Source organism: Nocardia sp. JCM 34519.1, assembly GCF_020361265.1.
Lineage (GTDB): Bacteria > Actinomycetota > Actinomycetes > Mycobacteriales > Mycobacteriaceae > Nocardia > Nocardia arthritidis_A.
This window is the reverse complement of the sequence record NZ_JAIRBR010000005.1, coordinates 286,129-341,643: the sequence shown is the minus strand read 5'-3', so window position 1 is coordinate 341,643 and position 55,515 is coordinate 286,129. Positions and strand designations below refer to the sequence as shown.

The window sequence follows — 55,515 nt, the reverse complement described above, 5'->3', positions numbered from 1 at the left end:
ACCTAAAGGTTTCCTGGTCATCGAAAAACTTTCGGCGCTAGGGCATCCCGCGCCCAAATCCGGTTTGCCGAACCCGGTGAAATCTCGTGATCCGAACCGAACGGGCCGACCTGCGCGCTATGATCCACATCACGCTCGGGGGTCCTGGCAAATCGCGAGCAGATCGGAGTCAGATATGACCGACGCCATCCACTTCTCCGGTGCGGCGCTGCCCGAGGGACGGCAGTCGGGGTGGGCGAATACCGACCGCGTACCTCCGCTCCAGGGTCTACTGGTCGCGGAGTCCGACCGCGAGATCACGGTCCGGGTCGCCGAGGGCACCTGGACCTTCCGTCGATCCGATGTGCTCCGGATGCGTGACGGCGCAGCCGAATCCGGCGCGGCGAGCGAGGGCCGCCCGGTCATGATCGATATCAGAGCGGGCGCCACCGCCGATTTCACCAGGCGGCTGCGCATCGACCTGATCGACCGGCCGCTCACCATCGCCGACGAACCGTCCGAGGCGCTGGGAGACGAAGCGCTGCAACAACTCACGCGGTCGTGGGCCGATCGGCTGCGCCTGCCCGACAAGCCCGGCACCGGCGGCGCGACCTTCACCTATTGCCAGACGAGGTCGGCGGCGGGCAGCGACGACGGCATCAACTGCGACAGCCTGGACTGAGTGGGTTCTCCCATGTCGGCACGCCGGACGGGTTCGGTCCTGATCGTGTCCGAGTCGGATGATCTGCACGCCTCCGCGATGGCGGCGACGTTACGAGAACATCACGGGCTCAGCCCGATTCACCTCGACCTGCGCGACTTCCCAAGGGAGTCCGGCAGTTTCCGGCTCGACCGGCTCGGCACCGCCCGATCCCTTTCGCACGTAATCGGACTCGACGATGTCGGCGCCGTGTGGTGGCGCCGCCCGCACCCCTGTGTGGTGCCCGCCGGCGTCCGCGCCGCCGACGACGCCTACCGCCAGGCCGAATGCGACGCGTTCATCCAGGGCCTGGTCTGGTCCATTCCGGCGCTGTGGGTCAACGATCCCGGCGCCGATCGCACCGCGGGCCGCAAGATCGTGCAGTTGGAGACCGCGCGCCGAGCCGGCTTCGCCATCCCGGAGACGCTGATCACCAACGATCCCGACGAGGCCCGCAGTTTCGTCGAATCCCGGCCCGGCCCAGTGGTTTACAAGCGCACCGGAACCAGCCGCGCCGAATTCGCCGAGACCAGGATCATCACCGCGGCCGACTACCCGAGGTTGGCGGGCATCCGATCCGCGCCGACGACCTTCCAGGACTACGTCGAGGCCGACTGCGATCTGCGCGTGGTCTGGGTGGACGGCGTCGAATGGACCGTACGCATCGACTCACAGGCCGGTGTCGGCCGGGTGGACTCCCGGCTGGACACCTCCGTCGAATTCGCACCCGACCAGTTGCCCGCCTCGGTGAGCAAATCGCTTGCCACGTTGATGGGCGCGCTCGGATTGTCCTTCGGCGTCTTGGACATTCGGCTCGGCGCCGACGGCGAGTACTACTTCCTGGAGGTCAACCCGCAGGGGCAGTTCGCCTATCTGGAGATCAAGACCGGGCTGCCGATCTTCCGCAGCCTGGCAGGCCTCCTGGTGCACGGTGACGGGATGGTCACCGGACAGCCGTGAACCCGCGGTAGCGCGACGGGCGCCGGCGCACGATCCGAATGACCGAACCTATTGGCTCTTACGGCGATTCGCCCCACCACGGCTGCGGAGCTGCACATGCGACTCCACCAGCACGTTGTGGATGAAACCGTACGAGCGACCGGTCGCCCGTGCCAGCGAGCGGATGCTCGCCCCCGCCTCGTACTGCTTCTTCAGCTGGGATTGCAAGCGGTCCCGTGACTTACCGGTGACACGCGTCCCCTTACCCAATGTGGCCTTGCCTGATGTGGGCCTGTCGCTCATGGCTATCCTCCGAGTCGCCGAGCAGCGTCTTTCCAGGCTAAGTTCTCCGCACTCCGTGATCAACGGGTCCGTGTGATGAAACTCACGCACGCCGAAGAAGTTCCGGAATTTCGAGGCCCGTGAACCCTAAGTTGCCAGTTGTTGAACGACGCGCGCCGGAACTCAGGCCAACTGGATCAGCTCGAGGTACTCGGCCGACCAATGATCTTCGGTGCCGTCGGGCAGCAGGATGACCCGCTCCGGATTCAGCGCCTCCGCCGCACCCGGGTCGTGGGTCACCAGCACGACGGCACCGGTATAACTGCGCAGCGCGTCGAGTACCTGTTCGCGGGAGATCGGATCGAGGTTGTTGGTCGGCTCGTCGAGCAGCAGCACGTTGGCCGCCGACGACACCAGGCCCGCCAACGCCAGCCTGGTCTTCTCACCGCCGGACAGTGTGCCCGCAGGCTGATCCAGCTGCGGGCCGGAGAACATGAACGCGCCGAGCAGACCGCGCAGATCCTGTTCTCCCGCATCGGGTGCGGCGTGCCGGATGTTCTCCCACACCGACGCCGCATCGTCGAGGGTGTCGTGCTCCTGCGCGAAGTAGCCGATCTTCAGGCCGTGCCCGGGCACCAGACCGCCCGCCGTCGGCTGCTCGACACCCGCGAGCAGGCGCAGCAGCGTGGTCTTGCCCGCGCCGTTGAGGCCGAGCACCACGACACGGCTGCCGCGGTCGATGGCCAGGTCCACACCGGTGAAGATCTCCAGCGAGCCGTAGACCTTGGTCAGGTTCTCGGCCATCAGCGGCGTCTTGCCGCAGGCCGCGGGCTCCGGGAACTTGATCCTGGCCACCTTGTCGGCGACGCGCACATCGTCGAGCTCGTTGAGCAGTCGTTCGGCCCGCTTGACCATATTCTGTGCCGCAACGGCTTTCGTCGCCTTGGCGCCGAGCTTCGCGGCCTGGGCCTTCAGCGCCGACGCCTTCTTCTCGGCATTGGCGCGTTCACGGCGGCGGCGCTGTTCGTCGGTGGCGCGGGCGTCGAGGTATTTCTTCCAGCCCATGTTGTAGACGTCGGCCTCGCCGCGCACCGCGTCCAGGAACCACACCTTGTTCACCACCGCGTCGAGCAGTTCGACGTCGTGGCTGATGACGATCAGACCGCCGTCGTGGCTCTGCAGGAAGCCGCGCAGCCAGGTGATGGAGTCGGCGTCCAGGTGGTTGGTCGGCTCGTCGAGCAGCAGGATGCGGTCGGAGCGGCCGCCGCTGCCGTCGGAGGCGGAGAACAGGATGCGCGCCAACTCGATTCGGCGCCGCTGACCACCGGAGAGTGTGCGCAGCGCCTGCCCGAGCACCCGATCCGGTAGGCCGAGGCTGTGGCAGATCCGGGCGGCCTCGCTCTCGGCGACGTAGCCGCCGAGGGCCGAGAAGCGTTCCTCGAGGCGGCCGTACTTGCGGACCGCCTTCTCCCGCTCGTTCTCGTCGGCCACCTCGGCCATCAGCGCCTGCTGCTTTTCCATATCCCGGATCAGCGTGTCGAGGCCGCGCGCCGAGAGCACCCGGTCGCGGGCGAGCACGTCGAGGTTGCCCTCGCGCGGATCCTGTGGGAGATAACCGATTTCGCTCGACCGCAGGATGGTGCCCGCATACGGTTCGCCCTCACCCGCGAGTATCCGCAGCGTGGTGGTCTTACCGGCGCCGTTGCGCCCGACCAGCCCGATCCGGTCGCCTGCCTGCACCCGCAGCGCAGGCCCCGGGGCCGACAGCAGAGTGCGGACTCCGGCCCGGACCTCCAGGTCGGTCGCGGTGATCACAGATGACTCCTCACTCCGGATGCGGTGCTGATCGGTTGCTGATCGATTGTGCGTCTCGCTACGCACAAGAACTACCGATTTTACCCGTCCGCCGGTATCCCCCCGAACGCCGCGAGGTGTGACCGCGGTAACCCGAATCCGAACGGGCGACGCCGAAATCGATCGCGCGGTCCGCGAACGCGGGTTGACCGAGACGCGTCCCCGAGACTGAAGTAGCGTGCCTGCACATGAGTACCGATCTGTTGGGCAAGGGTGCGCTGGTCTCCGGGGCCAGCCGGGGCATCGGCATGGCGATCGCGGCCGAACTGCTGCGCCGCGGGGCGAATGTGCTGATCACCGCGCGCAAGCCGGAACCGCTCGAACAGGCCGCCGCGGAACTGCGGGCGCTCGGCCATCAGGGTGCGGTCGTCGCGCTGGCGGGCAATTCCGGTGACGCGGACAGCAGGGCCGCGGCAGTCGGAAGGGCGGTATCCGAATTCGGTTCCCTCGACATCCTGATCAACAACACCGGCATCAACCCGGTGTACGGGCCGCTCATGGAGGCCGACCTGAGCGCGGTCCGCAAGATCTTCGACGTGAATGTCGTTGCGGCGCTTGGTTATATCCAAGAGGCGTACAAGGCGTGGATGCGGGACAACGGCGGCGCGATCGTGAACGTCGCCAGCGTCACCGGCCTGCGCTCCACCGGGGTGATCGGGGCATACGGCTCATCCAAGGCGGCGCTCATCCGGCTCACCGAGGAGCTGGCCTGGGAACTCGGGCCGGGCATCCGGGTGAACGCGGTGGCGCCGGGCCTGGTCAAGACCAAATTCGCGGGCGCGCTGTACTCGGCCGACGAGGAGCGAGTGGTGAGCAATTACCCGATGGGACGGCTCGGCACCCCCGAGGACGTCGCCGGACTGGTCGGCTTCCTGGTCTCCGATGCGGCGGCGTGGCTCACCGGCGAGACGATCCGGGTGGACGGCGGACTGCTCGCGACCGGCGGAATCTAACGCCAGATCAGCGCGGCCAGCGTGTCGGCGTTGCGGTAGTGCAGGTACTTCTGCACCAGCGACGGGTCGACGGCGCCGGTCGCGGTGGCGAAGGTGACGACGACGAACTCCTTGCGGCTGCCGTCCTTCCACTTGCCCGTGGTGAAGTGCTCGATATAGGTGCCCTTGCGCAGGCTGAGATCCTTGTCGGAGTACTTGCCGACCGCGGCGGCGGCCTTGGCCTCATCACCCATGCCGAGAATGAACTGGGTGAGCATCAACCCGCCGTTCTCCGCCTTGTACACCAGCTCGGCGGCGTACTGGCAGCCCAGCGCGGTGAGTTTGCCCTGTTTCTCGATCGGGTGGCAGTCGGCGTAGTCGCGGCCGTCCACCCAATCGGCGTGCAGGGTGACGTCGTCGTATTTGAAATCCCAGTCCTTGTTGCCGTATTCGGTGTAGCTGAGATGTCCGGCGGACGGTTTGCCCGGTGCGGCGGTGATGGCGGGCGGCTTGGCGATGGTCGGCGCGACGGCCGTGGTGGTGTCGGCCGCCGAGGTGTCGCTGTTCCGGTCGGACAGGGCGAAGAAGCCGATCGCGACACCGAGCGCCGCCACTACCAGCACTGCGACAGCGACGAGTACACCGGTGTAGGACTTGCGCGGCGGGACGGGGTATATGGGCGCGGGCTGGTACGCCGAATTTCCCTCGGACTGTGGTTGATTCGATGGTTGCTGCCAGGCCAACTGCGTCGGCTGCGCCCAGGACTGTGGATTCGGCTGCTCCGGAGCCGGAGGCTGTTGCGAGGTCGACGGAGTCGGCTGGCCTTGCGACGGGGACTGCTGCCAGGTCGACGGAGTCAGCTGCCCCTGCGCCGGAGACTGCCAGCCCTGCGGAGTGGGCTGCCCTTGTGCCGGAGACTGCTGCCAGGTCGACGGGGTCGGCTGGCCTTGCGACGAAGGCTGCTGCCAGCTCTGCGGAGTCGACTGCCCGTGCGCCGAAGGCTGCCAGCCCTGCGGAGTCGACCGCCCTTGTGTCGAAGACTGCTGCCAGGTCGACGGAGTCGGCTGGCCTTGTGCCGGAGACTGCTGCCAGCCCTGCGCAGTCGGCTGCCCCTGCGCCGGAGACTGCCCGCCCTGCGGATTCGACGCATCGGACGGCTGCGCCGCGTGCGCAGGCTGATCCCACCAGTTCAGGACCTCGTCCTGCGGCGGCTGCGGTTCGTTGCCGTGCGTCACTCGTCTACCACCTTTCGCGCCCGACGGCGGGGCGCACTCCCCACTGGCGCGCCGTCGGGCTACCACGGTACCGGGCGGCCGGTACCTGCGCGGACCGCGCTCAGTAGGCTCCCGGATTCGAACGAAGGGAACGATGCGATGCGCGCCGACATCGTGGTCTGCGGCCTCGGCCCGGCCGGCCGGGCGCTGGCACACCGCTGCCTGACCCGAGGTCTGTCGGTGCTCGCGATCGACCCGCATCCGGATCGCGCCTGGACCGCCACCTACGCCGGATGGCAGGACGAACTGCCGGACTGGCTGGCACCCGAGGCGATCGCGGCGACGGTCCAGCAGCCGATCGCCTGGGCGCTGCGCGAACACCGCTTGCACCGGCCCTATGTCGTCCTGGACACCGTCCGGCTGCGCGAATCGCTGCCGCTCGATGGGGCCCGCGTGCTCGCCGACCGCGCGGTCGAATTGGGTCCGCGCACCGCGACGCTCGCCTCCGGTCGCACCGTCACCGCGGCCCGGGTCATCGACACCCGCGGCATCGCCCGCTCCCCCGCGCTGGCCGAGCAGACCGCGTACGGCGTGATCGTCGACGCCGAACGCGCCGCCGGTATCGCACCGCTGTTCATGGATTGGCGCCCGGACAACGGCGCGGAATCCGGTGCGCCGCCGTCCTTTCTGTACGCCGTGCCGCTCGGCGGCGGATCGATGCTGCTGGAGGAGACGTGTCTGGCCGGGCGGCCCGCCATCGACACCGGCGTGCTGCGCGAACGGCTGCACCATCGATTGCGTTGCCGCGCAATCGCGCTCACCGATACCGAACCCGTCGAACGGGTGCGCTTTCCGCTGGAGGGCGGCGGGCCGGGACGGCGGAGATTCGGCGCCGCGGGCGGATTCACCCATCCCGCAACGGGTTACAGCGTCGCCGCCGCGCTGGCCGCCGCCGATGCGGTCGCGGCGGGCGGCACGCCGGCACCGGTTTCCGCGCGCGCGGTGCACGCCTTGCGCAATGCCGGGCTGCGCGCGCTGCTCGCGCTGCCGCCCGCCGAAATCCCGGATTTCTTCGAGGCCTTTTTCACGCTGCCGGATTCACTGCAACGCGCCTATCTTTCCGGCCGCACCGATCCGCGCGGCACGGTCGCGGCAATGAATGCGCTCTTCGCCGCCGTACCCGCGCGCCTGCGGCGCCGGATCGCCGTGGCGACAATTTTCCGATGAACCGCGACACTCGGACGTCCGTTCGCTCGCGCATTCGAATGGGTTCGGCCATGATTGAGGAATGGCACGAGCTATTTGGAAGGGCTCGATTGCATTCGGGCTGGTAAACGTCCCGGTCAAGGTGTACACGGCGACCGAGGACCACGACATCCGGTTCCACCAGGTGCATGCCAAGGACGGCGGGCGGATCAAATACGACCGGGTGTGCACGGTCTGCGGAAAGTCGGTGCAGTTCGCCGATATCGATAAGGCGTACGAGTCACCGGAGGGCGACAAGGTCATCCTCTCCGACGAGGATTTCGCCAAACTGCCCGCCGCCGAGAAACATGAGATTCCGGTGCTGCAGTTCGTGCCGTCGGACCAGATCGATCCGATCCTGTACGACAAGAGCTACTATCTGGAACCCGATTCGTCGACGCCGAAAGCCTATGTGCTGCTGGCGAAAACGCTGGAGCGCATCGATCGCACCGCGCTCGTGCATTTCACGCTGCGGCAGAAGACCCGGCTGGCCGCGCTGCGGGTGCGCGACGGCATGCTGGTGTTGCAGACGCTGCTGTGGCCCGACGAGGTGCGCGCTGTCGAATTCGAATCCCTGGACGATGTGGCCGAGCCGCGCCCCCAGGAGATCAAGATGGCGGAGACCCTGGTGGACACCATGTCGGATGATTTCGATCCGGGCATATTCACCGACGAATACCAGATCGAGCTCAAACGTCTGCTCGACGAGGCGATCGCGAGCGGTACCGGCAAGGTGACCAGGCAGGAGGAGGCGGCGCCCGCGGAGATGGACGCCGAGGTGGTCGATCTGGTCGCGGCGCTGCAGCGCAGCCTGGAGGCCAGCGGGCGCCGGGCGGCCGCCGACGGCGGCGCGGCGGAACCGAAGAAGAAGCCTGCCAAAAAGGCCGCGGCGAAAAAGGCCACGGCTGGCAAGTCCGCCGCGAAACCCGCGAAAAAGGCCGCCAAGAAGTCCGCGGCCCGCAAGGGGGCGTGACCGGAAGCACCCGGTTTACCCTGGCAAACTGGTCTGCCATGGACTCCGACATAGTTATCGTGCCGATGGGCCTGGGCCACCTGCGACAGGTCCTGGATCTGGGGCACGAGGTCTTCGATATCAATGCCAAGCCGTACACCTCGTGGTCGCTGACCTCGGTGGCCGAGCACCTGGACAGCCCCGACAACGCGTGCTGGGTCGCGCTGGATTCGGATCGGGTGGTCGGTTTCGTCTTGGGATCGATGGAGTTCGAACTACGCGACGACTGGGCCTACCTGGAGTGGATCGCCGTCGCACCCGATATGCAGGGGCACGGCATCGCCCGCAGGCTGGTCGACGTCTGCTCCGAGGCGCTGTTCGCGCGCGGCGCGCGGCGCATCGTCACCGATGTGGAGTCGCACAATCGCGCGTCGGCGGCGCTGATGGAACGCAGCGGGTTCACCGCCGCGGCGACGGTGACGCTGTATGTCCGGCCGAATCCCGATGATCCGGAACCGGAGTCGGCGGAGAGCCTGCCCGCGGTGCCGATCGGCACCAAGCGCGACCTGATCCGGCGCGGCCGGTTGGCGGGCGAGAAGCGCGGGGCGCGTTCGTAGTTCGCGAACCGTGGTGGGAGTTGGGTCCGCTCAGTCCGCTGCTTGCGCGCGGACCCGCCCCTCTTCGAAGAATGCGAGCAGGTCGGCCACCGTACCGAGTTCGTCGCGCGGCCGCAGCGCACCGAATGACGCGTTCCAGAACGCGCCGGTGCGCGGAGTCCACGGCCCGACGTACGCATACGGTCTGGGATGCGCCGAATCTCCCGGTGACACACCGTAATTCACTTCGTCGGCGGTGACGGCCAGGTCGAAGTGCTCCGGCCACAGTATCGGCGTGGCCTCGGGCAGCAACTGCCGCAGGGCCGCATCGCCGATCCGGAACCAATCCTCCAGCACCGCAACCGATTCCGCATCCACTCGGATCTCGGCATCCGGATCCGCTTTGGTGGCGTCCTGATACACCCCCTCCGGCGGACCGGCCTGCACCCCAGCCAGCGCCGCCAGCTCCCGATAGCTACCACTCAGCGGCGCCCGCCCACCGTCCCAAACCAGCTCGGCTCCCCGCACCGAAACCGGCAACATGACGCCCCCGAATCCACCCTCGACCACCCCGAGCCGAATGGTCCCGAACTCCCGATGCTGTGGCCCCGCGATCACCAACTCCGCCACAGCATGCAGCGTTTCCCTGGTCTCCCCATACAGTGCGTCGTCCACACCGAGATCATCCCCGGTGTGGACGACGCTTGCACCTAATTCACCGACGGATCGGGTTCACCGTCTTCGGGAATCGTGATGTCGAAGCGCTTCAGGATGGCTTGGACACCGCGGTTCACGCCGGTCATCTCGCCTCGCAGGGACTCGATTCGTCCGTCGACCTGGTTGAATCGTCGATCGACCTCGTCGAACCGTTCGTCGACCTCACCGAACCTCCGATCGACGTCAACTCGCAGCTTGGTCATGCCGGCCTGGAGCCGTTTCAGTTTCTTTCTGAATTTGAGGATATCGGCCTCGTAAACGCGGCGGTCCTCCTTCCAAGTTTTGTGCTTATCCTCCAAAGTCTTCACACGCTCATCCAGCTGCGTCAAAGTCACCGTCATAAGGCCGCCTTTCGCATGCTTGTACGTCAACAGTTTCTTGGCCAGCCCGGACCATGGGAGAAGCCCCCGTACATACATTTAAGAAAATCAGACGCGAGCCTCAAAGAGACACTGCGCCGACAAGGTTATCGAATCGCGAAAAACCGGGCGTGATCGGAGCATAACAGCTCCTGCGGGGTCGCGCACTCGAAATTACCAGACACCTCGATCAGGCTGGCACACAAGGGATCTCGGGCACCGAACATCACTCATCGTCGGCGGCGATCACGATGCCGAAGTGCTCGACCATCGCCTGCAACCCCCGCTCGAGGCGGGTCATGCCCTGCTTGATGTCCCAGGCGTCACGGTTCGCATCGTCTTGAGCTATCTGCAGTCCTGTGATCGTGGATCGGTACTCACCAACTCTGCGCTGCAGATCCCTGACCCGCTTACGGATGTCACTGATATCGTTGCGCTGCTCCTGCGAGAGCTCAGAGTCGCCGCTCGCCGCATCGGTTGCCTTAGCGATACGAACTGCGGTTTCGACTGCGAGTAAACGCGATTCGAGTTGTTCGAGCGTTACTGCCACGACTACCCCCTTGCTAGTTGCGATTACGAACAACACTTTAAGCACAACAACGGCCCGCACATTTACCGAAACGTGATCTATGCGGCGACCCGGATCGCAAGTTCCAAAAGCTGAGCCACGCGGGTTCCATTCGGACACAGACGATGTCGGACCCATCCGTTAGCATCGGCGCGTGCTGGTGCTGAGTGGACGTGATGTCGAAGAGCTGCTCGATTTGGATCGACTGATCGATGCGGTCGCGGCGGCGATGGTGGATTTGAGTGCGGGGCGGGTGTCGATGCCGGACCGGATCGGGGCGTTCGTGGACGCGCCGCGGACCGGGATTTTGGATATGCCGGTGTATGTGCCGTCGACGGGATCGCTTGCGAGCAAACTCGTTTCGATATTTCCCGGGAATTCCGGGACGGAACTGCCGGTGCGGCAGGCGGTGATCGTGGCCTTCGATCCGGCCAACGGCGCGCCCGCGGCGCTGATGGATGCCACGTACCTCACCGCGGCGCGGACGGCGGCCGGTTCGGCGCTCTCGGCGAAACTGCTCGCCCGCGCGGACGCCGCGACGCTCGCGGTGCTCGGCACCGGGGCGCAGGCGCGGGAGCACATCAGGGCCGTCGCGCGGGTGCGGCCGATCGAGACGATCCGCATCGCCGGGCGCAATCTGGCCGCGGCGCAGGCGCTGGCCCGCGAACTGGCCGATGAGGTCGGTGCGCGGATCACCGCGACCGACTCCTGGCAGGATGCGCTGCGCGACGCCGATATCGCCTGCGGCACAACCTATGCCGACGAGCCGGTGCTGCGCCGGGCCTGGATCACGCCCGGCGCACACCTCACCTCGATCGGCTACAACCCACGCGGGCGCGAAATCGATGACGAAACCATCGCCGAGGCCGCCCTCTTCGTCGAGGACCGGCATGCCGCGCTCACCGCGACCCCACCCAATCTCGATATCGCCGAACCGATTTCGCGCGGCGTCATCACCGCCGACGATATCGCGGGCACGCTGGGCGAACTCGTCACGGGCAGCGTCGATGGCCGCACCGGCGACGAGCAGATCACGCTCTACAAATCGGTGGGTGTCGCCGTGCAGGACGCGGCGGCGGCAACACTGGTATTGGCCGCGGCCCGTGAACAGGGCCGCGGCCAACAGGTGGATCTCTGAAGTTATTGCGCCGCAGCACAGTTCGAATTACTTGCGGAACTTCCCCTCCAGCTCCTTCAACGTCGCCTGCAGATCATCGGGCGAATTCGTCTTGAAGTTGCCGTCGAAACCCTTCTCCGCCCGGATCGCCGCCTCGACCTCCGGATCGTGGTACAGCTGAACGAGTTTCAGATATTTCGGGTTGTCCTTGTCGGCGGCGCGGGCGGCGAACACATTGATGTACTGCTTCAGGTCCGGCCGCTCCGGATCGTCGGTGTAGATGGTCTGGTCCTTACCCAAACCCGCTGGGCGCGCGAAGGTGTCGTCGACGAACGCGGCATCCGCGCTGTCCAGCGACGGCGCCGTCAGGGTCGGATCGATCGGAGTCAGCTTCACCTTCGACGCGGCGGTATCGACGTCCTCGATTTTGGAATCCCAAGTGGCGCCGCCCTTCAGCACGATCAGCCCGGCGGCGGCCAGGCTCAGCAGCGGCCGCACCTGGTTGGCCGGATTGTTGCTCAGGGTGATCTGGCCGCCCTTCGGGATATCGGCGACCGATTTGTGCTTCTTCGAGTACAGCGTCAGCGGGAAGATCTCGGTGGCCCCGATCGGCACCAACGTGTCGTTATTGCGCACGTTGTAATTGGCCAGGTAGCGCACGTGCTGGAATTTGTTGAGATCGATCTGCCCTTGGGACAGCGCGGGATTCGGCTGGTTGTAGTCGCTGAAGTTGGTGAAGGCGACGGTGATGCCCTGTTCGGCGGCCTTCTTCTTGAATACCTCCCAGTGCGGCAGTGCGAGATCGTTCACACCGATGCGCACCGTGTCGCCGGAGTGTTCCTTACCACAGGCCACACCACCGGCGGTGAGGGCGAGCAGAAGGGGAATCGCCAGCATACGGCGCAGAATTCGCATTGGAGGCAAACTAGACGATCGTACAACTTTTGACCAGGGTTTCGCTCAGCACAATCGGAAGTGTTGCCACCCGGATGCTCCGGCCGCTTGGATAACCGGGTTCAGAGGCGCGCCGGGCGGATCATCCGCCCGGCCGCCGCATGTTGCGACAAGTTTCGGGAGCACGAGTGAAATTCCATCGGGTACTGGCGATCCCGGTCCTGGTAGCTACCGCCGCCCTCACCATCACGGCGTGCGGTGCCAATGACAAGGCGTCTTCCGACACGGTAGTCCGCATCGGCACCACCGACAACGATCCCTCGTGGGACGTCTTCGAGCAGCGGGCCAAGGAGAAGGGTATCGCGATCAAGATCACCCACTACTCCGACTACAAGCAGCCCAATGTCGCGCTCTCGCAAAAGCAGATCGACCTGAATCTCTTTCAGCACCTGCAGTTCCTCGGCACGTACAACGTCGCGAACAACGACGATCTGACCCCGATCGGCTCCACCTACATCGTGCCGCTCGGCCTGTACTCGAAGAAGCACAAGGCGCTCGCCGAGATCCCGCAGGGCGGCGAGATCGCCATCCCGAACGACCCGACCAACCAGGCCAGGGCGCTGTTCGTGTTGCAGGCCGCCGGTTTGGTGAAGCTGTCCGGCACGCCGCGCCAGCCCTCCCCCGTCGATATCGACAAGGGCGCCTCCAAGGTGAAGGTCACCCCGGTCGACGCCGCGCAGACCGCGCTGTCGCTGGCCTCGGTGGACGGTTCGATCATCAACAACACCTTCCTGGACCGCTCCGGCATCGACCCGAATTCCGCGCTGTACAAGGATGATCCGAAGGATCCGAACGCCGAGCCCTACATCAACGTCGTGGTGGCCAGGAAGGCGGATAAGGACAACCCGCGCTACCAGCAGATCGTCGATCTGTGGCACGACCCGGCCGTGCAGCAGGCGCACGCCGAGGCGACCAAGGGCACCGCGCTCGAAGTGAAGCGCCCGGCGGCCGATCTGGAGCAGATCCTGCAGCGGGTGCAGCAGCAGGCGCGTTCGGACAAGTGAGTACGGATAACCGACCTGCGGTCGAATTCCGCTCGGTCACCAAGGTTTTCGGTAAGGGCGCGGATCGCCATGTGGCACTGGACAATATCGATCTGCGCATCGAACGCGGCGAAATCTTCGGTGTGATCGGCTATTCCGGCGCGGGTAAGAGCACCCTTGTGCGGTTGATCAACGCGCTGGAGCGGCCGACCAGCGGCACGATCGAGGTCGCGGGCACACCCATCACCGGTGTCTCCGAGGCCAGCGTGCGCCGGCTGCGCCGGGATATCGGCATGGTGTTCCAGCAGTTCAACCTGTTCCGATCCCGCACGGCCGCAGGCAATATCGAATATCCGCTGAAGGTGGCGGGGTGGAAGCGAGCCGAGCGCAAGGCGCGGGTGGCCGAATTGCTCGACTTCGTCGGCCTTTCCGACAAGGCACGCAGCTACCCGGATCAGCTCTCCGGCGGGCAGAAGCAGCGGGTCGGCATCGCCCGCGCGCTGGCGACCAATCCGTCGCTGCTGCTCGCCGACGAGTCGACCTCGGCGCTGGACCCGGAGACCACCGGTGAGGTGCTGCGGCTGCTGAAGAAGATCAATGCCGAACTCGGCGTCACCATCGTGGTGATCACCCACGAGATGGATGTGATCCGCGCGGTGGCCGACCGGGTCGCGGTGCTCGCCGAGGGCCGGATCGTCGAATTGGCAAGCACATTCGAGGTTTTCGCGGCACCGCGGGCGACGCCGACACAGTCGTTCGTGGAAACCGTGCTGCACAACCGCCCGTCGGCCGCGGAGTTGGCCAGGCTCCGGGAACGCCACGGCGGCAGGCTGATCACCGTCGAGGTCGACGACCGGCGCGGCATCGGCGAGGCACTGGCGACGGCCACACACGCCGGTGTGCGCTTCGAGGTGGTCTACGGCGGGGTCAGCACGTTGCAGGACAAGACATTCGGCAGCGTGACGCTGGCGTTGCACGGCCCGGACGACGCCGTCGAGAAGGTGATCGACCAGCTCGACCGCCAGGCCGTCGCCGGTGAACCGGCCGGGTCGTGAAAGGGGCTGCCATGCATCAGGATTGGGACAAACTGCGGCCGGTGCTGAACGAGTCGATCGGCACCACGATCTATTTGGTGCTGGTCACCTTCGTGGTCGGCGGACTGATCGGGCTGTTCCTCGGCACCGCCCTCTACACCACCCGCAAGGGCGGACTGTTGGCGAACGCGCCGATCAACCTGCTGCTCAACGTCGTGGTGAATGTGGTGCGGCCGATCCCGTTCATCATCCTGCTCGCCGCGCTGGGCCCGGTGACGCTGCAGGTGGTCGGGACCACGATCGGCAGGGACGCGGCGGTATTCGTCATGATCGTCGCGGCCTCGTTCGCGATGGCGCGGATCGTCGAGCAGAATCTGGTGACCGTCGATCCCGGTGTCATCGAGGCCGCTCGCGCGGTCGGCGCCGGGCCGCTGCGGATCATATTCACGCTGTTGATCCCGGAGGCGTTGGGGCCGTTGATCCTCGGCTACACGTTCGTGGTGATCGGCATCGTCGACATGTCGGCGATGGCGGGCGCCGTCGGCGGCGGCGGACTCGGCGATTTCGCACTGACCTTCGGATATCAGCGATTCGACTGGCAGGTGACGTTCGTCGCCATGCTGATCATCATCGCCGGCGTGCAGATCGTGCAGTTCTTCGGCAACTGGCTGGCCCGAAAAGTGCTGCGCCGCTGAGTTTTCCGCACAACCAGCAGAGGGCGCCGAGCATATCGCTCGGCGCCCTTCGCGGTTCAGCCCGCGTTGTGCGTGCAGGCCGTCTGCAGGATGGTCGCCTGTACCGGGACCGCGCTCAGCGAGGCCACCGGCGGGCCGAAGGCGTCGATCGCGGCACGCTCGGCCTCGGCCTTGGTCGGCGCCGACCGGCCGATCATCGAGCCGTTCTTCACCGCGATCGAACCGCATCCGTCGACGAACCGGACGATGACGCTGCAGTGTCCGGATACACAGCGCCCCAACGCCGAAGCGTCCGATTCTTCCCAGCTCGGGAAGTCGGTGGCCCAGATGGTGTGCGCCTTGCCGTCGACCACCTCGACGGCCATCGATCCGTAGTACCTACCGTCGGGCCCCGCCTCGGCCGATGCGAAACCCGCACCGACCGTCACCGCGGCCATCGACGAAACAGCCAACCCCAGGGCAGCTTTGCCCAGTACAGACATCGAGAATCTCCCCGTTCGAACGGCTTCCGAAGCGAAGCCATCCCCGATCTTGGTGGAGCCCGGCTCCGATGTCCAACCCCGGGTGGCGGAATCCGTTGCTACTGCGCGTTCTTGGCGCACTGCGTCGCGACGATATCGGCGGCGCGCGGCGACGCGCTGCCCAGATCCGGGAACGGCGGCGCGCTCTCCCCGAGTCCGGCGACGGCCTGCTGCTCCGCCTCCGCCTTGGATGGCGCGGTGGCCCAGCCGAATCGGCCGTCGGCGGCCCGTGCGACGGCCGTACAGCTGTCGCTGTACCGCAATTCGATCTGGCAGTCGTAGACGCCGCACTGGTCGATCGCGACGGCGTCGGCGGATACCCAGCTGCGCTGGTCCACCGACAGGCCGATCCGGCCGGTGCTACGGGAGATCGACAGGGTGCCGAAGTAGGTGCCCGAGGCGGGCACGGCGGGCGCGGCGCTCGCCTCGACGGCGCCGAAGGCCGCGACCGACGTCACCGCGAGCCCGAGCACCGAATTCCGCAGTAGTGACACGACGAATTCCCTCCCGTTTGCGAAGTCCAACGGGCTCGATCATCGTGCAGCGCACCCGGACTGTCCAGTATTCCGTTGCGATCCAGCGGATTCGGGCCGCCGACGGCGAGGCAGCGGCGGCAGTCGAGCGCATCGCATTCGGCGGGTGACGGGGTCTCGGTGTCGAGCAGCGACCCGATACCGAGGCCGGCCAGGCCGAATGCCGCGACCGAGGTGGCGGCGATCAGCGAATTACGAAACAACATAGCGTTTTTCCTCCCCTTCTCCGACCCGCCTTGCCCCCACGCGCCAGGCGATGCGTTTACTGCCTGCTCCGAGCCTTTTCCCCCAACTCGACCCCGCCGCGACGACATCCGTGGCCGTGACGGGTGCGATCCCGGTAATCGCCAGTCCCGCTGCGGCATACGGCGCAACCAGCCGTGAAAGTAGGCCCGCATCGGTCACGGCCGGTCCGGCGGCCCGGTCGTGCTCGGTCACCGACAGCAGAATCGTCAGTGCCGCACCGGGTTTCATGATACCGGCCACGGACGCCAGCATGTGGTCATCCGCGGTCAGCAGGCCGTGCAACAGCGAACCCCACGGGAAATTCACCGTCACCCGATCTGCGACGCCCGTCAACGCGGCGGGCAGACGTTCGACACCCGCGGCGACGAATATCGCGTTGGACGGTCCACCGCGCAGCGCCCGCCGGGACGCCTCGGCCATCGCCGAAGCATTCGCGTCGACGCCGATCACCAATAGTTCGGGATCGGCCGCCGCCGCGGCCAGCACCGCCCGACCGTCACCGGTACCCAGGTCGATCCGCACCGCCCGATAACGGGCGATCAGATCTCAGAATCAACCGACATCCATATCAGACATGTTCCTACCTCGTACAACACGCATGTCGGCAGCGTAACGACGAGCCGCCGACGTGCGCATCCGAATTTTCCCGGTTGGGAACCCCAACGTAGCAACCGGCTCTCAGCCCCACATATAGCCATAACTGGTCAGGCCAACTCGGCATGCGGACCGCGGTGTATCGCCAGATACACGTCGTTACGGATGGAGTTGGCCGCGGCTGCCGTGAGCGTGCATGTCAGCGGTCGAATGACCAGCCGCACAACGGCATTCGTCTGGCCAGGCACGATTCCCAACCTGCCCCTTGCCGTTTCGGGTAGGTCGGCGTAGGGCGTGCGGGCGGTGACGTGCACCGATTCGATATCGTCCGCCCGGTCGCGCAGCGCAGCCCGCACCAGATCGCCGAGGGTTTCGTCGTCGGTGTCGTCCTCGATCACCACGGATAGGTCGCGCCGCACCGCGGGCAGCGCCGAGACCGGCCGCCACGGCGTGAGATCGAGCAGTTGTCCGACCGCCCGCGGGTCGTCCGCGCGCAGGTACCGGATATCCGGAATTCCCTTGCGCAGCATCAGCGCTCGATCCAGCCCGAGGCCGAGCGCCAGCCCGGACCAGCGCGCGGGATCCAGTCCGGCGCCGCGCAGCACATTCGGTGCGATGCGGCCGCATTCGGCCAGCTCGAGCCATTCGTCGCCGAGCAGCACATCCACCTGACAGCCGTCGACCGTGTACGGATGCCGCGCCGGTGTGGTTCGCCATCGTGCGCCCGGCAGCACCGCCGCGACGAGTCGGTCGATCATCTCCAGCAGGTCCGCCGCGCCGAGGTCGGCGGCGGAGCGCAGCCGCCACAGATCGACCTGGTGCGGCTCGCCCGCGTGGATTCGGTCGACGACATCCCTGCGGTAGACGAGCCCGGGCACGACGATCAGCTCGTCGATCGAATCGCCTTGGGAGACAAGCGCATGCCGACGCAGGACGACCGGTATATCCGCGGTGGTGTGGCTGCGCAACATGACGGTGGGGCTCAGATATCGGGTGTAGCGCGCGTCGCGGGTGATATCGCCCGGGTCGTAGCCGAGCCCGTCGTAGTTGTCCGCCACCGCGACGATCGGCGGTGTGCGGACCAGGCGGACCGGTATCGCCCACGCGGTGGTCAGCGCGGTAACCAGGTCGTCGAGCAGCAGCTGCATGGCGTGCGGCCCCTGCGCGGCGTCGGTGAGGTCCCGGATGGTCAGCGCGCGGGACAGTTCGGTGAGATCGAGATAAGTGGTCACGGTATTTCCTCGGAGTTCGATCGGATGGGTTGCTCATCCCCGGTCCGACCGCTGCGGGAAATTACGTGTGCTCAGCGCACGCCGACGAGCCCGCGGCCGAAAGCCGGCCGGGGCACAGAAATCGCCTGCGCACGTTCATGATTCGATCCTAACAACCGATGCACCCGATTTATCGCCGAAGGCCGCCCGATCCGGTGTGCGACACCGGTTCGGGCGGCCTTCGATGCGGGTTAAACCGTGAATCCGAGGGCGCGCAACTGCTCGCGCCCGTCCTCGGTGATCTTGTCCGGACCCCACGGCGGCATCCAGACCCAGTTGATCTTGAGATCCTCCACCAGCCCGCTGCGCACCAGCGCGTTGCGGGACTGATCCTCGATGACGTCGGTGAGCGGGCAGGCCGCCGAGGTGAGCGTCATATCGATGGTGGCGATATTGTCCTTGTCCACCTGCAGCCCGTAGACGAGGCCCAGGTCGACCACGTTGATCCCGAGTTCCGGGTCGACGACGTCGCGCATCGCCTCCTCGATATCCTCGAGCAGTTTGATCTCCTCGGCCGACAGTTCGGCCGTTTCGGTGGCCGGGGTGGCCGGTGTCTCGGTCATGACATATCCCCATTCCCCATGGTCCGCTTGGCCTCTTCCGCAGAGGTTATCCGCACGACGGCATCCTTGAACGCCATCCAGCCGAGCAGCGCGCATTTCACCCTGGCCGGATATTTGCTGACGCCGGCCAGCGCGACGCCGTCGCCGATCACATCCTCGTCGCCCTCGATCGCGCCGCGGCTGGAGATCATCTCGCTGTACGAGTCGACCACCTTCAGCGCCTGCTGCACCGGCAGCCCGATCACCTGATCGGTGAGGATCGAGGTGGCGGCCTGGCTGATCGAACAGCCCTGGCCGTCGTAGGAGACGTCGGCGACATCGCCGTTGTCGTCGAGCCGCACGCGCAGGGTCACCTCGTCACCGCAGGTCGGGTTGACGTGGTGCACCTCGGCGCCGAACGGTTCGCGCAGCCCGCGGTGATGCGGATGCTTGTAGTGGTCCAGGATGACTTCCTGGTACATCTGCTCCATGCGCATGTCTTATGCAACTCCAAAGAACTGCTGAGCCTTCCGCACCGCGGCGACCAGCGCATCCACCTCGTCGAGGGTGTTGTAGACGCCGAACGAGGCGCGGGCGGTGGCGGCGATGCCGAACCGGCGGTGCAGCGGCCAGGCGCAGTGGTGCCCGACCCGGATGGCGACGCCCTGGTCGTCCAGGATCTGCCCGACATCGTGTGCGTGCACGCCGTCGACGACGAATGCCACCGCGCCACCGCGGTTCACGTTCTCGGCCGGGCCGATGATGCGAACGCCGTCGAGTGCGCCGAGTCCGTCCAGCGCCGCGCTGACCAGCATATGTTCGTGCGCCGCAATGGCTTCCATGCCGATTCCGCCGAGATACCGCACGGCCGCGCCCAATCCGATGACCTGCGAGGTCATCGGCGTACCCGCCTCGAAGCGCTGCGGCGGCGGCGCGTAGGTGCTGTGATCCATGAAAACGGTCTCGATCATGGAGCCGCCGGTGATGTACGGCGGGGTGTCCGCGAGCACCGCGCGGCGGCCGTAGAGCACGCCGACGCCCATCGGGCCGTACATCTTGTGACCCGAGAACGCGGCGAAATCCACGTCCAGCTCGCGGAAGTTCACCGGCAGATGCGGCACCGACTGGCAGGCGTCGAGCACGGTCAGCGCGCCGACCGCCTTCGCGCGCCGCACCAGCTCGGCGACATCGGCGATCGCGCCGGTCACATTGGCCTGGTGCGCGAATGCGACAACCTTTGTCGCGGGCGACAATTCGAGCGAATCGAGGTCGATGCGGCCGTCATCGGTGGCCCCATACCACTTGAGCGTGGCACCGGTCCTGCGCACCAACTCCTGCCACGGAACGAGATTCGCGTGATGTTCCAGCTCGGTGATGACGATCTCGTCGCCCGGACCGACGTGGTAGGGAAAACGGTTGTCCCCGAAGGCATTCACCACGAGGTTCAGCGATTCGGTCGCATTCTTGGTGAAGACGATCTCGTCCGCGTCCACGCCGACGAACGACGCGACATCGGCCCGCGCGCCCTCGTAGGCGTCGTTCGCCTCCTCGGCCAACTGGTGCGAGCTGCGATGAACGGCGGCATTGCTTTCGAGCAGGAACGCCCGCTCGGCGTCGAGCACCTGGAGCGGTCGCTGCGCTGTCGCACCGGAATCCAGGTACACCAACGGTTTTCCGTCGCGCACGGTGCGGCCGAGGATCGGGAAATCGGCCCGGATCCTCGCGACATCGAGTGTGCGCACGGTGGCTGTCATATCAAGCTCCTACAGCGGCCGAGGTGAATCGCACGTATCCGTTGGCGTCGAGTTCCTCGGCGAGTTCGGGGCCGCCCTCGGCCACGATCCGCCCGCCGACGAAGACGTGCACGAACTGCGGCTGGATGTAACGCAGGATTCGGGTGTAGTGGGTGATCAGCAGGATGCCGCCGTTCTCGCGCTCCTTGTAGCGGTTGACGCCCTCGGAGACAATGCGCAGCGCGTCGACGTCCAGACCGGAGTCGGTTTCGTCGAGGATCGCGATCTTCGGCTTCAGCAGACCGAGCTGCAGGATCTCGTGACGCTTCTTCTCACCGCCCGAAAAGCCTTCGTTCACACTGCGTTCCGCGAAGGCCTGGTCGATCTCCAGCTCGGACATCGACTCCTTGACCTCCTTGACCCAGTGCCGCAGCTTGGGCGCCTCGCCGCGCACGGCGGTGGCGGCGGTGCGCAGGAAGTTCGACATCGAGACGCCGGGCACCTCGACGGGGTACTGCATGGCCAGGAACAGGCCGGCCCGCGCGCGCTCGTCCACCGACATGGCGAGCACATCCTCGCCGTCGAGGGTGATCGAACCCTGGGTCACCGTGTACTTGGGATGACCGGCGATCGCGTACGAGAGGGTCGACTTGCCGGAGCCGTTGGGGCCCATGATCGCGTGCGTCTCACCGGATTTCACGGTGAGATCGACGCCCTTGAGGATCTTGACGGTCTCACCGTCCGGCGTGGCGACCTCGACGTGCAGGTCCTTGATTTCCAGGGTGGTCATGAAGTTCCTTTGCGGGATAAGGGGATTCGGGTTCAGGCACCGATAGCGGCGAGTTCGGCCTCGATGGCCGTCTCCAGCCGCTCCCGGACCTCGGACACGGCGATCTTCTGGATGATCTCGTGGAAGAAGCCGCGCACCACCAGACGGCGGGCCGCCTCTTCCGGAATACCGCGGGCGCGCAGGTAGAACAGCTGCTCGTCGTCGAAGCGGCCGGTGGCGCTGGCGTGCCCGGCGCCGACGATCTCGCCGGTCTCGATCTCCAGATTCGGCACCGAATCGGCGCGGGCGCCGTCGGTGAGCACCAGGTTGCGGTTCACCTCGAAGGTGTCGGTGCCCTCGGCGGCGGCGCGGATCAGCACATCGCCGACCCAGACCGTGCGGGCATCGCCCTTCGGCGAGGCCGGATCGCCTTGCAGCGCACCCTTGTACAGCACATTGGATTTGCAGTTCGGGACCGCGTGGTCGACCAGCAGGCGCTGTTCGAAATGCTGTCCGGCGTCGGCGAAGTAGAGGCCGAGCAGTTCCGCGTCACCGCCGGGGCCGTCGTATTTGACGGTGCCGGTGAGGCGAACCAGGTCGCCGCCGATGGTGACGGCGGTGTGCCGCAGCGTGGCGTCGCGGCCGAGCCGGGCGTGGTGCGCGGTGGCGTGTACCACGTCGTCGGCCCAGTCCTGCACCGCGACCACGGTGAGCCGGGCGCTGTCGCCGAGCACGAATTCCACGTTCTCCGCGTAGGTTCCGCTGCCCCGCTGGTCGATGACCACGGTGGCGACGGCGAAATTGCCGAGACGGATCTGCAGGTGACCGTATGCGGTCTTGCCCTCGCCTGGCCCGATGACGGTGATCGTAACCGGCTCGGCCACTTCGGTTTCCGCGCCAACGGTCACCACGGTGGCCTGTTCGAAGCCCGAGTATGCCTGCGCCGCTACGCGATCCGACGGCACACCGGCGGCGCCGAGCCGAGAGTCATCGCGGTCCACCGTTTCCACGGTGACGCCCACGATCGGGGTGACCTCGACGGTGGCCTGCCCGTCACGCACCGCGGTGCCGTCGTGCAGACCGCGCAGGCGGCGCAAGGGGGTGAAGCGCCACGCCTCGTCCTTGGCGGAGGGCACCTCGAAGGCGTTCACATCGAAGGAGGTGAACACCTCGCCCTTGTTGATCGCGATGCGAGCCTCGCCGGCCTCGGCAACGTTCTGGACTGCCATCAGCCGACGGCTCCTTCCATCTGCAGTTCGATCAGGCGGTTGAGTTCGAGCGCGTACTCCATCGGGAGTTCCTTGGCGATCGGCTCGACGAATCCGCGCACCACCATCGCCATCGCCTCGTCCTCGGTCATACCGCGGCTCATCAGGTAGAACAGCTGATCCTCGGAAACCTTGGAGACGGTGGCCTCGTGGCCCATCGTCACGTCGTCCTCGCGGATGTCGACGTAGGGGTAGGTATCCGAGCGGCTGACCGTATCGACAAGCAGCGCATCGCATTTCACCGTCGACTTGGAGCCGTGCGCACCCTTGTTCACCTGGACGAGGCCGCGGTAGGAGGCCCGGCCGCCGCCGCGCGCCACCGACTTCGACACGATGGTCGACGAGGTGTGCGGCGCCAGGTGCAGCATCTTCGCGCCGGTGTCCTGGTGCTGGCCCTCACCGGCGAACGCCACCGAGAGCACTTCGCCCTTGGCGTGCTCGCCGGTCATCCAGACCGCCGGGTACTTCATGGTGACCTTGGAGCCGATATTGCCGTCGATCCACTCCATGGTCGCGCCCGCCTCCGCCTTGGCCCGCTTGGTGACCAGGTTGTAGACGTTGTTCGACCAGTTCTGGATGGTGGTGTAGCGGCAGCGGCCGCCCTTCTTCACGATGATCTCCACCACCGCGGAGTGCAGGGAATCCGAGCTGTAGATCGGCGCGGTGCAGCCCTCGACGTAATGCACGTACGCGCCCTCGTCGACGATGATCAGCGTCCGCTCGAACTGGCCCATGTTCTCGGTGTTGATCCGGAAGTAGGCCTGCAGCGGAATGTCGACGTGCACGCCCGGCGGCACGTAGATGAACGAACCGCCCGACCACACCGCCGTGTTCAACGCGGAGAACTTGTTGTCACCGGCCGGGATCACCGAACCGAAGTACTGCTGGAAGATCTCCGGATGCTCCTTGAGACCGGTGTCGGTGTCGAGGAAGATCACGCCCTGCTGTTCCAGATCCTCGCGGATCTGGTGGTAGACGACCTCCGACTCGTACTGCGCGGCGACACCCGCGACGAGGCGCTGCTTCTCCGCCTCCGGGATACCCAGCTTGTCGTAGGTGTTCTTGATGTCCTCGGGCAGCTCGTCCCAGCTGGCGGCCTGCTTCTCGGTGGAGCGGACGAAGTATTTGATGTTGTCGAAATCGATGCCGTCGAGCTTGGAACCCCACGTCGGCATGGGCTTGCGGTCGAAGATGCGCAACGCCTTGAGCCGGATGTCGAGCATCCACTCCGGCTCGTTCTTCTTGGCCGAGATGTCGCGCACGACCGCCTCGGAAAGACCACGTTGCGCGCTGGCGCCAGCGACATCCGAGTCAGCCCAGCCGTAGCCGTACTTACCCAGGGAGGCGATGGTCTCCTCCTGGGTGAGCGGCTGCACCTGGTCAGTGGTCGTCGTCATTCGGCACTCCTTCCGGAGTCGTTCGTTCGTACCGTCGCGGGCTGTGCGGCGGATTCTGTTGTGGCAGTTCGATTTTCGGTATTGGGCAGGACGAACAACGGCACGTGCGTCGTGCACGCGCAGTCGCCGTTGGCGATGGTGGCCAGCCGCTGCACATGTGTGCCGAGCAGTTCCCGGAACGCCGCCAGCTCGGCCTCGCACAGCTGCGGGAACTCCTCCGCGACGTGCGCGACCGGGCAGTGATGCTGGCAGATCTGCACGCCCGCGCCCACCTTGCGGGTGGAGGCGGCGAAGCCCGCGCCGGTGAACGCCTCGGCGATCTCCCCGGCCTTGGCCGCGGTGCGCTCCGGGGTGTGCACGTCGAGCGGTTCGATCCCGGCCACGATAGTGCGCGCCCGTTTCCTGGCGAATTCGGTGATGGCCTGTTCGCCGCCGATCTCGCCGAGCTGGCGGATGGCCGCCCCGGCCAGATCGTCGTAGGCGTGACCCAGCCGACCGCGGCCCGCGGCCGTCAACTGGTATTGCTTGGCCGGCCGGCCGCGACCTTTCTGCTGCCACGGCGCGGACCTGCCCGCCCGCGCCTCACCCGATTCGATGAGCGCGTCGAGATGCCTGCGCACCCCGGCCGGGGCCAGGCCGAGCCGCTCCCCGATGGCGGTCGCGGTGATGGGCCCCTCCTCGAGCAGCAATTTCACAATGGCCGCCCGGGTATGCCCCTCGCCTCCGACCGTCGCGGGTGCGACGGCCGACCCGGCGGCAGGGCTGTGACCTGCGCCGTCGTCGTTGTTCCGCAAACCCACGGTTTTCACAACATCAGTGTGGCGGAATTCCTTCCCGAAATCTAATAAGGGTGCCCTGAGTACTTGACGCCCCGAACTGGGCAAATGCCGCATCCGTCCAGGACGCGACCGGAATGATCCGCTGCGAGCCTGGTCACAGTGGCCGCATTGAATAACGAAATGGTTTCGAAGACGGTGATCATCTGGATCTGATCCGACCGGTGTGATCCGTCGGGCCAGCGCCTCGCACAGGAGCTCGGCCCGGCGCGGGTTACGGGCGGGCTCGCGCCCGACAGCGCCTACTAGGCTGCGTCTCGTGGCAGTACTGGACGGCGCGCGGCGCGGGGCATCCGCATTCCAGCGCAAGGCATCCGCGCTCGGGCGCCGGGCCCTCGGGCTCGACGTACCCGCGCCCGATCACACCATCGCGGTGTTGCACAGCGCGGAATCCGAGGTGCCGGGGCTCAACCGGAAGGAAACGGTTCAGCTCGACCGGATCCGGCTGCTCGGCGCGACCGGAACGGTGCTGATGGCGATCAGCGCGCTCGGCATCGGCGCGCAGCCGGTGCAGCAGAATCCGACATCGGGCATGCGGGTGCTCGGCCTGTTCGCGCGGGCGCACACCGGATCGCTGGCGATGTGCATGATCGGCACGGTCGTCGTGGTGCTGGCCTGGCTGCTGCTCGGGCGCTTCGCGATCGGCGGTCTCGGCGGATCCCCGGTGCACCGGCTGACCAGATCGCAGCTCGACCGGACCGTACTGCTCTGGATCATCCCCCTGAGCATCGCGCCGCCGCTGTTCAGCAACGACGTGTATTCCTATCTGGCACAGAGCGAAATCGCCGGGCGGGGGCTCGACCCGTACACGGTCGGGCCGAAGGCCGGGCTGGGCGTCGACAACGTGCTCACCCGGAATGTGCCGACCATCTGGCTGGACACACCGGCGCCGTACGGTCCGCTCTTCCTCTGGATGGGGCGCGGCATCGCCTACCTCACCGGCGACAACATCATTTTCGGCGTCTGGGCGCATCGAGTGCTGGCGCTGGCCGGTGTCGCGTTGATCGTGTGGGCGCTGCCCCGGCTCTCGGTGCGCTGCGGGGTCGCACCGGTCAGCGCGCTGTGGCTGGGCGTCGCGAATCCGCTGGTGCTGTTCCACCTCGTCGGCGGCGTGCACAACGACGGCCTGATGCTCGGATTGATGCTGGCCGGACTGGAATTCTGCCTGCGAGCCATCGAGGATATGCATCCGTTCAACGGGCGGGCGTACGCGATGCTGATCTTCGGGACGATCGTCATGACGATGTCGTCGGCGATCAAGTTCACCTCCATCATCGCGCTCGGCTTCGTCGGGATGGCGCTGGCCAGACGCTGGGGCGCCAGCTGGCGGGCGGTACTGATATCGGCCGCGATGCTCGGCGGAATAGCCATCGGCACAACGCTTTTCATCACCGCGGCGAGCGGTCTCAGCTTCGGCTGGATCTTCACCCTCGGCGTGGCGAACGCGGTGCGCAGCTGGATGTCGCTGCCGACGGCGCTCGGCATCATCACCGGATTCGGCGGCGTACTACTGGGATTGGGCGATCACACGACCGCTCTGCTCAGCATCACCAGGCCGATCGCCGCCGTCGTCGCCGGATTCCTTTCGCTGCGAATGCTTTTCGCCACCCTCACCGGGCGACTGCATCCGGTGGGCGCGCTCGGCGTCGCACTCGGCGCGATCGTGCTGCTCTTCCCCGTCGTGCAACCGTGGTATCTGCTGTGGGCGATCGTGCCGCTCGCCGCATGGGCGACCAAACCCGCCTTCCGCGTCCCGGCGATCGCGTTCTCGGCGGTGGTGAGCGTCATCCTGATGCCGCGTGGCGCCGACCTCGCGGTATTCCAGATCGTCGGGGCGGCGATCGCGACCGTGATCGTCTCGGTGCTGTTCATCGTGCTCACCAGAAATGTGCTGCCGTGGCGGCGCGAGCCGGGGGTGTCGGCTCCGTCACACCGGCCTACGCCCTACGGTGTCTCTCCGTGACCGAGCGAAACCTGGGCATTGCCGCCCTGGCAGGTACGCACCGCGACGAGGACGCGTCGTGACCACTTCCGGACCCGCCGTCCGTGTCGACGGGGTCGTCAAACGCTACGGGGAAACCACCGCGGTGGACGGGATCGGCTTCGATGTCGAACGCGCGCAGGTGCTCGCGCTGCTCGGCCCGAACGGTGCGGGTAAGACCACCACCGTCGAGATGTGCGAGGGGTTCGTCACGCCCGACGCCGGATCGGTGCGGGTGCTCGGCCTGGACCCGATCGCCGATTCGGATCGGCTGCGCCCGCGCATCGGCGTGATGTTGCAGGGCGGCGGCGCGTATCCGGGTGCGCGAGCCGGGGAAATGCTCGACCTGGTGGCCGCCTATTCGGCCGATCCGCTGGATCCGGAGTGGCTGCTGCGCACGCTCGGACTGCAGGACAATCGCCGCACCCCCTACCGGCGGTTGTCCGGCGGCCAGCAGCAGCGGTTGGCGCTGGCCTGTGCGCTCGTCGGGCGGCCGGAGATCGTCTTCCTCGACGAACCGACCGCGGGCCTGGACGCGCAGGCGCGGCTCATCGTCTGGGAACTGATCGATTCGCTGCGCCGCGACGGTGTTTCGGTGCTGCTCACCACGCACATGATGGACGAGGCCGAGCAACTGGCCGACCAGCTGGTGATCATCGATCACGGCCGGATCGTCGCGGCGGGCACGCCCGCCGAGGTGACCGCGCACGGCGCCGCAGGACAGTTGCGTTTCACCGCCCCACCGAAACTCGATCTCGAACTGTTGAAAGCCGCGCTGCCGGAAGGTTTCTCGCCGCGCGAGACCGCGCCGGGCGCGTATCTGGTGGAGGGCGAGATCAGCCCGCAGGTGCTGGCGACGGTGACCGCGTGGTGCGCGCGAATCGACGTGCTGCCCAGCGATATCCGGATCGACCAGCGCAGGCTGGAGGACGTCTTCCTGGAACTCACCGGACGGGACCTACGCGGATGAACCAGTCGGCACCGGCCGCGCGCTTCGCGCCCGGCACCTTCTCCCCCGACCCGCGGCCGAATTCGCGCCCGGCCATGCTGGCCGCGCAGACCCGGCTGGAGTTGATCCTGTTGCTGCGCAACGGGGAACAGTTGCTGCTCACCATGTTCATCCCGATCACGCTGCTGATCGGGATGACGCTGCTGCCGTTCGGCGATCTCGGATCGCACCGGGTGGACAAGATCGTGCCCGCAGTGATGATGGTCGCGGTGATGTCGACCGCGTTCACCGGCCAGGCCATCGCGGTCGGCTTCGACCGCCGCTACGGCGCGCTGAAACGCCTTGGCGCGACCGCGCTTCCGCGCTGGGGCATTATCGCGGGCAAGAGCGCCGCGGTGCTGATCGTCGTGGTGTTGCAGGCGATCCTGTTGGGCGCCATCGGATTCGCGCTCGGCTGGCGGCCCGGGCTCGCCGGGCTGGCGCTCGGCGCGGTGGTGATCGCGCTCGGCACCGCGACCTTCGCGGCGATGGGACTGCTGCTGGGCGGCACGCTGAAGGCGGAAGTGGTACTGGCGCTTGCGAATATCCTCTGGTTCATCCTGCTCGGCATCGCCAGTGTGGTTTTCGCCACCGACCATCTGCCCACGGTGGTGAACATCCTCGCCAGGCTGGCGCCGTCGGGCGCGCTCGCGGTGTGTCTGGAGGAGGCGATGCGCAGCAGCGTCGACTGGTTCGGGCTGGCGGTGCTGCTGGTGTGGGGCGGGGTTTCCGGCGCGCTCGCGACGCGCTGTTTCCGTTTCCAGTAGCGGATATTCGAACCTCAACGACGACATGTAGTAGTCCGGGTGCGGGCGTCGCCGAGGCGCTCGCTACCATCGTTGCGTGCTGTATCGCGCATTCCTGCGACTCGTCGATCTGCTGCCGCTGCCCTCCCTCCGGGTGCAGCGGGCGCTCGCCCTCGCGGTCATCATTTCGCAGGCCGGGATCTGCGTCACCGGTGCGATCGTCCGCGTCACCGCGTCCGGGCTCGGCTGCCCGACCTGGCCGGAGTGCTTCCCGGGCAGCTTCACCCCGGTCGGCGTGTCCGAGGTGCCGGTGTTGCATCAGGCCGTCGAATTCAGCAACCGGATGCTCACCTTCGTCGTCTCCCTGTGCGCCGGGCTCATCGTGCTCGCGGTGGTCCGCGCCCGCCGCCGCCGCGAGGTGCTGGTGTACGCCTGGCTGATGCCGGGCGGCACCGTGCTGCAGGCCGTGATCGGCGGCATCACCGTGCGGGCCGGGCTGCTCTGGTGGACCGTCTCGGTGCATCTGCTCGCCTCGATGCTCATGGTCTGGCTGGCGACCGTCCTGTTCGCGAAGGTCGGCGAGCCCGACGACGGCATCGAAACCGTCCAGGCGCCAACGCCTTTGCGCTGGCTCACCGGACTCACCGCGGTGGTGATGGCCGCGGTGCTGGTGGCGGGCACCCTGGTCACCGGCGCCGGACCGCATGCGGGCGACAAGAGCATCACGCGGCCGGTGCGGCGGTTGGAGGTGGATATCACCACCCTGGTCCACCTGCACGCCGAACTGCTCGTCGCCTACCTCTCGCTGCTGATCGGACTCGGTTTCGGGCTGTTCGCCGTCGGCATCACCCGTCCCGTCCGCATCCGGCTGTTCGCGGTGATCGCGACCGTCTGCGCACAGGCACTGCTCGGCGTGGTCCAGTACTTCACCCACGTGCCCGCGGCCCTCGTGGTCTGCCACGTCGGCGGCGCCACCCTGTGCATCATCGGCACCGCGATACTGTGGGCGTCGCTGCGCACCCGGGAGAAAGTGTCCGCGCCGGAGCCGGTGGCGCTGGCCACCTGAACCATCCGGCCGCCGGACCGATGACATAGGTCACTGCGGCCGAGGACCGGCGACCCGGTTGTCGCGGCCCCCGCTACTGCGAGGGTCGATCCATGACCACCCTCGCCAATCAGCAGTCCATCGTCGTCGGGATCGATGGCAGCACAACCGCTCTCGCGGCGGCCCGATGGGCGGGCGCGCTGGCCGCCCGTCAACACGTGCCGCTCGTCGTCCTAGGGGTCGTTCCCCTGGTCGATTACCGGATCACCGCCTCCGCCTGGGCGGAGCTCGACATCCTGCCCAGCATGCGGGCCGCCGCCGAACGCAATGTCGCGGCCGCGGCGGCCGCCGTCCGGCAGGATCAACCCGAGTTGGAGATCCGCCCGCTCGTCGTCGACGGCGATGCGGCGCACGCGCTGGTTCAGGCGTCCGCCGCGGCCCGCCTGCTGGTGGTCGCCGCGACCCCTGGCAACCGGCTCACCACCCTCCTGCTCGGCTCCACCGCATTGCGGGTGGCCAATAAGGCGACCTGCCCGGTCGCGGTGTGGCGCGGCGATATCGAGCACCCGCTGCCGGATCGGCGGCCGGTGCTGGTGGGCGTCGACGGCAGCCCGGATGCCGAGGATGCGCTGGCTCACGCGTTCGAAACGGCCTCGTTGCTCGAGGTCGATATCGTCGCATTGCACGCGTGGGAGGACCCGGATCTGTTGCGCTGGACCGTACTTCCGGAAAGCTGGCCGGATCTGGCGGCGCAGGAGAACGAATTGCTGGCGGAGCGGCTGGCGGGCTGGCGGGAGAAATACCCGGACGTGACGGTCACCCGAGTGACCGAACGCGCGCCCGCGGCATCCTCGCTGCTGACCAATGCCGCCGATGCCCAGCTGGTGTTCACCGGCAGTCACGGCCACAACCGGGTCGCGGGCCTGCTTGTCGGGTCGACCAGCCAGAACCTGCTGCACCACGCCCCGTGCCCGATCATCGTCTGCAGGCAGCCGGCGTGAATCCGGAACGCATTGCGGCACAGGGAAAGTGACAGCCATGTTCGGCGCGGCCCTGTCCGGATCGACGAGCCGCGAGTTACTGCATCAAACCCCCCTGCCCGGTGCTCGTCTGCCGGAGCCGACCCTCGGCCGGAGAGGACCAACCCCGATGACAATTCGAGATGACCGCGGCGAGATCGATTACGGCACAGCGCCGCTCGGCCCGATCGCGATCGGCGTCGCCATCGTGATGCTCGGCGGACTGCTGATCGCGCTGCCCCGCATTCCGGGCTGGGCGCACGACTGCGGCGCCACCCTCATCGCCATGGCCGTCGTGCTGCATCTGGCGCTGGCCGGTGGCCTGCTGCGCTGGGGCATCGACGAAATGCTCGGCGGGCCGATTGACTGACTCGCGTCGGGCCGGAAGATATCCCGGCGGCGGGCAGCCGCCGGAGAACCGTTATTCGTTGCGCGCCTTGGGGAAACGGGTCTGCCGGGCGACCCAGCCCGCCATCTTGGCCCAGTGACCCTCGCGCGGGGTGACGATCGAGGTGAGTTCGCGGTCCCATTCGTCGGCCTCGGTGAGGCCGTCGACGGTGGTGACGAGTTCGGCGACCGTTTCCCGGTCGGGCACGACGCGGTCGCCGAGGACGCCGTCGGCGCCGATCAACGTGAGCCGCACGCCGACGCGGCCGATCGGCTGCGGGACGACGGTCGCGGAGCCGCCGTGCTCGGCGACGAAACCTGCGACGGACTCCACCAAGGAACCCGACAACTTCAGCGGGGCCGGGGCTGCGTGAGCACTCATGAGCGGAAGTTTACCGGCCAGTAGGGAATTGTTCCGGCAGCCGGGTGGGTTAATGGGAGCTATGCGCTCCATACAGGTTTCCGAAAACGGTGGTCCCGAGGTCCTGAAGTATGTGGAGGTGCCGGATCCGCGGATCGGACCGGAGCAGCTCCTCGTCGACGTCGACGCGAGCGGCGTCAACTACATCGACGTCTACTTCCGGATCGGCCGATACCCGCAGCCGCTGCCCTACATCCCCGGTTCGGAGGGTACGGGCGTGGTGGCCGAGGTCGGCTCGGCGGTGACCGAATTCGCCGTCGGCGACCGCGTCGCGTGGGCCGCGGCGCCGGGCAGCTACGCCGAACGCGTCGCGGTGAACGCCGCCGTCGCGATCCGGGTGCCGGACGGGGTGGCGCCCGAGGCCGCCGCCTCGGTGCTGCTGCAGGGCATGACCGCGCACTACCTGCTCAATTCGATCTACGAACCGCAACCCGGCGAGTCGGTGCTCGTCCATGCGGGCGCCGGCGGCACCGGACTGTTCCTCACCCAGCTGGCGGTCGCCAAGGGCGCCAGGGTGATCACCACCGTATCGTCCGACGAGAAGGAGGCGCTGTCGAGGGAGGCGGGCGCGGCCGAGGTGCTGCGCTACGGCGACGATCTGGCCGAGCGGGTGCGCAAACTCACCGACGGTGTCGGCGTCGCCGCGGTATACGACGGCGTCGGCGCGTCCACCTTCGAGGCCAGCCTCGCTTCGCTGCGGGTGCGCGGCATGCTGGCGCTGTTCGGCGCGGCCAGCGGTCCGGTGCCGCCGTTCGATCTGCAGCGGCTGAATACGGCGGGATCGGTGTTCGTCACCCGGCCGACGCTCGCCCACTACACCCGCGACCGCGCCGAATTGGTCTGGCGCGCAAGCGATGTCTTCAATGCCATCGCCGACGGCACACTGCGGGTTCGCACCGGCGCGAGCTACCCGTTGGCCGAGGCCGCACAGGCGCACCGCGACCTGGAGGCGCGCAAGACCACGGGCTCGATCGTGCTGCGGCCCTGAGTAATTCGATACTCGAGTAATCGGCCCTGGGGCGATCTTCCACCGCCCCGGGGCCGAATCATGTTCTCCGAATTCAGTAGTCGCGGCCGGTGAGTCCGCGATAGACGAAGCGGGTGAGCGCATCGATGGCCTGCTCGTCGGACATTTCCACGGCGCCGTCCTCGACCGCCTGCAACAGCCCGGTGACGAGCAGGAACATCATGGCGAGGCTGGCGTCGGGTTGGGCGGGCAGCTTCAGGCCGCGCTCGTCGAACGCGTCCAGGTGGTCGATGATGTCGTCGCGCTGCTGTTTCCCGAATTGCCATGCCTGCCTGGCGAATTCGTCGTCGACCAGAGCGGCCTGCTGCACCGATCGATAGACCGGCCAGTGCTTGCGCGATGACCGCCAGAACACCTCGACGTGGAAGCGGACCGCCGCCGGATCGGTGAAGTCCGGATTGTGCGCACCCGTCTCGACGTGTCGATCCTCTTCCGCCGCAACATCGTTCAGCAGTTCCCGGAGCAGCTGCTCCTTACTGGTGAAGTGGTTGTAGAACGAGCCCGCGGCCCGGCCCGCCGCCATGGTGATGTCGGTGATCTTGGTGTTGAGATACCCGCGCTCGACGAACAGCCGCCGGGCCGCGGCCTTGAGCGCCCGCTCGGTTTCCGCCGATCGTTCCTTGCGACTCATGGACACCCGCACCACCTCCTTGACAACGAAAGGTATCAACTCCAATACTGAACTGACATTCACTGAATTTTATTTCAGCAAAGGGAGTTGTCATGCCACAGCAGGTACTCATCGCGGGCGCCGGACCCACCGGACTCACCCTGGCCATCGACCTGGCCCGCCGCGGCGTGCCGGTACGCATCGTCGAACAGGCCGGATCGCATTTCGCCGGATCGCGCGGCGACGGCATCCAGCCGCGCACGCTGGAGGTTTTCGACGACCTCGGCGTGCTCGACGCGATCATGTCCGCGAGCATCCCCATGCCCGTGATGCGGATCGTCATCGACGGCGACCACGTCGGCGAGCGCCGGATGGCCGAACCGCAGGCCCCGACACCGGCTGTCCCGTACCCCAACGTGCGGATGCTCGGCCAGTCCGATACCGAGGCGATCCTGCGCGACCGCCTGGCCGCGCTCGGCGTGTCCGTCGAACTGTCCACCGCCCTTGTCGATTTCACACAGGACGAGACCGGTGTCACCGCCCGGCTCACCGGCCCGTCCGGCCCGCAATCCGTTCGCGCGGCCTACCTCGTCGGCGCCGACGGCGGCCGCAGCACGGTGCGCAAAACCCTCGGCATCCCCTTCGAGGGCACCACCGACGAATCGCTGCGCATGCTGCTCGGCGATGTCCGGGCGGACGCGCTCGACCACGATTTCGGCTACTGGTTCGCCACGGCGGAACAGCCGATGGACGGAATCATGCTCTCGCCCTTGCCTGGACGGCCGCACTTCCAATTCGCGGCCCCGCTGGAACCGGCCGCCGAACCGACGCTCGACGTGCTACAGCGCTACCTGAACCGGTACGGCGGCACCGGAATCACGCTGTCCGACCTCACCTGGGTCACCGTCTGGCGTCCGAATACCCGCCTGGCCCAACGGTTCCGGGACGGCCGCGTCTTCCTCGCCGGTGATGCCGCGCATACCCATCCGCCCACCGGCGGCCAGGGCATGAACACCGGCATCCAGGACGCGTACAACCTCGGCTGGAAGCTGGCCGCCGCCCTCGACGGCACCGACCTGCTCGGCAGCTACGAGCGCGAGCGCCGCGCCGTCGCCGCCAGGGTGCTCGGCATCAGCAGCGACCTGATGGACCGGACGCAGGCGGGCGATCCGAAGGCGATGGAACGCGGCGAGACCACCCGCCAACTCGACATCACCTATCGCGATCCGGCCGCGGACGGCCCGCTGGTCACCGGCGATCGCGCACCCGATGCCCCGCTGAAAGACGAAGCCGGACAGCCGATCCGCCTCTTCGACCTGTTCCGCGGCCCGCACGCGACACTGCTCTGCTTCGGCGAAACACCAACGCCGCCAACCCAACAGGGCGTCGAGGCCTACACGGTGGTCCGTCCGGGCGGCACCGCCCCCGGCCGCTACGTCGTCGACGTGGACGGCCACGCCTTCGCCGCTTACCACGCCGAGGTCGGCACACATGTACTGATCCGCCCGGACGGCTACCTGGCCGAGTACAGCACACGAAACGAGCTCGCAGACAACTGATCTCGCGAGATCACCGGGTAGTTCTCCGGCACTTCATTCGTATGCCTTCGCCATGGCGTGGAAGGACTTCTTAGGGGCGAGGCCGCCATCCGGCATCACCTTGTATACCCCGTAGGACGCCATGTCGAGGTCAACCAGCGGGTCCGCGCGATGGGGGAACTCGTAGCAGGCGAAGGTGAACCAGAACGCGGTGTCCACGCCTTCCTCATCGAAGACCGCCAGCATCTCGTGCAGGTAGCGGATCTGCTCGTCCTCGTCTCGGATATAGACGCCGTCGAGCCGAGTCGGGTTCGCCGGATTGTCGACAATGGTCCAGCCGAGGCCGCCGCGGGCCGCCGCGCCCCGGTACGTGCAGCAGCCGAATTCGGTGGCCGCGAGCGGCTTACCGTGCCGGAAGTATGTTCGAAGACCTTCGCGAAAGGCATCGCTGTCATCGCCGTAGGCGTCGGCGCTGACGATATCGAAGGGCGTCCAGTCGATCTGCTCCCAGATGCCGGAGGCGTAGGTCAGTTTGCCCCGGAACCGTTCGCGTACCGCCGCCGCGATATCGGCCAGCACGACGTCCAGCCGCTTGCCGGTCTCCTCGATCGCGGCCAGCGCCGCGGGGTCGCCGTCGGTCACGGCCTTGATCCTGGCGAAACTGTCCGCGCCGGGGAGGAAACCCGGGGCGAACAGGCTCAGCTCACAGCCTGTGACGAAGACGTCCGCCCCCACCTCCCGGGCGCGGTCCGCGCAGTCGGCGAAGAACGGCACCAGCTCCGCGGCGGACAGTTCACAGGGGAACGGGGAGAACCAGACCTCCAGCCCGGCATCGACGGCGTGCCCGGCGGCGATGGCCAGCCGTTCGGGGTCGCCGCCGGTGATCCGCACGGCGTCGCAGTGCAGGTCATCGGCGATGATCCGGATCTCCCGCCGCACCGCGTCCGCGTCGAAGACGGGCCGCGAATTTCGCCCGCCGGGTGTGAAACCGGTGTCGTAGGTAATGCCCTTGGCACGCATGTCATCGCTCCTTACCGAATGTTGTTGTCCTGCCGCCGGATCCGAACGTTAGGCAGGGCACGAAACACCGGTCAACGAAACCGGCCCAGGATCGGGGCCGTCTTCGCTGATCACTGCCCCGATCACCGATTGCAATGACACTGCCGACTAATGCACGCCGGAGGGCTTCTGTTGCAATGGATTACGACCGGCTCGCATACTGACGTCGAATTCGACCGAAGCGGAGGAGCCGACCGAATGCCAGGACGCAGGCTGACCGGGGCCGACCGACGGCAGATCGCCGCGGGCTTGGCACAGGGCCTGGACTACGCCGGAATCGCGCGCTGCCTGGGCCGACCCGCCTCGACGGTGAGCCGCGAGGTCGCGCGCAACGGCGGGCCGGGCCGCTACCGCGCGGACCTGGCGCAACTGGCCACCACCCACCGGGCCCGGCGCAGCCCCCGCCCCCAGGCGACGACGAAGCGGGCCGTCGAACGCGGCGGCCCCGACCCCGACGCGGCGGCCGCGTATATGGCCGACCTCGCCGCGATCCTGGTCGAGACCGGTATGCCGCGCACCGCCGCCGGCGTGATGGCGTGCCTGTTCACCTCGGAGACCAGCAGCCGCACCGCCGCCGAACTGGCGCAATATCTGCGGGTCAGCGCGGCCACCATCTCGAAAGCGGTCGGTCTGCTGCAACAACACGGGCTGATCCGCCGCGACCGGGATGGCCGGAGCAGACGCCACCGGTATTCGCTCGACGAAAACGCGGGCCTGCACTCCGCCGTGATCGGCGTCCGCGCCAACCAGCGATTCGCCAGCACCGCCCTGCGCGGCGCCGAAATCTTCGGCACCGACACCACCGTGGGAATCCGGCTCGCCAGCGCGGGCCGATTCCTCGAACTACTCGGCGACGACATCCTCCGCGCGGCCGAAAAGCACTGGCTCGCCACCGTGGGCGCCGGTACCGATTCCGGCCGGACGGCTACCTCAGCTGAAGAAACTGCCGATCGTGTCCCAGCCGAGCACGGAATCGACGGCCAAGCCGCAGAAGACAACGGCCAGATAGTTGTTCGACTGTAGGAACAACCGCAGTGGTTTGACCGATTCGCCGCGCCGCACGCCCGCGTAGAGCTGATGCGCCATGAGCAGGAACCAGGCCCCGGCCACCAGCGCCACCGCGGCGTAGACCACACCGGTGGCCGGGATCAACGCCAGCGTGGTGAGCACGGTCAGCCAGGTGTAGACGACGATCAGCTTGGTGACCTTCTGCTCCGTCGCCACCACCGGCAGCATCGGCACCCCGGCCGCGCGGTAATCCTCCTTGTAGCGCATGGCCAGCGCCCAGGTGTGCGGCGGCGTCCAGAAGAAGATGACGCCGAACAGCGCGATGGCGGGCCAGCCGATGCTTCCGGTCACCGCCGACCAGCCGACCAGCGCGGGCATACATCCGGCCGCACCGCCCCACACCACGTTCTGCGAGGTGCGGCGCTTGAGGCCGAGGGTGTAGACGAAGACGTAGAACAGGATCGTCGCGACCACCAGGGCGCCGCTGAGCAGGTTCGCCTGCCACCAGAGCCAGGCGAACGACGCGATGCCGAGCACGACGCCGAAGACGAACGCCTGGCGGGTGGACACCGCATCCCTGGCCAGCGGGCGCTTGGCGGTGCGCTTCATCACCTTGTCGATATCGGCGTCGGCGACACAGTTCAGCGTGTTGGCGCTGGCCGCGCCCATCCAGCCACCGAACAGGGTGGCCAGGATCAGGCGGATATCGATGTGACCCCGGTCGGCCAGCAGCATCGTGGGAATCGTTGCGACCAGCAGCAATTCGATGACGCGCGGTTTGGTGAGCGCGATATAGGCGAGTGGTCGCCGCAGTAGTCGCGACAGCAGGCCGTCACCGTTCAAACGGTCGGCCAGCGCTGTCGCGGAGGAGCCGTGCGCACCATGGCCACCCGGCTGATCACCGATCCGCACTGTTTCTCCTCGCACACTGTGCATCGCATCCGGCATTGGAACAGCAGCGCGCTCTGCCCTGCTGCTCGGCAGTGCTAGCCCAGTGCGGCGCGGCTACTACTACAGAGGATGGTAGACCCTCTGCGGCACCGCTTTCGCCAGCGCCCCCTCGCGGCGCGGACATCCATACGGGACGAACCGACCGGATCGCCCGACACGGCGCCGCCGTAAGCCGGGTTCCCGACATCATGCTCACGCGGCACATCTAGGGTGGAATGAGTACGCCGCGAGTACGCGAGTCCGTCGACGAAACCAATGTCAGGAGAACCTCGGTCGTGTCAGTCACAGACGCCATCCGCGCCCTCACTCAGCCGAACTACCCGGACGACTGGACGGATCTGGACACCAAGGCCGTCGACACGGTGCGGGTGCTCGCCGCCGACGCGGTGCAGGCCGCCGGTAACGGCCATCCGGGCACCGCGATGAGCCTCGCGCCGCTGGCCTACACCCTCTACCAGCGCGTGCTTCGGCTCGACCCGCGCGATCCGAGCTGGGTCGGCCGCGACCGGTTCGTGCTGTCCTGCGGACATTCCAGCCTCACCCAGTACATCCAGCTGTACCTGGCCGGATTCGGCCTGGAGCTGGACGATCTGAAGAACCTGCGCAAGTGGGGTTCGCTCACCCCGGGTCATCCGGAGTTCCGGCACACCGACGGCGTCGAGATCACCACGGGCCCACTGGGTCAGGGTCTGGCCTCCGCGGTCGGCATGGCGATGGCGGCGCGCCGCGAGCGCGGCCTCTTCGATCCGGATGCCGCCCCGGGCAACAGCCCGTTCGACCACCACATCTTCGTCGTCGCCTCCGACGGCGATATGGAGGAGGGCGTCACCTCCGAGGCGTCCTCGCTGGCGGGCACCCAGCAGCTGGGCAATCTGGTGGTGATCTACGACGACAACCGGATCTCCATCGAGGACGACACCACCATCGCGTTCACCGAGGATGTCGCCGCGCGGTACCGGGCGTACGGCTGGCATGTGCAGACCGTGGAGGGCGGCGAGGACGTCACCGCCATCGAGACCGCCATCGCGGCGGCCAAGGCGGAGCTGCGCAGGCCGTCGATCATCGTGCTGCGCACCGTGATCGGCTACCCGGCGCCGAACAAGATGAACACCGGCGCCTCGCACGGCGCGGCGCTGGGCGCGGACGAGGTCGCGGCCACCAAGAAGGTGCTCGGCTTCGATCCGGAACAGTCCTTCCAGGTGGACGACGCCGTGATCGCGCACACCCGCAAGGCAATCGAGCGCGGCGCGGCGGCGCATCAGCAGTGGCAGACCGGTTTCGACGCGTGGGCACAGGCGAATCCGGAGCGCAAGGCACTGTTCGACCGGCTGCAGGAGCGGCGCCTGCCCGAGGGCTGGGCCGCGAATCTGCCGACGTACGAGGAGGATCCGAAGGGCGTCTCCACCCGCAAGGCCTCCGGCAAGGTGCTTGCGTCGCTGGCCTCGGTGCTGCCCGAACTGTGGGGCGGCTCGGCCGACCTGGCCGAATCCAACAACACCACGATGCCGGGCGAGCCGAGCTTCGGCCCCGAGGCCATCTCGACCGGTATGTGGAAGGCCGACCCGTACGGCCGCACCCTGCACTTCGGCGTCCGCGAACACGCGATGGGCGCCATCCTGAACGGCATCGCGCTGCACGGCCCGACCCGTCCGTACGGCGGCACCTTCCTGGTGTTCAGCGACTACATGCGCCCGGCGGTGCGGTTGGCCGCGCTCATGCGGGTGCCGTCGGTGTACGTCTGGACGCACGACTCCATCGGTCTCGGCGAGGACGGCCCGACCCATCAGCCGATCGAGCACCTGGCCGCGCTGCGTGCCATCCCGGGCCTGAACGTGGTCCGTCCGGGCGATGCCAACGAGACCGCCTTCGCCTGGCGGACCATCCTGGAACGCGACAGCAGCGAACATCGCTCGCACTTCTCGGTTTCCGAGCCGCCGCATCAGGACGGCCCGTCGGCGCTCGCGCTCACCCGCCAGGACGTCCCGGTGCTGGCGGGCACCAGCTTCGAGGGCGTTTCGAAGGGCGGCTACATCTTGGCCGAGGCCTCCACCGGCACCCCGCGGGTGATCCTGATCGCGACCGGTTCGGAGCTGCAGCTTGCCGTCGCCGCCCGCACTACGCTGGAGGAGCAGGGCATCGCGACCCGGGTCGTCTCGATGCCGTGCATCGAGTGGTTCGACGCACAGGACAAGGCTTACCGTGACGAAGTGCTGCCGCCCGGCATCGCCGCTCGCGTGGCCGTCGAGGCCGGTATCGCGATGCCGTGGCACCGCTTCACCGGTGACCGGGGCGAGATCGTGTCGATCGAGCACTTCGGCGCGTCCGCCGACTACAAGACCCTGTTCCGCGAATTCGGTATCACCGCCGACGCCGTCGTGGCTGCCGCGCAGCGCACGATCGAGAACGTGAAGGGATAGAACCCATGGCACAGAACGAGAATCTCGCCGCCCTCTCCGCGGCCGGCGTATCCGTCTGGCTCGACGACCTGTCCAGGGACCGGATCCAGTCCGGGAATCTGGCCGAGCTGATCGAAACCCGCAGCGTCGTCGGAGTCACCACCAACCCGACCATCTTCCAGGGCGCGCTCAGCAAGGGCCACGCCTACGACGCGCAGGTGAAGGAGCTCGCCGCCCAGGGCGCGGACGCCGACGCCGCGATCCGCACCATCACCACCGACGATGTCCGCTCGGCCTGCGATGTGCTGGCCGGGGTGTACGAGGCGTCGGGCGGTGTCGACGGCCGGGTGTCCATCGAGGTGGACCCGCGGCTGGCCTTCGACACCGAAAAGACCGTCGCGCAGGCCATCGACCTGTGGAAGACGGTCGACCGGCCGAACCTGTTCATCAAGATTCCGGCCACCGAGGCGGGTCTGCCCGCGATCACCAAGGTGATCGCCGAGGGCATCAGCGTGAACGTCACGCTGATCTTCTCGGTGCAGCGCTACCGCTCGGTGATGGGCGCCTACCTGGACGGGCTGCGCAATGCCAAGGCCGCCGGGCACGATCTGGCCCGGATCCATTCCGTCGCATCGTTCTTCGTATCCCGGGTGGATACCGAAATCGATAAGCGGCTGGAGGCCATCGGCACGCCGGAGGCGCTGGAGCTGCGCGGCAAGGCCGGAATCGCCAACGCGCGCTTGGCATACGCCGAATACCAGGACGTATTCGACGGCGGCGCGCACACCTCCACCTACGCCGTCCTCGCCTCGTCCGGCGCGAATCGGCAACGGGCACTGTGGGCTTCGACCGGCGTTAAGAATCCGGACTACCCGGACACCATGTACGTCACCGAGCTGACCGCCCCGAACACCGTGAACACGTTGCCGGAGAAGACGATCGAGGCGGTGGCCGACCACGGCGAGATCCGCGGCGACACCATGTCCGGCACCGCGGCCGCCGCGCAGGAGGTCTTCGACCGGCTCACCGCCGTCGGCATCGATCTGGCCGACGTCTTCGACGTGCTGGAGCGCGAGGGCGTCGACAAGTTCGAAAAGTCTTGGGGCGAGCTGCTTTCCGCGACCACCGCTGAATTGGCCGGAAGCAACTGACCCAGATGGCCGGCAGGACACAAATCTGGCAGAACCCGCTGCGCGACGAGCGGGACAAGCGGCTCCCCCGCATCGCGGGCCCGTGCAGCATGGTGATCTTCGGCGTCACCGGCGACCTCTCCCGCAAGAAGCTGATGCCGGCCATCTACGACCTGGCGAACCGGGGGCTGCTGCCCCCGGGCTTCGCGCTGGTCGGCTTCGCCCGGCGCGACTATGCGGACGAGGATTTCGCGCAGGTGGTGCTCGACGCGGTGAAGGCGCATGCGCGCACCCCGTTCCGGCAGGAGGTCTGGGACCACCTCGCCGAGGGAATTCGCTTCGTACAGGGCACCTTCGACGACAACGACGCATTCACCCGGCTCGCCGATACGCTGGCCAAGCTGGACAAGGACCGCGGCACCGGCGGCAATCACGCCTTCTACCTGTCGATTCCGCCGAATATGTTCCCGGTGGTGCTCGACCAGCTGTCCCAGCACGGGCTGGCCAAACCGGAGGCGGTCAACGGCCGCAATCCGTGGCGGCGGGTGGTGATCGAGAAGCCGTTCGGGCACGATCTGGAAAGCGCCCAGGAGCTCAACGCCCTTGTCAACCGGGTCTTTCCGGAGGAGACGGTCTTCCGGATCGACCACTACCTCGGCAAGGAGACGGTGCAGAACGTCCTGGCGCTGCGCTTCGCGAACCAGCTGTTCGACCCGATCTGGAACGCCAACTTCGTCGACCACGTCCAGATCACCATGGCCGAGGACATCGGATTGGGCGGGCGCGCAGGGTATTACGACGGCATCGGCGCCGCCCGCGACGTGATCCAGAATCATCTGCTGCAGCTGCTCGCGCTCACCGCCATGGAGGAGCCGATCAGCTTCCAGCCGACCCAGCTGCAGCTGGAGAAGATCAAGGTGCTCTCGGCCACCAAACTTGTTGAGCCCCTTGATGAGACCACCGCGCGCGGACAGTACGCGGAGGGCTGGCAGGGTGGCGAGCACGTGGTCGGCCTGCTCGACGAGGAGGGTTTCGACCCGCAGTCGAAGACCGAGACGTACGCCGCGATCACGCTCGAGGTGGACACCCGGCGCTGGGCCGGCGTCCCGTTCTATCTGCGCACCGGAAAACGCTTGGGCCGCCGGGTGACCGAAATCGCCGTGGTGTTCAAGCGCGCCCCGCATCTGCCGTTCGACCAGACCATGACCGAGGAGCTGGGGCAGAACGCGCTGGTGATCCGGGTGCAGCCGGATGAGGGCATCACCATGCGCTTCGGCTCCAAGGTGCCCGGTTCCGGCATGGAAGTGCGCGACGTCAATATGGATTTCAGCTACGGCGAGGCATTCACCGAATCCTCCCCCGAGGCATACGAGCGCCTGATCCTCGATGTGCTGCTCGGGGTGCCGTCGCTGTTCCCGGTGAACGCGGAGGTCGAATTGTCCTGGCGCATCCTGGATCCGGTGCTCGAGCACTGGGCCGCCAACGGCAAACCGGAGCAGTACGAGGCGGGCACCTGGGGTCCCGCGTCGGCCGACGAGATGCTCGCCCGCACCGGGCGGGAATGGCGGCGGCCGTGATCATCGACATGCCGGACACGACGACCGGCGACGTCACGAAACGCCTTGTGCAGCTGCGGGAAAGCAATGGCGTCATCACCATGGGCCGGGTGCTCACCCTGGTGGTGTGCACGCTGGACAGCTCCGAGGCCGAGGACGCCATCGACGCCGCCAACGACGCCAGCCGCGAACACCCTTGCCGGGTGGTCGTTTTGGCGCGTGGCGACCGCGAGGCGCAGACCCGGCTCGACGCGCAGATCCGGGTCGGCGGCGACGCGGGCGCGGCCGAGGTGATAGTGCTGCGGCTGCAGGGTGAGCTGGTGAGTCACGAGAGCAGCGTGGTGATCCCGTTCCTGCTGCCCGACACCCCGGTGGTGGCCTGGTGGCCGCGGGGCGCGCCGGAGTTCCCGTCCAAGGATTCGGTGGGCCGCCTGGCGACCCGCCGCATCACCGACGCCACCTTCGCGCCGGATCCGCTGTCCGCCATCAAGCGGCGGCGCGCCTCATACGCCACCGGCGACACGGATCTGGCCTGGAGCCGGATCACCTACTGGCGGGCCCTGCTCGCCGCCGCCATGGACGAACCGCCGTACGAGCCGGTCAGCTCGGTGACGGTGTCCGGGTTGCGCGACGAACCGGCGCTGGACATGCTGGCGGGCTGGTTCGCCGCCCGGCTGGACTGTCCGGTGATGCGGCGCACGGGCGCGCTGCGGGTGGAGGTGCACCGCCCGTCGGCCTCGATCGCGATCGAACGCCCGCAGACCGGGCGCACCGCGACGCTGACCAGGACCGGGGATCCGGATCAGCGAATCGCGTTGGCGCGCAGGGAAACCAACGAGTGCCTGGCCGAGGAGCTGCGCCGGTTGGACGCCGACGAGATCTACGCCGAGGCGCTCGCCGGAATCGAGAAGGTCACCTATGAGTGAGTACGAAGTGCTGAGCGATACCGACGGACTGGTGGCGGCGGCCGCGGCGCGGTTCGTGGACGTGATCGTGGCCGCACAGCGGGCGCGCGGCTCGGCGTCGGTGGTGCTGACCGGCGGCGGCACCGGGATCGCGCTGCTGGAGCTGGTGCGCCGGGAGCCGGGCGCCATCGACTGGTCGCGGCTCGACGTCTTCTGGGGCGACGAAAGGTTCGTGCCCGCGGGCGATCCCGAGCGCAACGACCTGCAGGCCCGGCAGGCGCTGCTGGACCACGTTCCGGTGAATCCGGCCCGGGTGCATCCGGTGTCCACCTCGGACGGCGAGTATCCGGATCCGGTCGAGGCGGCCGCGGAGTACGGCGCCGCCGTACACGCTCACCTGGCCGAGTACGGCGCCTTCGATCTGCATCTGCTCGGCATGGGCGGTGAGGGACATGTGAATTCGCTGTTCCCGCACACCGCCGCGGTCCGCGAGGAGCACGAACTCGTTGTCGCGGTGAGCGATTCGCCGAAGCCGCCGCCGGTGCGGGTGACGCTGACGCTGCCCGCGGTGCGGCGGGCCCGGCATGTGGTGCTGGTGGTCGGCGGAGCCGGGAAGGCGGAGGCCGTCGCGGCGGCGATGGGCGGAGCCGATCCGGTCGACGTCCCGGCCGCGGGCGCGATCGGTTCGGAATCGACCACCTGGCTGCTGGACAAGGCCGCGGCGGCCCGGCTGAGCTGAGTCGGCAGGGTTCGGCTTTCCGGGCCTGCTTCGCGCAAGATCTACGCCGATCGCGCACCGTGATCGACAATATTCCGGAAAATGCTGTGCGACAGGTTGTTCGAGCCGTAGGCTCCTGGCCGTGAGGGCGCGATGACGGACGTTGATCTCGACGAACGGTTCCGGGCGGAGATCTCCGCGCTGACACCCCGGCCGCACCGGCCGCCGACCGAGGAGATCGCGCCGGGCATCACCGGAGCACAATGCCTGGAGCTGTTCGAATCCCAGGCCACCAGTAGGCATCTCGACTTGGCCGCGCGCCGCCTCGGCAGCGCCAAGCGCGGGTACTACAGCATCGGTTCGTCCGGTCACGAGGGCAATGCCGCGCTGGCGATGGCGCTGCGCACCACCGATCCCGCACTGCTGCACTATCGTTCGGGCGCGTTCTTCGTGCAGCGCTGCCGCCGGGTCGGCGGGCTCGACCCGATCCGGGACGTGCTGCTCGGCGTCGTCGCGGCGGCCGCCGACCCGATATCCGGTGGCAGGCACAAGGTTTTCGGCAGCAAACCGGCCTCGATCATCCCGATGACCTCCACCATCGCCTCCCATCTGCCGCGCGCGGTCGGGCTGGCCTTCGGCATCGAACGCGCACAGCGCCTGGGTGTTCCGTCGGAGTGGCCGTCGGATGCGGTGGTGCTGTGCAGTTTCGGTGACGCGTCGGCGAATCATTCGACCGCGGTCGGCGCCATCAACGCCGCGATTCACACGGCCCACCAAGGAGTTCCGCTACCGCTGCTGTTCGTCTGCGAGGACAACGGGATCGGCATCAGCGTGCCGACGCCGCCGGACTGGATCGAATACGCGTACGGCAGCAGGCCGGGACTACGCTATTTCACCGCCGACGGCTGCGATCCCCTTGCGGCGCTGACGGTTTCGCGGCAGGCCGCCGACTGGGTGCGTGAGCAGCGCAAACCCGCGTTTCTGCGGTTGCGCACCATCCGGCTGATGGGCCACGCGGGTTCGGATATGGAGGCCGCCTACCGCCGCCCCGCCGATATCGCGGCCGATCTGGTGCACGATCCCGTACTGGCGACCGGACGCCTGCTCGCCGAATCCGGCGTCGCCCGGCCCGACGAGGTGATCGACCGGTACGACGAAATCGGCGGCCGGGTCGCGTTCATGGCCGAAGTGGTCTGGCGGGAACCCAAATTGACCTCCGCGGCGGCCGTCATGGCACCGCTGGCTCCCGCGCATCCGGACGCGGTGCGCGAGGATGTGCTGCGCGGGTCGTGGACCGCCGTCGAAACCACTTCCGGCACCACGGCATCGGGCAGCGCCGCCCCCGCGACGGATGCCGCTTCCGCGCCGAATCAGGCAGCGGCACAGGGCGATCCGCTGACGCTCGCGCAGGCGATCAACGGCACCCTCGCCGACATCATGGTGCGCGACCGCGACGTGCTGGTATTCGGCGAGGACGTCGGCCGTAAAGGCGGCGTCTACGGCGTCACGAAGGGCCTGCGCAAACTGTTCGGCGCGCGCCGCGTCTTCGACACCCTGCTCGACGAACAGAGCGTCCTCGGCACCGCACTGGGTACGGCGCTCACCGGATTCGTGCCGGTGCCGGAGATCCAATACCTCGCCTACCTGCACAATGCCGCCGACCAACTGCGCGGCGAGGCGGCGACCCTGCAGTTCTTCTCGCACGGCCACTATCGCAACCCGATGGTGGTCCGGATCGCCGGCTACGCGTATCAGAAGGGTTTCGGCGGCCACTTCCACAACGACAATTCCGTTGCGGCGCTGCGGGATATCCCCGGGCTGGTGGTGGCATCCCCATCACGCGCCGACGATGCCGCCGCCCTGCTGCGCACCTGCGTCTCCGCGGCCAGGGTGGACGGGCGCGTCTGCGTCTTCCTGGAGCCGATCGCGCTATACCACACCCGCGATTTGTACAGCCCCGGCGACAACGGCTGGCTGGCAACGCCTTCCGGCGAGCATGTGCCCATCGGGCGGGCCCGCTGCTACGGCGACGGCGCCGATCTCACCATCGTCAGCTTCGCCAACGGCGTCCCGATGAGCCTGCGCGTCGCGGCCCGGCTCGCCGAACGCGGCGTCCACGCCCGGGTGCTCGACCTGCGCTGGCTCACCCCGCTGCCCACCGACGATCTGCTGCGGCACGCCAATGCCACCGGCCGGGTGCTGATCGCCGACGAAACCCGGTACAGCGGCGGCGTCTCCGAATCCGTCTGCGCCGCCCTCCTCGACGCCGGATTCGACGGCCGAATCGCCCGCGCCACCAGCGAGGACAGCTTCATCCCGCTCGGACCGGCCGCCGATACCGTCCTGCTCGACGAGACCACAATCGAGGCCGCAGCCGACAAACTCCTCGCCGACCGCTGACCCGCGCAGCACACCGCGCCCGATCCGGGTACCGATTCGCCCGATTCGGTACAGCAGCGCAGGTTCGGGCGAATCTGAGTCGGCCCGCACCCGGCCGAATACAGTAGAGGCAGCGGTGACCTGCGGCGGAAGGGGATGGTCATGACGGGGATGTCCATGCTCGGCGAGGTGCGGCCGGAGCACCGGCACACACCGGATGGAGCTCTGGTGTTACTGCACTACCTGCGGTCGTTCCGGTTGCCGGTGCTCGAGGTGTGGTCGGCCTGCACGGATCGAAACCAGTTGTCGCGCTGGCTCGGCGCCGTCACCGGTGGCGGCGGAAATCTGACCATCGAGCCGTCGGACGGACCGGTGCCGGGGGCGCTGGCCATCCGGATCGACCACTGCCGCGCGCCGTACGAACTGGTGTTGCATGTGGACGGCGGCCTTGTCGAGCTCGCGTTCAACCAGGTCGGCGTCGTCACGACGGTGGAACTCGTCCGCCGTCATCTCTCGCCCGCCGCCGCGGCCGCGATGGGGCCGCGCTGGCAGTACATCCTCGACCGGCTCACCGCCTATCTCCAGGGTGAGCAGCTGCCGCGCTGGTCGGATTATCCGAAGCTGACCGACGAGTACCACTGATCGGCACCCCGCCCGAACTGCGTACGGGCGGTGAGTCTTTCACAGCGTGTAGTGTGGATCGGTTCGGCCGATGGACAGGTGGAGGCGGCTTTGCAGGTTGGCGACGTGCTGGTCAAACGCGAGGATTCGGGCGAGTGGGCCGTGGTGAAGGTGCTCGTGGTGGATGTGTGGCCGGATGGCGGTGAGCTGCTGCACTGCCTGATGTATCGCTCCACCAGTGAACGACCGACCCCGGACGTGGTGGCCGGGCTCGAGGTGCTGGCCTACCATGCGCCGTTGCGCGCCACGGCCTTTCGCGGCGCGTGGGAGGTGCTCGGCACCTGTGCGGTGGCCCCGGCGGATCTGGTCGGGTTCCACGAGTACCTCAAACGGGTGGACTTCCGCCGCTATCTCGCGGAGACCGGGCAGAACCTGGAAACCGTTGTCGCCAGAGCCAATTCGCATTTCGCGGCGGGCGGCGCGCTGAACGATCAGCAGCGGCACCGCGAGGCCATCGAGGAATACACCAGGGCCGCCGACCTTTTCCCGCTCTTCTACGAGGCCATCGACAACCGCGGCTTCAGCTATATGAACATCGGCGACTACCGTTCGGCCCTGGACGATTTCGAGCACTCCCTACAAATTCACCCCGACGGTGAGGCCGCCTACTTCTCCAGCGGTGAATGCCTGCTCCGGCTGGGCAAATTGGATGAGGCCGAGGCCATATTCGAGGCGGGCGCGGTGGATTCGACCCAGTACCGGGAGCTACATCAGAAATTTCTCGGCCTGGTGCGCGATCTGCGCGGCGACGGGTTGCCGTCCACCGGTTGACGCCTACCTCCGCGCGGCCTCCCGCCGCAGGGCGCCGAGATGGGCGGTGAGCAGCGCGTTCACCTGGTCGGCGCGTTCCAGTTGGACCAGATGTCCCGCACCGGACACCTCGGTGACGGCGCGCAGGTCGGGCACGTGGGAACGCATGGTGGCCAACGGATCCCGGCCGCTGAACCCGGCCATATCCAGATCCTTCGCACCGTACAGGAAGAACGCGGGCACGATGACCGTGGTCGGCAGCTCGGCGGTGAGCTCCCAGTTGCGGTCCAGGCAGCGGTACCAGTTGAGCCCGCCGGTGAAGCCGGTGCGGACGAAATCCGCTGCCAGCGTATCGAATTCGTCCTTGTCGAGCCACGGCCACGGCAGCGCGGGCGCCTGCGGCAGCACGTCGAGGTAGCCGTGGTTCTCGGCCGGATACCGCCAGACGTCGAAGTAGTTGTACTCCGCGCTCAGCGCGTAGTAGACGCGAGCAAGGAAATCCCTTGGGTGCGCGTCGAGCTCGGCATCGGCGACGCCGGGCCGCTGAAAATAGTCCAGGTGCAGGAAATGTCGCCGCGCGGCCTTGGCCCACAGTTCGCTCGGGCGGCGCGGCGGCCGCGGCGCGTACGGATTGTTCAGCACCATCACCGCGCGCACCCGCTCCGGCGCACGCAGCGCCAACTCCCACACCAGGGCCGCGCCGAAATCGAGTCCGACGAAAACCGCTCGCTCGGAACCGATCTCGTCGAGCAGGCCGAGCAGATCGCCGATCACCGCGCGGTTCGTGTACGCCGCCGGATCCGCGGGCGACTCGGTGCGGCCGTAGCCGCGCAGATCCGGCGCGATGGCCCGATATCCGGCCGCCGCCACGGCCGCCAGCTGGCGGTGCCAGATGAACCAGGTGTGCGGGAACCCGTGGCAGAAAATAACCGGGTCACCGGTGCCCTGTTCGGCCACGTGCAGGCGAATATCGTTGGTGGTCACGAACCGATGGGCTACCTGCACGACCAACTCCATAACTAGAACACGTTTCTAATGGTCGGTAGTGTACCGAGGTCATGGACGCAACACCTGGCAAGCTATCCGACCGCGTCGCGGTCGTCACCGGCGGCAGCCGCGGTATCGGGAAGGGTATCGCGCTGGAACTCGGCGCGGCGGGCGCGACGGTCTACGTCACGGGCCGGTCCGCCACACCGGGAAAACTGCCCGGATCGGTCGGCGAGACCGCGGCCGCCATCGACGAGGCGGGCGGGTTGGGCGTGCCCGTAGTCTGCGATCATCGCGACGACGACGCGGTGCGCGACCTGTTCGAACAGATCCGGGATACCAACGGCCGCTTGGACATTCTGGTCAACAACGTCTACGACTCCCCCGCGAGCGCCCGCTGGCTCGGCAGGCCGTTCTGGGCGGTGCCGCCGCACGCCTGGGACGAGACCTTCGATATCGGCGTCCGATCCCATTACGTGGCAAGTCATTTCGCCGCACCGCTGCTGCTGGCCGCGGACGGCCTGATCGTCAACGTGTCCTCGCCGGGTTCGCGGCGCTATCTGCACAACGCCGTATACGGTGTCGCCAAGACCGCACTCGACCGCCTCACCGCCGATCTGGCGCATGATCTGGCCGATACCGGGGTCACCGTGGTATCCATCTGGCCCGGCATCGTGAATACCGAACTGCTGCAACTGGTTCCGGCCGACGCCAGCGGTCGCCGCCGCATCACCCTGCCCGGCGAGGGCACCTTCGACCTCGACGAGGCCGAAACCCCGCGCTTCGCCGGCCGCGCCGTGGTGGCACTGGCCGCCGATCCGGAGCGCCGGGTGCGAACCGGATCACCGTGGCCGGTGGCCGATCTCGCCGAACATTACGGCTTCACCGATATCGACGGCCGGGTGCCGCGCACCGAATGACAGCGCAAAGCGGCCGGACCACGCCGGGCCCGGCCGCGAAGATCACGCTGCGCCGGGCGCACCCGGCCGCATCGGTCAGGAGAACTTGATTTCCAACCCGATGCCGAGAATGCAGATGAGCCAGATCAGCCCGGTGAAGATGGTGATCCGGTCGAGGTTCTTCTCCACCACCGTCGAACCCGACAGGCTGGACTGGACGCCGCCGCCGAACAGGCTGGACAGACCTCCACCCTTGGCGCGGTGCAGCAGCACCAGCAGCACCAGCAGCACGCTGGTGATGATCAGGAGGATATCCAGGAACATCCGCATGCCGATCAGTCTATGCGGTCGTCCGAATCACACCGAATCAGGCACGCTTACGCGCGCTCACCCGCCGTTTTACCAGCTCCAGCGGCGCGAACCGCCCGGCCGGTACCGTGGTGCTCGACAACCACATACGAGGAGTGCGTGAGATGGATCCAGTCGCCGATGCCGTTCGGACGATGGCCCGCCGCTTCGCCGAGCTGGCGGCCACGGCCCCGGATCAGAACCGATCGGTGGCGGCCACACCGGGCTGGTCGATCGGCGACGTACTCGGTCACGTCGCGATGGAACCGTCGCGCTACCGCGAGCTGGCGCTCGGCCGCGGCGAATGGCCCGCCCGCGCGGCCGAATTGCCCGCCTTCAATGCCGAACAGATCCGCACGCTGCCGACCCGCGATCCGGAGAAGCTGGCGGCGCGGCTCATCGCCGACACCGACGACTTCCTGGAAACCGTTGCCGCGGGCGGGCCCGGCCTGACGATGATGTTCGACGGCGATCAGCGCATCAGGGCCGACCGGGCGCGCGGAACGCTGCTGGCGGAGTTCATCGTGCACGGCCACGACATCGCGGCCACGCTCGGCAGGCCGTGGCCGATCGATCCGGCGCATGTACCGATCGTCATGGACGGACTCACCCAGGTGATACCCGGCTGGGTGGATCCGGCGCGGTCCAGCGACCACACCGCCGGCTACGAACTGCGACTGCGCGGCCTCAACCGCTACTTCTTCCGATTCACCGCCGGACAGGTGACCATCGGCGAGCCGGGACCGGTCGACGTGCACATCAGCGCCGAACCGGTCACGCTGCTGCTGTTGAACTACGGCAGGCTCGCACCGTGGAAACCGGCGCTGACCGGCAAGGTGCTGGCCTGGGGCCGAAAGCCTTGGCTCGCACTGGGATTCAACCGGCGGTTCCTACCGGCCTAGTCGCCGCTCCTGTGCGCCGCCCCGCCTACAGGCGTTATCGGCGAAGCCGCCTCAGATCGCGCACGGCCGGAACGAACGCTGAGGTACGCCGGAAAGGCGCTGTCGGCGAGGCCGCCCCGGCCCGCGCGCGGCCGAATGAAGGCCTTATGGACGCCGACGGCGAGGCCGCGCTCAGTTTGCGCACGGCCGAGCGAATGCCGACGCCTAGTGCGGCTGCACAGCGACGAGGTGTGTCTGTGCCTCGCCCGTCGCGAATTCCGCCACCGCCTGCTCGTGCGCCTGATCCTGTGCGGTGAGCCGCACCTGATGCTGATGCATATGCTCGGCCCACGATCGCACCACGAAAGCCTCCACGTACCGGTCGATTTCGCCGACATCGCGGTACAGCCGCCACTCCATCGCACCCGTCCGCTGCATGGATCGGCCGACGTAGGCCATCGCGGCGAGGAAATCGTCGATGCGGTCCTCCGGCACGTCGTAGCGGCGCATCACCAGCACCGGGCCGTCGGACGGATCCGGTTCGACGGCGAGTTCCGGATCCGGCCAGAACGGCGTCGGCGTCAGATCGACCTCCTCGGCGTTGTGCCGGATCTTCAGCCACAGCGTGCTCACCGCGCAGCCCCCCAGCAGCACCGCGGCGGCGAGCAGCGCGCGCACCGGACCGAACGCACCCGCCACCAGACCCCAGATCAGCGATCCGACCGCCTGACCCGCCATGAACACCAGCAGATACACCGACAACCCGCGCGCACGCACCCACGCGGGCAGCAAGAGCTGCACCGTCGAATTCAGCGTCGACATGGACAGCATCCAGGCCAGTCCGGCGCCGACCAGCAGCGCCAGCACCACCGGCAGATTGGGTACGACGGCGACGCCCGCGCTGGCGACGCCGAAGATCACCGCCGCGGCGGCGAGCCGCTGGGTCGGGGTGAGCAGCACTCGAATCCGGGACAGCGACAGCGCGCCGCACACCGCGCCGACACCGAGCGCGCCGAGCATCAGACCGTAACCCGACGAGGTGAGGCCGAGCTGGTCGCGGGCGATCACCGGCAGCAGCGCCCACACCGCGCTACCCGGGCCGACGAACAGGATCGTGCGATACAGCACCTTCCTGATCGCCGGCGCCGAGCGGACGAATCGGGTGCCCGCCTGCACCGCGGCCAGCGGCCGCTCGCTGGGCAGTTTGCGTTTCTTCGGCGGGCGGCGCCAGATCGCCAGCACCGCGACGATGCCGCCGAACGAGATCGCGTTCAAGATGAACACCAGCGTCGGCCCGAACAGCGAGACCAGCACACCGGCCAGTGCGGGCCCCACCGCGCGGCCGATATTGAAATTCATGCTGCCGAGCGCGGATGCCGCCGGAATCTGTTCGCGCGCAACCAGTTCCGGTTGGATCGCCTGCCAAGCCGGTGCGGTGAGCGCCTGACCGCAGCCGAGCAGGAAGAGCAGTGTCAGCAGTACGGCCGGGGTGGTGTGCCCGGTCGCGGTGAATACCGCCAGCACCGCGGCGAGCACTGCCATCGTCGACTGCGCGCTCAGCAGCAGCCTGCGCCGGTCGACCAGGTCGGCGATCACGCCGGACGGTATCGCCAGCATCATGACCGGCAGGGTGAGCGCGGTTTGCACGAAGGAAACCAGCGCGGCGGCGTTCGGTTCGTCCACCAGGATCCATTGCGCGCCGACCGTCTGCATCCAGGTGCCGAGGTTCGAGACCAGTTGCGCGATCCACAGCGCCCGGTAGATTCGCGACCGCATCGGCGCCCAGGTGGAAATGGTCGGGGTCGATGCGGTCACGGTGCTCATTACCCTGAGCTTAGTGCCGCTGATCCGCTCATCCGACGTCTCCGGCGATCGTGATCGGGTTCACCGCGATCCGGGCCGCGGTCTCCGCGTCGGGTGGGAATTCCCGTGCCCACAGCACCCATTCGGCCCGCAGCCCGGGGAGGGTGACCTGCGGCTGATCCACCGGGGAGAGCAGGCGGCCGGACCAGTCCATCTCGACCGGTTCATCGGCGAAACCCATTGTGTAGCACAGGTAGTCGTTCCATCCGGCATAGGATGTGGACAGCGTCAGCCGGTCCGGCGCGTCGAGTGCGAGCAGCCACCGCCCGTGCGCCCAATCCTGGTCGCTCAGCAAGAGATTCGCGGTCAGGCGCAGCGGACTCCGCCACGTCCAGCACCAAATCGGCGGCGCCCCAGCCGAATCGATCCCGCGCCGAGCCATCTCGGCGACCACCGCCCGATACGCCGGGCCGTAATCGCCCGGCGCAGTTGCCCATTCGGCCAGGTACTCCCCCTCGGCGTGGAGCGCGGCAACCACCTCGGGCGCCTGCAACGTCCACAATCGCACTTGCACATGATCGGCCGCCGCACGCTGCCGCGGCAAGCTCGCACTCGGCCCGGCAGTCCGGATGCGTGCCGGGCCCGCGGCGGAGGGTGGTCAGGAATCCTTGAACTCCGGGTTGGTGCCGATCACACCGCCGGGGAGGGTTTTCGGTTGTTCGCCGAGGAGTTCGTCGGTGTTCTCCTGGTTGATGAGCCAGTCGGGGATTTTGTGCTCGGAATCCTCGTCGCCCTTGCCCTTTCCGGCCGCGCCGGGCATGCCGCCGAACGCGCCCTGGGCGCCGGTCGCGCCGCGGGCGGCGGCTGCCGCTTGATTGGCGGCGGCCGCGGTGCCCGCCAGGCCGGGCAGGCTTTGGCGCGGAGCCGCGGTCTTCGGGGTGTTGCCGGGGGTGCTCGGGACTCCCGGGGTGCTGCGGGGCAGGCCGGGGGTGCTCGGGATGGGCGTGCTGGGGTTGAGGCCCGTCGGGTTCGTCTTGGTCGGATCGAGTCCGGTCGGGGTGGTCGGTTGCTTGGGGCTCGGGTTTGTCGAGGTCGGATTGGTGGAGGTCGGGTTCGTTCCGGTCGGCTGCCCGGTCTTGGGCTCGGTGCCCGGCTGGTCCTTGTTCTTGTCCTTATCTTTGCCGGTGTCTTTGCCGGTGTCGTCGCCGCCCGGTTTCACGCCGGGAACGCCATTGCCCGGAACGCCATTGCCGGGGACACCGTTGCCCGGAACGCCGGACTGCCAGTCCCATCCGCCGGGCGGGGCCTGCGGGATATCGACCGGGTTCGTCGGATTATTCGGCGTGGGGAACACCGGGATTTTGGCGTCGATGACGCCCATGGGCTTCACGAAGTCCTTCTCCATGGCCTCGCGAGCCTCTTGCAGTTTCTCCGACTTCTCGCCGTTCTTGCCCCAGCTGAAGGGGTTGTACCAGTGCTGGTCACCCTCCACCAGACCCGGAATCCCGCTCTTTGTCATGCCGACAGCGGCCGATGCCTCCTCGACCCGGGATTGCATCTCCGAAATCGGGCCGCTCAATTCATGGGCGTTCTTGACGTAATTGCGAATCGCATCCATCGCCAGCGGCGCGGCTTTTCCGCCGGACCATGCGTCCGAGATCGATTTCTGGATCGAGCGGTTGAAGGTTTCCAGCCCCTGCTCCCACATTTGCCAGAGTTGACCATACTTCTGGCTCGCGGGGGCCGCGTTTTCCGGCTTCTGCACCTCGAAGGTGTGCAGGATCTCCTTGTGACTCCAGTTATTCGGGTTCTCACCGCCGCTCGGGATACCCGGTGCCTCGTATGCGTTCATTTCGGCCTCGATGAGAGATCAGGGGCTTTGACCTGCGGACGTGTGTCTGGTACGTCCTTCTTGCTGTTGAATGCGGCTGCGAATTCGGCGTCGGACTGGACGAGGCGGTCTCGGACTATGCGGTGGGCTTCTTGGATATCTTCGACGATCTGGAGGTGCTGGTCCAGTATCTTGTAAATGCTATTCGGGTCGTCCTGCGCCTTTTTCCGAAAGCGATTGACAACGGTTTCCCCCGAGACCAACGTACGAAGGTCGACCTGGCAGTACATGGGGGATTCTCCACAGCCCCAAGCCTGCTGGCTTGCAATATCTTGCGCGACTGTTTGCATGTCTTTAATTGTCCTTTTGAAGGATTCGCAGTCGCGATCGATATTGATGAAATCGTCAGCCGATAGCCTTATCGTCAGATTTCCATCCTTCACCTCTTTGAGTAGGTTGGCCATTGGCCGAGGTGATTGAGTTGCATCGTCGCTCATTTGTTTCCCTCCCGACGTAGATGACGATCAGGCTCCGGCCGGTATCATCGGAGCAATCTTGTCCGCTAAAGATTTCGCGATGTCGCACGAGTCGAGCTTGCCGGTGTCTTTCCTGCTGGGCGGATTGTTTACATTGATGTCGAG

At 67.4% G+C, this 55,515-nt stretch carries 59 protein-coding genes (1 of these 59 only partly in view); 29 read left to right on the top strand and 30 right to left on the bottom strand.

What is annotated here, in order from left to right; genetic code table 11:
* The first annotated feature begins 175 nt into the window (after window positions 1–175).
* Both LGY53_RS16225 and LGY53_RS16220 read left to right on the top strand, forming a co-directional pair.
* On the top strand, window positions 176–661 hold the full coding sequence (locus LGY53_RS16225; RefSeq protein ID WP_225727499.1) for a hypothetical protein: 486 nt from the start codon (window positions 176–178) through the stop codon (window positions 659–661).
* A 45-nt stretch (window positions 662–706) separates the two neighbouring features.
* Window positions 707–1,639, top strand: a complete 933-nt coding sequence (locus LGY53_RS16220) for a hypothetical protein (RefSeq protein ID WP_225727498.1) — start codon at window positions 707–709, stop codon at window positions 1,637–1,639.
* Between the two features lie 48 nt (window positions 1,640–1,687).
* On the opposite strand, the gene LGY53_RS16215 is transcribed toward LGY53_RS16220, so the two are convergent.
* Window positions 1,688–1,921, bottom strand: coding sequence for a helix-turn-helix domain-containing protein (locus LGY53_RS16215; RefSeq protein ID WP_120045075.1), 234 nt, complete (start codon window positions 1,919–1,921; stop codon window positions 1,688–1,690).
* Window positions 1,922–2,083: 162 nt separating this feature from the next.
* Window positions 2,084–3,715, bottom strand: coding sequence for an ABC-F family ATP-binding cassette domain-containing protein (locus LGY53_RS16210; RefSeq protein ID WP_225727497.1), 1,632 nt, complete (start codon window positions 3,713–3,715; stop codon window positions 2,084–2,086).
* 227 nt (window positions 3,716–3,942) lie between these two features.
* Here LGY53_RS16210 and LGY53_RS16205 point away from each other — a divergent pair, with 227 nt between their 5' ends.
* On the top strand, window positions 3,943–4,707 hold the full coding sequence (locus LGY53_RS16205; protein ID WP_225727496.1) for an SDR family oxidoreductase: 765 nt from the start codon (window positions 3,943–3,945) through the stop codon (window positions 4,705–4,707).
* Here the strand turns inward: LGY53_RS16205 and LGY53_RS16200 are convergent.
* Window positions 4,704–5,921 (bottom strand): hypothetical protein, encoded by a 1,218-nt coding sequence (locus LGY53_RS16200; RefSeq protein WP_225727495.1) that lies wholly within the window; start codon window positions 5,919–5,921, stop codon window positions 4,704–4,706. The two genes, LGY53_RS16205 and LGY53_RS16200, sit on opposite strands and share 4 nt — an antisense overlap.
* Window positions 5,922–6,059: 138 nt before the next feature.
* Here LGY53_RS16200 and LGY53_RS16195 point away from each other — a divergent pair, with 138 nt between their 5' ends.
* The 3 genes from LGY53_RS16195 to LGY53_RS16185 all read left to right on the top strand — a co-directional run bounded on the left by LGY53_RS16195 (window position 6,060) and on the right by LGY53_RS16185 (window position 8,714).
* A complete protein-coding gene (locus LGY53_RS16195; protein WP_225727494.1) occupies window positions 6,060–7,127 on the top strand; it encodes a lycopene cyclase family protein in 1,068 nt (355 codons plus the stop codon).
* Between the two features lie 61 nt (window positions 7,128–7,188).
* Entirely contained in the window at window positions 7,189–8,118 is a 930-nt protein-coding gene (locus LGY53_RS16190; protein ID WP_225727493.1) for a Ku protein, read from the top strand.
* A 38-nt stretch (window positions 8,119–8,156) separates the two neighbouring features.
* Window positions 8,157–8,714, top strand: a complete 558-nt coding sequence (locus LGY53_RS16185; protein ID WP_225727492.1) for a GNAT family N-acetyltransferase — start codon at window positions 8,157–8,159, stop codon at window positions 8,712–8,714.
* 30 nt (window positions 8,715–8,744) lie between these two features.
* Here the strand turns inward: LGY53_RS16185 and LGY53_RS16180 are convergent, their stop codons facing one another.
* The 3 genes from LGY53_RS16180 to LGY53_RS16170 all read right to left on the bottom strand — a co-directional run bounded on the left by LGY53_RS16180 (window position 8,745) and on the right by LGY53_RS16170 (window position 10,319).
* Window positions 8,745–9,368 carry a hypothetical protein gene (locus LGY53_RS16180; protein ID WP_225727491.1) on the bottom strand — a complete coding sequence of 208 codons (624 nt, stop codon included), beginning with the start codon at window positions 9,366–9,368 and terminating at the stop codon, window positions 8,745–8,747.
* A 35-nt stretch (window positions 9,369–9,403) separates the two neighbouring features.
* Window positions 9,404–9,751 (bottom strand): hypothetical protein, encoded by a 348-nt coding sequence (locus LGY53_RS16175; protein ID WP_225727490.1) that lies wholly within the window; start codon window positions 9,749–9,751, stop codon window positions 9,404–9,406.
* 244 nt (window positions 9,752–9,995) lie between these two features.
* On the bottom strand, window positions 9,996–10,319 hold the full coding sequence (locus LGY53_RS16170) for a hypothetical protein (RefSeq protein ID WP_225727489.1): 324 nt from the start codon (window positions 10,317–10,319) through the stop codon (window positions 9,996–9,998).
* Window positions 10,320–10,491: 172 nt separating this feature from the next.
* On the opposite strand from LGY53_RS16170, the gene LGY53_RS16165 reads away from it, so the two are divergent.
* Entirely contained in the window at window positions 10,492–11,475 is a 984-nt protein-coding gene (locus LGY53_RS16165) for an ornithine cyclodeaminase family protein (RefSeq protein WP_225727488.1), read from the top strand.
* Window positions 11,476–11,502: 27 nt separating this feature from the next.
* Here the strand turns inward: LGY53_RS16165 and LGY53_RS16160 are convergent, their stop codons facing one another.
* Window positions 11,503–12,369: a MetQ/NlpA family ABC transporter substrate-binding protein gene (locus LGY53_RS16160; RefSeq protein WP_225727487.1), complete on the bottom strand. Its 867-nt coding sequence runs from the start codon at window positions 12,367–12,369 to the stop codon at window positions 11,503–11,505.
* Between the two features lie 167 nt (window positions 12,370–12,536).
* Here LGY53_RS16160 and LGY53_RS16155 point away from each other — a divergent pair, with 167 nt between their 5' ends.
* The 3 genes from LGY53_RS16155 to LGY53_RS16145 are packed head-to-tail and all read left to right on the top strand — an operon-like array spanning window position 12,537 to window position 15,120.
* Window positions 12,537–13,412 (top strand): MetQ/NlpA family ABC transporter substrate-binding protein, encoded by an 876-nt coding sequence (locus tag LGY53_RS16155; protein WP_374111188.1) that lies wholly within the window; start codon window positions 12,537–12,539, stop codon window positions 13,410–13,412.
* On the top strand, window positions 13,409–14,446 hold the full coding sequence (locus LGY53_RS16150) for a methionine ABC transporter ATP-binding protein (RefSeq protein ID WP_225727486.1): 1,038 nt from the start codon (window positions 13,409–13,411) through the stop codon (window positions 14,444–14,446). The genes LGY53_RS16155 and LGY53_RS16150 overlap by 4 nt, the downstream gene beginning before the upstream one ends.
* 11 nt (window positions 14,447–14,457) lie before the next feature.
* On the top strand, window positions 14,458–15,120 hold the full coding sequence (locus LGY53_RS16145; protein ID WP_225727485.1) for a methionine ABC transporter permease: 663 nt from the start codon (window positions 14,458–14,460) through the stop codon (window positions 15,118–15,120).
* Between the two features lie 56 nt (window positions 15,121–15,176).
* Here LGY53_RS16145 and LGY53_RS16140 read toward each other — a convergent pair whose 3' ends face one another.
* From LGY53_RS16140 to LGY53_RS16085, 12 genes are all read right to left on the bottom strand, one after another.
* Complete coding sequence (locus LGY53_RS16140; protein WP_225727484.1) at window positions 15,177–15,602, bottom strand: DUF4189 domain-containing protein; 426 nt, start codon at window positions 15,600–15,602, stop codon at window positions 15,177–15,179.
* A 98-nt stretch (window positions 15,603–15,700) separates the two neighbouring features.
* Window positions 15,701–16,135: a DUF4189 domain-containing protein gene (locus tag LGY53_RS16135; protein ID WP_225727483.1), complete on the bottom strand. Its 435-nt coding sequence runs from the start codon at window positions 16,133–16,135 to the stop codon at window positions 15,701–15,703.
* Window positions 16,096–16,380, bottom strand: a complete 285-nt coding sequence (locus tag LGY53_RS16130) for a hypothetical protein (RefSeq protein ID WP_225727482.1) — start codon at window positions 16,378–16,380, stop codon at window positions 16,096–16,098. The genes LGY53_RS16135 and LGY53_RS16130 overlap by 40 nt, the downstream gene beginning before the upstream one ends.
* Complete coding sequence (locus tag LGY53_RS16125) at window positions 16,367–16,942, bottom strand: class I SAM-dependent methyltransferase (protein WP_225727481.1); 576 nt, start codon at window positions 16,940–16,942, stop codon at window positions 16,367–16,369. The genes LGY53_RS16130 and LGY53_RS16125 overlap by 14 nt, the downstream gene beginning before the upstream one ends.
* Before the next feature lie 182 nt (window positions 16,943–17,124).
* Entirely contained in the window at window positions 17,125–18,246 is a 1,122-nt protein-coding gene (locus tag LGY53_RS16120; protein WP_225727480.1) for a hypothetical protein, read from the bottom strand.
* 230 nt (window positions 18,247–18,476) lie between these two features.
* Window positions 18,477–18,848 (bottom strand): metal-sulfur cluster assembly factor, encoded by a 372-nt coding sequence (locus LGY53_RS16115; protein ID WP_167475900.1) that lies wholly within the window; start codon window positions 18,846–18,848, stop codon window positions 18,477–18,479.
* On the bottom strand, window positions 18,845–19,324 hold the full coding sequence (gene sufU / locus LGY53_RS16110; protein WP_167475901.1) for a Fe-S cluster assembly sulfur transfer protein SufU: 480 nt from the start codon (window positions 19,322–19,324) through the stop codon (window positions 18,845–18,847). The genes LGY53_RS16115 and sufU overlap by 4 nt, the downstream gene beginning before the upstream one ends.
* Window positions 19,325–19,327: 3 nt before the next feature.
* Window positions 19,328–20,581, bottom strand: coding sequence for a cysteine desulfurase (locus LGY53_RS16105; RefSeq protein ID WP_225727479.1), 1,254 nt, complete (start codon window positions 20,579–20,581; stop codon window positions 19,328–19,330).
* Between the two features lies 1 nt (window position 20,582).
* Window positions 20,583–21,350: a Fe-S cluster assembly ATPase SufC gene (sufC, locus tag LGY53_RS16100; protein ID WP_167475903.1), complete on the bottom strand. Its 768-nt coding sequence runs from the start codon at window positions 21,348–21,350 to the stop codon at window positions 20,583–20,585.
* Window positions 21,351–21,382: 32 nt separating this feature from the next.
* Window positions 21,383–22,558: a Fe-S cluster assembly protein SufD gene (gene sufD, locus LGY53_RS16095; protein WP_225727478.1), complete on the bottom strand. Its 1,176-nt coding sequence runs from the start codon at window positions 22,556–22,558 to the stop codon at window positions 21,383–21,385.
* Window positions 22,558–23,994 carry a Fe-S cluster assembly protein SufB gene (gene sufB / locus LGY53_RS16090; RefSeq protein WP_167475905.1) on the bottom strand — a complete coding sequence of 479 codons (1,437 nt, stop codon included), beginning with the start codon at window positions 23,992–23,994 and terminating at the stop codon, window positions 22,558–22,560. Before sufB ends, sufD begins: the two co-directional genes overlap by 1 nt.
* Window positions 23,991–24,887 carry a metalloregulator ArsR/SmtB family transcription factor gene (locus LGY53_RS16085; RefSeq protein ID WP_225727477.1) on the bottom strand — a complete coding sequence of 299 codons (897 nt, stop codon included), beginning with the start codon at window positions 24,885–24,887 and terminating at the stop codon, window positions 23,991–23,993. The genes sufB and LGY53_RS16085 overlap by 4 nt, the downstream gene beginning before the upstream one ends.
* 202 nt (window positions 24,888–25,089) lie before the next feature.
* On the opposite strand from LGY53_RS16085, the gene mptB reads away from it, so the two are divergent.
* The 6 genes from mptB (at window position 25,090) to LGY53_RS16055 (ending at window position 30,979) form a co-directional block, all read left to right on the top strand.
* Window positions 25,090–26,793 carry a polyprenol phosphomannose-dependent alpha 1,6 mannosyltransferase MptB gene (mptB, locus tag LGY53_RS16080; protein WP_225727476.1) on the top strand — a complete coding sequence of 568 codons (1,704 nt, stop codon included), beginning with the start codon at window positions 25,090–25,092 and terminating at the stop codon, window positions 26,791–26,793.
* Between the two features lie 58 nt (window positions 26,794–26,851).
* Window positions 26,852–27,781: an ABC transporter ATP-binding protein gene (locus LGY53_RS16075; RefSeq protein ID WP_225727475.1), complete on the top strand. Its 930-nt coding sequence runs from the start codon at window positions 26,852–26,854 to the stop codon at window positions 27,779–27,781.
* Window positions 27,778–28,566 (top strand): ABC transporter permease, encoded by a 789-nt coding sequence (locus tag LGY53_RS16070; protein ID WP_225727474.1) that lies wholly within the window; start codon window positions 27,778–27,780, stop codon window positions 28,564–28,566. Before LGY53_RS16075 ends, LGY53_RS16070 begins: the two co-directional genes overlap by 4 nt.
* A gap of 76 nt (window positions 28,567–28,642) precedes the next feature.
* Complete coding sequence (locus LGY53_RS16065; protein ID WP_225727473.1) at window positions 28,643–29,611, top strand: heme A synthase; 969 nt, start codon at window positions 28,643–28,645, stop codon at window positions 29,609–29,611.
* A gap of 92 nt (window positions 29,612–29,703) precedes the next feature.
* The gene (locus LGY53_RS16060; protein ID WP_225727472.1) at window positions 29,704–30,591 is read left to right on the top strand and encodes a universal stress protein; all 888 of its coding nucleotides are present in this window, start codon (window positions 29,704–29,706) and stop codon (window positions 30,589–30,591) included.
* A gap of 148 nt (window positions 30,592–30,739) precedes the next feature.
* Window positions 30,740–30,979 (top strand): hypothetical protein, encoded by a 240-nt coding sequence (locus LGY53_RS16055; protein WP_225727471.1) that lies wholly within the window; start codon window positions 30,740–30,742, stop codon window positions 30,977–30,979.
* A 51-nt stretch (window positions 30,980–31,030) separates the two neighbouring features.
* Here LGY53_RS16055 and LGY53_RS16050 read toward each other — a convergent pair whose 3' ends face one another.
* Window positions 31,031–31,378 (bottom strand): hypothetical protein, encoded by a 348-nt coding sequence (locus LGY53_RS16050; protein ID WP_225727470.1) that lies wholly within the window; start codon window positions 31,376–31,378, stop codon window positions 31,031–31,033.
* 61 nt (window positions 31,379–31,439) lie between these two features.
* On the opposite strand from LGY53_RS16050, the gene LGY53_RS16045 reads away from it, so the two are divergent.
* Window positions 31,440–32,405: a quinone oxidoreductase gene (locus LGY53_RS16045; RefSeq protein ID WP_225727469.1), complete on the top strand. Its 966-nt coding sequence runs from the start codon at window positions 31,440–31,442 to the stop codon at window positions 32,403–32,405.
* Between the two features lie 73 nt (window positions 32,406–32,478).
* Here LGY53_RS16045 and LGY53_RS16040 read toward each other — a convergent pair whose 3' ends face one another.
* Window positions 32,479–33,075, bottom strand: a complete 597-nt coding sequence (locus tag LGY53_RS16040) for a TetR/AcrR family transcriptional regulator (RefSeq protein ID WP_225727468.1) — start codon at window positions 33,073–33,075, stop codon at window positions 32,479–32,481.
* Window positions 33,076–33,167: 92 nt separating this feature from the next.
* On the opposite strand from LGY53_RS16040, the gene LGY53_RS16035 reads away from it, so the two are divergent.
* Window positions 33,168–34,613: an FAD-dependent monooxygenase gene (locus LGY53_RS16035; protein WP_225727467.1), complete on the top strand. Its 1,446-nt coding sequence runs from the start codon at window positions 33,168–33,170 to the stop codon at window positions 34,611–34,613.
* A gap of 33 nt (window positions 34,614–34,646) precedes the next feature.
* Here the strand turns inward: LGY53_RS16035 and LGY53_RS16030 are convergent, their stop codons facing one another.
* Window positions 34,647–35,612 (bottom strand): hypothetical protein, encoded by a 966-nt coding sequence (locus tag LGY53_RS16030; RefSeq protein ID WP_225727466.1) that lies wholly within the window; start codon window positions 35,610–35,612, stop codon window positions 34,647–34,649.
* Between the two features lie 237 nt (window positions 35,613–35,849).
* On the opposite strand from LGY53_RS16030, the gene LGY53_RS16020 reads away from it, so the two are divergent.
* A complete protein-coding gene (locus LGY53_RS16020) occupies window positions 35,850–36,674 on the top strand; it encodes a helix-turn-helix domain-containing protein (RefSeq protein ID WP_255663410.1) in 825 nt (274 codons plus the stop codon).
* Here LGY53_RS16020 and LGY53_RS16015 read toward each other — a convergent pair.
* Window positions 36,582–37,571, bottom strand: coding sequence for a heme o synthase (locus LGY53_RS16015; protein WP_225727465.1), 990 nt, complete (start codon window positions 37,569–37,571; stop codon window positions 36,582–36,584). The two genes, LGY53_RS16020 and LGY53_RS16015, sit on opposite strands and share 93 nt — an antisense overlap.
* Window positions 37,572–37,885: 314 nt before the next feature.
* On the opposite strand from LGY53_RS16015, the gene tkt reads away from it, so the two are divergent.
* The 8 genes from tkt to LGY53_RS15975 all read left to right on the top strand — a co-directional run bounded on the left by tkt (window position 37,886) and on the right by LGY53_RS15975 (window position 48,146).
* Window positions 37,886–40,027: a transketolase gene (tkt, locus tag LGY53_RS16010; RefSeq protein WP_225727464.1), complete on the top strand. Its 2,142-nt coding sequence runs from the start codon at window positions 37,886–37,888 to the stop codon at window positions 40,025–40,027.
* Window positions 40,028–40,032: 5 nt separating this feature from the next.
* Window positions 40,033–41,157, top strand: coding sequence for a transaldolase (gene tal, locus LGY53_RS16005; protein WP_225727463.1), 1,125 nt, complete (start codon window positions 40,033–40,035; stop codon window positions 41,155–41,157).
* A 5-nt stretch (window positions 41,158–41,162) separates the two neighbouring features.
* Window positions 41,163–42,713 (top strand): glucose-6-phosphate dehydrogenase, encoded by a 1,551-nt coding sequence (gene zwf, locus LGY53_RS16000; protein WP_225727462.1) that lies wholly within the window; start codon window positions 41,163–41,165, stop codon window positions 42,711–42,713.
* Window positions 42,710–43,618 (top strand): glucose-6-phosphate dehydrogenase assembly protein OpcA, encoded by a 909-nt coding sequence (gene opcA, locus LGY53_RS15995; protein ID WP_225727461.1) that lies wholly within the window; start codon window positions 42,710–42,712, stop codon window positions 43,616–43,618. Before zwf ends, opcA begins: the two co-directional genes overlap by 4 nt.
* The gene (gene pgl / locus LGY53_RS15990) at window positions 43,611–44,336 is read left to right on the top strand and encodes a 6-phosphogluconolactonase (RefSeq protein ID WP_225727460.1); all 726 of its coding nucleotides are present in this window, start codon (window positions 43,611–43,613) and stop codon (window positions 44,334–44,336) included. Before opcA ends, pgl begins: the two co-directional genes overlap by 8 nt.
* A gap of 132 nt (window positions 44,337–44,468) precedes the next feature.
* Window positions 44,469–46,715 carry a thiamine pyrophosphate-dependent enzyme gene (locus LGY53_RS15985; protein WP_225727459.1) on the top strand — a complete coding sequence of 749 codons (2,247 nt, stop codon included), beginning with the start codon at window positions 44,469–44,471 and terminating at the stop codon, window positions 46,713–46,715.
* Window positions 46,716–46,856: 141 nt separating this feature from the next.
* A complete protein-coding gene (locus LGY53_RS15980) occupies window positions 46,857–47,336 on the top strand; it encodes an SRPBCC domain-containing protein (RefSeq protein WP_225727458.1) in 480 nt (159 codons plus the stop codon).
* Window positions 47,337–47,441: 105 nt separating this feature from the next.
* Entirely contained in the window at window positions 47,442–48,146 is a 705-nt protein-coding gene (locus tag LGY53_RS15975) for a tetratricopeptide repeat protein (protein WP_225727457.1), read from the top strand.
* Between the two features lie 3 nt (window positions 48,147–48,149).
* On the opposite strand, the gene LGY53_RS15970 is transcribed toward LGY53_RS15975, so the two are convergent.
* A complete protein-coding gene (locus tag LGY53_RS15970; protein ID WP_225727456.1) occupies window positions 48,150–49,130 on the bottom strand; it encodes an alpha/beta fold hydrolase in 981 nt (326 codons plus the stop codon).
* Between the two features lie 53 nt (window positions 49,131–49,183).
* On the opposite strand from LGY53_RS15970, the gene LGY53_RS15965 reads away from it, so the two are divergent.
* Complete coding sequence (locus LGY53_RS15965) at window positions 49,184–50,032, top strand: SDR family NAD(P)-dependent oxidoreductase (protein WP_225727455.1); 849 nt, start codon at window positions 49,184–49,186, stop codon at window positions 50,030–50,032.
* Between the two features lie 75 nt (window positions 50,033–50,107).
* Here the strand turns inward: LGY53_RS15965 and secG are convergent, their stop codons facing one another.
* Window positions 50,108–50,341: a preprotein translocase subunit SecG gene (gene secG / locus LGY53_RS15960; RefSeq protein WP_167475929.1), complete on the bottom strand. Its 234-nt coding sequence runs from the start codon at window positions 50,339–50,341 to the stop codon at window positions 50,108–50,110.
* Between the two features lie 143 nt (window positions 50,342–50,484).
* Between secG and LGY53_RS15955 the strand changes: the two genes are divergently transcribed.
* The gene (locus tag LGY53_RS15955) at window positions 50,485–51,261 is read left to right on the top strand and encodes a maleylpyruvate isomerase family mycothiol-dependent enzyme (protein WP_225727454.1); all 777 of its coding nucleotides are present in this window, start codon (window positions 50,485–50,487) and stop codon (window positions 51,259–51,261) included.
* 204 nt (window positions 51,262–51,465) lie between these two features.
* Here the strand turns inward: LGY53_RS15955 and LGY53_RS15950 are convergent, their stop codons facing one another.
* From LGY53_RS15950 to LGY53_RS15930, 5 genes are all read right to left on the bottom strand, one after another.
* A complete protein-coding gene (locus LGY53_RS15950) occupies window positions 51,466–53,064 on the bottom strand; it encodes an MFS transporter (RefSeq protein ID WP_225727453.1) in 1,599 nt (532 codons plus the stop codon).
* A 28-nt stretch (window positions 53,065–53,092) separates the two neighbouring features.
* The gene (locus tag LGY53_RS15945; protein ID WP_225727452.1) at window positions 53,093–53,611 is read right to left on the bottom strand and encodes a hypothetical protein; all 519 of its coding nucleotides are present in this window, start codon (window positions 53,609–53,611) and stop codon (window positions 53,093–53,095) included.
* 90 nt (window positions 53,612–53,701) lie between these two features.
* Window positions 53,702–54,895, bottom strand: coding sequence for a hypothetical protein (locus LGY53_RS15940; RefSeq protein ID WP_225727451.1), 1,194 nt, complete (start codon window positions 54,893–54,895; stop codon window positions 53,702–53,704).
* The gene (locus LGY53_RS15935; protein ID WP_225727450.1) at window positions 54,892–55,371 is read right to left on the bottom strand and encodes a hypothetical protein; all 480 of its coding nucleotides are present in this window, start codon (window positions 55,369–55,371) and stop codon (window positions 54,892–54,894) included. The genes LGY53_RS15940 and LGY53_RS15935 overlap by 4 nt, the downstream gene beginning before the upstream one ends.
* Before the next feature lie 27 nt (window positions 55,372–55,398).
* On the bottom strand, window positions 55,399–55,515 hold the 3' end of the coding sequence (locus tag LGY53_RS15930; protein WP_225727449.1) for a DUF3558 domain-containing protein. Its footprint extends 462 nt past the window's final position; 117 of the gene's 579 nt are visible here — the last part of the coding sequence; the start codon falls outside the window, past its right edge — the gene reads right to left on this strand; its stop codon occupies window positions 55,399–55,401.

Bases quoted from the DNA above. Each gene is read 5' to 3' on its own strand.
- LGY53_RS15980 (WP_225727458.1), top strand. From the start codon at position 46,857: ATGACGGGGATGTCCATGCTCGGCGAGGTGCGGCCGGAGCACCGGCAC.
- LGY53_RS16205 (WP_225727496.1), top strand. From the start codon at position 3,943: ATGAGTACCGATCTGTTGGGCAAGGGTGCGCTGGTCTCCGGGGCCAGC.
- LGY53_RS16070 (WP_225727474.1), top strand. From the start codon at position 27,778: ATGAACCAGTCGGCACCGGCCGCGCGCTTCGCGCCCGGCACCTTCTCC.
- LGY53_RS16050 (WP_225727470.1), bottom strand. From the start codon at position 31,378: ATGAGTGCTCACGCAGCCCCGGCCCCGCTGAAGTTGTCGGGTTCCTTG.
- LGY53_RS16040 (WP_225727468.1), bottom strand. From the start codon at position 33,075: ATGAGTCGCAAGGAACGATCGGCGGAAACCGAGCGGGCGCTCAAGGCC.
- LGY53_RS16190 (WP_225727493.1), top strand. From the start codon at position 7,189: ATGGCACGAGCTATTTGGAAGGGCTCGATTGCATTCGGGCTGGTAAAC.
- LGY53_RS16085 (WP_225727477.1), bottom strand. From the start codon at position 24,887: ATGCGGCATTTGCCCAGTTCGGGGCGTCAAGTACTCAGGGCACCCTTA.
- sufB (WP_167475905.1), bottom strand. From the start codon at position 23,994: ATGACGACGACCACTGACCAGGTGCAGCCGCTCACCCAGGAGGAGACC.
- LGY53_RS15985 (WP_225727459.1), top strand. From the start codon at position 44,469: ATGACGGACGTTGATCTCGACGAACGGTTCCGGGCGGAGATCTCCGCG.
- LGY53_RS16130 (WP_225727482.1), bottom strand. From the start codon at position 16,380: ATGTTGTTTCGTAATTCGCTGATCGCCGCCACCTCGGTCGCGGCATTC.
- LGY53_RS16105 (WP_225727479.1), bottom strand. From the start codon at position 20,581: ATGACAGCCACCGTGCGCACACTCGATGTCGCGAGGATCCGGGCCGAT.
- LGY53_RS15940 (WP_225727451.1), bottom strand. From the start codon at position 54,895: ATGAACGCATACGAGGCACCGGGTATCCCGAGCGGCGGTGAGAACCCG.
- LGY53_RS16030 (WP_225727466.1), bottom strand. From the start codon at position 35,612: ATGCGTGCCAAGGGCATTACCTACGACACCGGTTTCACACCCGGCGGG.
- LGY53_RS16215 (WP_120045075.1), bottom strand. From the start codon at position 1,921: ATGAGCGACAGGCCCACATCAGGCAAGGCCACATTGGGTAAGGGGACG.
- LGY53_RS16175 (WP_225727490.1), bottom strand. From the start codon at position 9,751: ATGACGGTGACTTTGACGCAGCTGGATGAGCGTGTGAAGACTTTGGAG.
- zwf (WP_225727462.1), top strand. From the start codon at position 41,163: ATGGCCGGCAGGACACAAATCTGGCAGAACCCGCTGCGCGACGAGCGG.
- LGY53_RS16185 (WP_225727492.1), top strand. From the start codon at position 8,157: ATGGACTCCGACATAGTTATCGTGCCGATGGGCCTGGGCCACCTGCGA.
- sufD (WP_225727478.1), bottom strand. From the start codon at position 22,558: ATGGCAGTCCAGAACGTTGCCGAGGCCGGCGAGGCTCGCATCGCGATC.
- LGY53_RS16145 (WP_225727485.1), top strand. From the start codon at position 14,458: ATGCATCAGGATTGGGACAAACTGCGGCCGGTGCTGAACGAGTCGATC.
- LGY53_RS15950 (WP_225727453.1), bottom strand. From the start codon at position 53,064: ATGAGCACCGTGACCGCATCGACCCCGACCATTTCCACCTGGGCGCCG.
- LGY53_RS15955 (WP_225727454.1), top strand. From the start codon at position 50,485: ATGGATCCAGTCGCCGATGCCGTTCGGACGATGGCCCGCCGCTTCGCC.
- LGY53_RS15965 (WP_225727455.1), top strand. From the start codon at position 49,184: ATGGACGCAACACCTGGCAAGCTATCCGACCGCGTCGCGGTCGTCACC.
- LGY53_RS15935 (WP_225727450.1), bottom strand. From the start codon at position 55,371: ATGAGCGACGATGCAACTCAATCACCTCGGCCAATGGCCAACCTACTC.
- LGY53_RS16195 (WP_225727494.1), top strand. From the start codon at position 6,060: ATGCGCGCCGACATCGTGGTCTGCGGCCTCGGCCCGGCCGGCCGGGCG.
- LGY53_RS16035 (WP_225727467.1), top strand. From the start codon at position 33,168: ATGCCACAGCAGGTACTCATCGCGGGCGCCGGACCCACCGGACTCACC.
- pgl (WP_225727460.1), top strand. From the start codon at position 43,611: ATGAGTGAGTACGAAGTGCTGAGCGATACCGACGGACTGGTGGCGGCG.
- LGY53_RS16160 (WP_225727487.1), bottom strand. From the start codon at position 12,369: ATGCGAATTCTGCGCCGTATGCTGGCGATTCCCCTTCTGCTCGCCCTC.
- sufU (WP_167475901.1), bottom strand. From the start codon at position 19,324: ATGCGCATGGAGCAGATGTACCAGGAAGTCATCCTGGACCACTACAAG.
- secG (WP_167475929.1), bottom strand. From the start codon at position 50,341: ATGCGGATGTTCCTGGATATCCTCCTGATCATCACCAGCGTGCTGCTG.
- tal (WP_225727463.1), top strand. From the start codon at position 40,033: ATGGCACAGAACGAGAATCTCGCCGCCCTCTCCGCGGCCGGCGTATCC.
- LGY53_RS16115 (WP_167475900.1), bottom strand. From the start codon at position 18,848: ATGACCGAGACACCGGCCACCCCGGCCACCGAAACGGCCGAACTGTCG.
- LGY53_RS16020 (WP_255663410.1), top strand. From the start codon at position 35,850: ATGCCAGGACGCAGGCTGACCGGGGCCGACCGACGGCAGATCGCCGCG.
- LGY53_RS16225 (WP_225727499.1), top strand. From the start codon at position 176: ATGACCGACGCCATCCACTTCTCCGGTGCGGCGCTGCCCGAGGGACGG.
- sufC (WP_167475903.1), bottom strand. From the start codon at position 21,350: ATGACCACCCTGGAAATCAAGGACCTGCACGTCGAGGTCGCCACGCCG.
- LGY53_RS16055 (WP_225727471.1), top strand. From the start codon at position 30,740: ATGACAATTCGAGATGACCGCGGCGAGATCGATTACGGCACAGCGCCG.
- LGY53_RS16045 (WP_225727469.1), top strand. From the start codon at position 31,440: ATGCGCTCCATACAGGTTTCCGAAAACGGTGGTCCCGAGGTCCTGAAG.
- LGY53_RS16140 (WP_225727484.1), bottom strand. From the start codon at position 15,602: ATGTCTGTACTGGGCAAAGCTGCCCTGGGGTTGGCTGTTTCGTCGATG.
- LGY53_RS16060 (WP_225727472.1), top strand. From the start codon at position 29,704: ATGACCACCCTCGCCAATCAGCAGTCCATCGTCGTCGGGATCGATGGC.